This is a genomic window from Variovorax sp. Varisp36 (assembly GCF_047304235.1).
Classification (GTDB): Bacteria; Pseudomonadota; Gammaproteobacteria; order Burkholderiales; family Burkholderiaceae_C; genus Variovorax.
The window spans coordinates 1-52,767 of record NZ_JBGLYU010000007.1 but is presented as its reverse complement, the minus strand read 5'-3'; the positions used below and the strand labels follow the sequence as shown (position 1 = coordinate 52,767).

Here is a 52,767-nt window from a genome sequence, read left to right as displayed (position 1 = left end):
CCAGGCCAACCAGGCCAATGTCCAGCTGACAGGCGCCGTGGTCGACCAGGTCACCCAGGTCAGACAGACCTGGGTCCGTGCCGTCGCCGCACAGCAATCGTTGCAGTACGCGGAGCAGGTCAACAAGTCAGCCCAGGCCAGCGCCGAGCTCGCACGCCGGATGCAGCTCATCGGCAACTTCAGCAAGCTCCAGCGCGCGCGCCAGCAGGTGTTCCATGCAGACGCAACCACTCAGCTCGCCTCCGCGCAGCACGCCATGACGGCCGCGCGCGAGGAACTGATCCGTGTCCTGGGACTGGACGATGCCCAGGCCGCCAAGCTGACCTTGCCCGAGCGTTTGCCCGACCTGCCGAAGGCACCTCGCGAGGCGAAGGAAGTCGCAGCCACTGCGACGGAGCAGCGTCTCGATGTCCAGCTCGCCCGCGCCCAGCTGGATGTGGCAGGCAAGTCGCAGGGCATCAACCTGCTGTCGACCTTCATCGACGTCGAAGTGGGTGGTCGTCGCGACACAGTGTTCGACAACGCGGAGGGCACCAAGAGCACCCGGCGTGGCTTCGAGCTCGACATCCGGTTGCCGCTGTTCGACTGGGGTTCTGCGCAACGCGATGCATTGAACGCTCAGTCCCTGGCCGCGGCCAACCGATATGACGCCACCGTGCGCGGCGCTTCTTCGCAGTTGCGCGAAGGCTACTCGGCCTACCGCACGGCCTACGACATCGCGCGGCACTACCGCGACGAGATCGTGCCGCTGCGCCAGGCCATGGCCGACGAAAACGTGCTTCGCTACAACGGCATGCTGATCGGCGTCTTCGAACTGCTGGCCGAAGCGCGCGACCAGATCTCCAGCGTGACCAACGCCATCAACGCCCAGCAGCAGTTCTGGCTGGCCGACGCCGCCCTCGCGGCTTCCGTGATGGGCAAGCCCACGTCCATGGGCGCCGCGACGGCCAGCTCGGGTGGCGAAGGCGCCTCCACTGGCGCCGCCCACTAGTGCCCCCGGGCTCATCAACGATTTGAACGACATGACCAACAGACGCAATTTCCTGAGCGGTGCCGGTGCCATCACGGGCGCCATTGCAACCGCGAGCGTGAGCAAGGTGGCCATGGCCGCCTTGCCCGAGCCTGTGCTCCAGACGACGCCCAACACCATGCCTCCGCTGATGCCCTCGAGCGGACGCCCCTACAACCCCGTGGTCACGCTCAACGGCTGGACCCTGCCCTGGCGCATGAACAATGGCGTGAAGGAGTTCCACCTGGTGGCCGAGCCCGTGGTGCGCGAGATGGCGCCGGGCTTCAAGGCCAATCTGTGGGGCTACAACGGCCAGTCGCCCGGCCCCACCATCGAAGTGGTGGAAGGCGACCGGGTGCGGATCTTCGTGACCAACAAGCTGCCGGAGCACACCAGCGTGCACTGGCACGGCCAGCGCCTGCCCAACGGCATGGATGGGGTCGCAGGCCTGAACCAGCCGCCGATCCGTCCGGGCAAGACCTTCGTCTACGAATTCGTGGCGCGCCGTCCCGGCACCTTCATGTACCACCCGCACGCGGACGAGATGACGCAGATGGCGATGGGAATGATGGGCTTCTGGGTGACGCATCCGAAGGCCGAGCATCCGCTGATCGAGAAGGTCGACCGCGACTTCGTGTTCCTGCTCAACGCCTACGACGTCGAGCCCGGCAGCGCCACGCCCAAGATCATGACGATGCTGGACTTCAACCTGTGGTCCTGGAACAGCCGGATCTTCCCCGGTATCGACTCGCTCAACGTCAGGCTCAACGACAAGGTGCGCATCCGCATCGGCAACCTGACGATGACAAACCACCCGATCCACCTGCATGGGCACGAGTTCCTGGTCACGGGCACCGATGGGGGACCGACACCCAAGAGTTCCAGGCAGTACGAGGTGACCACGGACGTGGCGGTCGGCCAGATGCGCCAGATCGAATTCCTGGCCGACGAAGAAGGCGACTGGGCCTTCCATTGCCACAAGAGCCATCACACGATGAACGCCATGGGCCACGACGTGCCGACCATGATCGGCCTGGACCACAAGGACGTCGCCAAGCAGATCTCGAACCTGGTGCCGGACTACATGGTCATGGGCGAGCGCGGCATGGCCGACATGGCCGAGATGGAAATGCCGATCCCGGACAACACCGCGCGAATGATGACGGGCGAAGGCCCGTTCGGCTCGGTCGAGATGGGCGGCATGTTCAGTGTGGTCAAGGTGCGCAAAAACCAGAAGGCCGGTGACTACTCCAATCCCGGCTGGTTCAAGCACCCCAAAGGCACGGTCGCCCACGAACTGGACGGCCCGCCGCCGGAAACCCCGCGCCAGCGCGGCGCCGGCGCAGCCGCGATGCCCGCTCGGAACATGCCCGCCAAGAACATCGAAGTTCAGATCCGCAAGCCCGCCAGCGGTCATTCCGGCCACTGACATTTTTTCCACTCCCCTCAAACCTTCCAACCTCTCAAAGGAAAACCATGAAACACACCTTCCGCAACACCGCTCTCGCTGCACTGCTCGCACTGGCCGCCGCCGGCGCTTCGGCGTCGGGCACCCATGCCGGTGGCCACGGCCACGATGCCGACGAGGCGATCGGCAAGCCCGGCGTGGCCACCAAGGCGACGCGCACCATCAACGTCGACATGACCGACAGCATGCGCTTCACGCCGGCCAACATCAGCGTCAAGCAAGGTGAGACCGTGCGCTTTGTCATCAAGAACTCCGGCCAGCTCAAGCACGAACTCGTGATCGGGGCCGAGAAGGAGCTCAAGGAGCACTACGAAGTCATGAAGAAGAACCCGGAGATGGAGCACGCCGATCCGAACATGGTGACGCTGGCCGCGGGCAAGACCGGCGAGATCGTCTGGCAGTTCACCCAGGCCGGAAAGGTCGACTTCGCTTGCCTGCAGCCGGGCCACTACGACGCCGGCATGAAGGGCGCCGTGAACGTGACCAAGACCGGGAAGTAAGCGCCAAACGCCCGCCGCGGGCCTCTATCGGGACGCGGCGGGCTTCAATTTCATTCATATCCAAGGAGATTCTCATGTCGAACATTCGCATCGCACTCTTGGCATTCGTTGCCACACTCTCGTTCGCTGGCACGGCCAGCGCGCAATCTTCCAAGTCCGACATGCCGGGCATGTCCGAGAAGGCGCCGGCCGCCGGCGCAGCGGATGCTGCCGCGGCGTCGGATCTCACCGAAGGCGAGATCCGCAAGGTGGACAAGGACAACAAGAAGCTCACGATCAAGCACGGCCCGCTCAAGAACCTGGACATGCCTGGCATGACGATGGTGTTCGGGGTCAAGGACGACGCCATGCTCGACAAGGTCGAGACCGGCGTCAAGGTCCGCTTCCAGGCGGAAAAGATCGACGGAAAGATCATGGTCACGAAGATCGAATCAGCTCGCTGAGCGCATCTTCACCAGGCGCTGTGCAGGAATGACATCTGGCTCGCCGCAGGCTCCCTGCACTGTTTCGAGGACGCGCGCCCGAACGATCTGCTCCACCGGTGCGAAAGACTGCCACGGCATATCCTGTTGAACAAGTCGCGCCTCTGCGATGGTGAGGACTACGTGACGACCCAGAATATTGGGGCCGGCTGCTTCTCACCGATGCACGTCTACAACCGTGGCAGCTTCATCGGAGAGATTGAATTGCAGGAAGACGGCCGGCTCCTACGAACTTGCCGGACAGCGCTTCGCGATCCCGATCGATCGCTCCACGGGCAGCGCCACGCGCACGTCGTGATGCTGAATCCGGCGACATCCGCCGAGTTGGGCGACATCGTTTCGGCCAACGTCGACAGGTGCGGCACAACCATTCGCGTGTTGTCGCATGCACAAGTGCCACCCGGCTGACTCGGCCTGCGCACGATCTCCAGCCATCTTTGCAGCCAGCCTCCCGCCAAACCTGAGCACCCCATGAAATTGTTCGCGCCTCTTTTGCTAGCCGCTCTCGGCGGATTGTCCTCCGGCTTTTCTTTCGCGGCCGATCCTGCCCTGCCAGCGCCGATCGACAGAGTCCCCGCCAAATCGGCAAAACCCGACATTGCGAACGGCGAAGTCGTCTTCAATGGCAAGTCATGCGCCGCGTGCCACAGCGGGGATGGAAACTCGGCTATCCCCGCCAATCCCAAGCTGGCCCAGCAGCATCCTGAGTACCTGCTCAAGCAACTGCAGGAGTTCAAATCCGGCAAGAGAAAAAGCGCAGTCATGAGCGGCATGGCGGCGATGCTTTCCGAGCAGGAAATGCGCGACGTCGCCTGGTTCCTGGGCTCCAAGCCCATCAAGCCGGGGTTTGCGAAGGACAAGGATCTGGTGGCGTTGGGCGAGAAGATCTATCGCGGCGGCGTCGGGGACCGCAGTGTGCCGGCCTGCGCGGGCTGTCACAGCCCCAACGGGGCGGGCATCCCGATCCAGTACCCCCGACTGGGCGGACAACACGCCGAATACATCGCCGCGCAGCTGACCGCGTTTCGCGATGGAGGGCGACTCAACAGCGTGCCCATGAGCGGCGTTGCAGCGAAGCTCAACGATCGCGAGATCAAGGCTGTGTCCGATTACATCGCGGGGCTTCATTGAATGACGCCATGCGTCCAGAGCTGCCCTCGCCTCAGGAGGTAGGCATGTATGTGACGGGACGATGGGTTTCAACCAATGTTGTCGGCACGATGTTCGTCGCCTGGCTCGTTGGAGTTGTCATCTTCGTGGCCGTCATCGTGTGGCAGCGCCGGAAGTCCTGGTGGAGCGAGCGTCTGACAGACATCGCGTCCGCCGCCGGCCAGTCTTAGAGGCCCGGCGGCGTCCTTGTCTGTATGCATTCAGCCCCCCTTGCGTCTGCCTCGCAGAGACAAGTCACGAGGACGCTGACCAACTGTTCCTGCGATTCGCTTCGCCCGGCCTCTTGAAAAGCCTGAATGCAAGAAACCACGCCGTTGAAGGATTTGATGCCAGTCGCTTGACCTTCACACGATGTCAAGCCTGAAACTGGAACCACTTTCAATCAAGGAGTCTCTCATGCAAGAGTTCGTCATCCAGTCAATGTCCTGCGGTGGCTGCGCGAGCCGGATCGCCCAGGCCGTCAAGAATCTGGACGCCGCAGCGAAGATCGAAGTCGACCTGCCGACCAAGACGGTACGCGTCGACAGCGCCGAAGACCGCGCATCTGTGATCGCGGCCCTGACGGAAGCCGGCTACCCGCCGAAGTGATCCGCCACGCACGGGACATCGGCCTCAATCGGCTGTAGTGGCGCTATGCGGCGCGGGGTTTGAGGAGATTCGCGAGGGCCTTCTGGTCTTCGGCCAACTGGATGCGCATGAGCTGAAGCACTCGCAGGGCGAGGCCGGACAGCGGCTGCCCAGGGGGAAGCACCAACACCCCCGCGAAGGAGACTTCCAGGGACAGCGGACGGATGGCCAGACCGCGTTGGGCGTATTCCATTGCGGTGACCGGATTGACGAACCCGATGCCCATCCCGCTCAAGGCCATCTCGCACACGCTCGCCGCGTAGGGGGTCTCGACCAGCACGCTCAACCCGACGTTGCACTCCGCCAAGGCGCGTTCCAGACGTCGCCGGGATGCGTCCTCGGGGTTGAGTGCAAGGAATGGCTCTTCCGCGAGCTGATGCGGCTGGATGGCCCTGGCCTTGGTCAGGCGGTGTTTCGCATGCATCACCACTACACCCGGGAAGCGCGCGAACTCGGAGTGCTCCAGGCCTGTCGTCGGCATCTCGTCGGCCATCAGCCCGAAGTCGACCTGCCGCCCCTGCACGGCCTCGTGCACCTCCCGCGAGCTGAGCACCTGCAGCGAAATCTGCGGCCGGGCGTCGCTGTCGCGGCGCTCGGCCACCAGCCGCGACAGGACTCGCGGGACGAAGGTCAGGCCGAAGGCCGGATAGACCGCCATGCGCAGCGTGTTGACGCCAAAGCGCTTGAGGCTGCGCATGCGGTGCTCGATGCTGCTGAGACCCACGAAGACGCGCTCGACCTCGACCAGCAAGGCATGCGCTTCGGGCGTGGGCTGCAGCCGGCCCCGCAGCCTGCGAAACAGCGGGAATCCCGCCGCTTCCTCGAGCCTGCGCAACGACTGGCTGATGGCGGGTTGCGTGACGCCCAGGAGCGCGGCCGCCTTGCTCGCGGAGCCGACGGACATCACGGAACGGAACACCTCGATCTCTCGGAGCAACATATAACAACCGCTTATGGAGAAAGAATTTCGAGCGCGAATCAGATTATCCCTGTCGTCCTAGAGTTGGCGTCTTCAGCCACCTTCCGGAGAAGCGACATGAAACTTCAAACAGTTCTTGCAGTGACCGTCCTCGCATGTGCCGCACCTGCGTGGGCGCACGATTTTTCCGGCGACATCGCCAGGTTCCAGACCATCGCCGCCACCAAAAAGCCCGATAGTCAGCAGGCGCTGGCCGCGAAGCTCGCGCTGGAGCGTGCGCAGGGCGAGATGGAGCAGTCGGACGTGAAGATGGTGTTGCGCATCCGCTCGATGACCAACGCCGGCCTGCGCGCCATCGGCGAACAACCGGCCTTCCTCACCAGCGAGTACAAGCGCCTGGAGGCGGCACTGGCCAATCCGAAGACCAACGACCCGGCCAAGATCGCCGCGGCCAAGGAAACCTTCGCCCGTCTGTCGGTGGAGATGAAGGTCTACACCGATCTCGAGAACATGGCCGTCGACCAGATGAAGCAGGCGCTGCAGCTCATCGAATCCGCACCTGCCAACTGATCGCACGTCCGACGAACAGCCCCGTCTTCCATCGTGAACTCTTCCATCCCCAATCTTGGCACCTCTACTCGTGGTGCATTCGCCAGCCTGGTCCCGCCGGTGTGGCGTGCCTCCACGGTCGTCTTCGATTCACTCGACGATTTCGTGAATCGCCGCACCCGTCTGCCGGATGGCTTCAGCTACGGCACCACGGGCACGCCGACGCAGCGCGCCCTGGAGACACGCATCGCCGAACTGGACGGTGCCGCACATTGCGTCGTCTTTCCCTCCGGGCAGGCGGCGATCTGCAGCGCGCTCCTGGCGTTGCTCAAGAAGGGTGATCACCTGCTGATGACCGACGCCGCCTACGGCCTGGCCAAGTCCTTCGCCGTCGAGCGGCTGCAAGCGCTCGGCATCGAGGTCGAGTTCTATCCGCCGCGGATCGGTGCGGACATCGAACGCCTGGTGCGTCCCAACACGCGCCTCATCTGGCTGGAGTCCCCCGGCACGGTGACGATGGAAGTGGAAGACGTGCCGGCGATCACCGCCGTGGCGCGTGCCCGTGGCGTACTGACCGCCATTGACAACACCTGGGCCAGTCCGCTGGGATTCGCGGCCTTGGCACGTGGCGTCGACCTGTGCATTCACGCCTGCACCAAGTACATGGGCGGCCATTCGGACGTGTTGATGGGCAGCATCGCGACCAACGACGAAGGTCTGTACAAGTCCTTACGCGGACTCCAGTCGCAGATGGGACTGGCCGTGAGCCCTGAGGACTGCTTCCTGGTTGCCCGAGGTCTGGACACGATGCAGGTGCGCATGGAGCGCCAGGCGACCAGCGCACAGTTGATCGCCGAGCGGCTCGCAGCGCATCGCCTGGTGCGCCGGATGCTCTTTCCCGCGCTGCCCGGCGCGCCGGACCATGCGCTCTGGGCGCGTGACTTCAAGCAGTCCGGCTGCGTGTTGTCGCTGCAGCTGCTGGACGGCCCCTACGACGCTTACCGGGCGCTATTCGGGAGTCTGAAGCTGTTCTCCATCGGCGCCAGTTGGGGAGGTGTGCGCAGCATCGCTGCTTTCTATCCGGCGGAAGAGCTAGCCAAGCGCAATTTCTGCGACGTCCGAGGCCCTGTCATCCGTCTGTCGATCGGCCTGGACGATCCCCAAGCGCTGCTTGACGAGTTGCAAGGCGCCTTGCGCGCCTGCGAAACGAGTTTCAACCTCTGATTCACGCCATCTGGAGCCCGCGATGACCCTCAAGCCGACCTTTCACACTGCGTTGATTCGCTCCTTTCTCGCCGTAACAGGCCTCGCGCTGTGCGCCGGTGTCGCCGCGCAAACCGCGCCGCCGCTGGAGGGCACGCTCAAGAAGATCAAGGACACCGGGACGATCACGGTGGCCACGCGAGGCGCTTCCATCCCGTTCAACTACCTGGATGACAACAACAAGCAGGCGGGCTTTGCCTGGGAGATCGCGCAGCGCGTGGTCGACCAGGCGAAGAAGGACCTCAAGCTTGCGAAATTGGACCTCAAGGCCCTGGAAGTCACGCCGCAGACGCGCATTCCGCTGGTGGCCAACCAGACCGTCGATCTGGAGTGCAGCTCGACGACGAACAACGCGGAGCGGCAGAACCAGGTGTCGTTCTCGACGACGTTCTTCGTCGTTGGCGCACGGCTGCTGGTGCGCAAGAATTCCGGCATCAAGCACTGGTCCGACCTTGTCGGCAAGAACGTCGTGGTCAGTGCGGGCACCACCGCGGAGCGCATGCTGCGGCAGCTCAACGAGAAGAACAAGTGGGGCATCAACATCATCCTGGCCAAGGACATCAACGAGAACTTCCTGACCGTGGAGACGGGGCGCGCAGTGGCAGCGACGCAGGACGACATCATTCTCTTCAGCAACATCGCTCGCGCCAGGAACCCGGCGGATTGGGAAGTGGTCGGTGTGCCGCAGCAAAAGGAAGCCTATGGCTGCATGCTGCGCAAGGGAGACGTCGCCTTCAAGAAGCTCGTCGACGGCGTGATCACCGGAATGATGCGCTCCGGCGAATTCGCCTCGCTGTACGAGAAGTACTTCCTGAAGCCCATCGCGGTGAAGGGCAGCGTGACGGTCAACTTCCCGATGTCGCCCGACATGCAGGAACTCTTGCGTCACCCGAACGACCAGCCGCTGTAAGGCGCCGAACGCCACAAGTTCGACCACCGCTTCACGAACCGTCTCCAAGCACTTTCAAGATGCACTACACCTGGGATTGGCTGATCTTCTTCAAACCCTCGGTCACGGGTGAAGGCATGTACGGCCTGATGCTGCTGCGCGGGTTGCTGTGGACGGTCGTGTTGTCGTTGCTGGCCTGGACGCTGGCGCTGGGCATCGGCCTTTTCGCCGGCGTGGCCCGGACCTTGCCGAGCCGCACGGCGCGATACCTGTCCACGGCCTACATCCACTGCTTTCGCAACACACCGCTGCTGGTGCAGCTTTTTCTCTGGTACTTCGTGGTGCCGGAGCTGCTGCCCGTCGAATGGGGCAATGCACTCAAGCAGATGAACCCGACCACGAACCAGTTCCTCACCGTGCTGGTAGGCCTGACGCTGTACACCGCCGCGAAGGCCGCCGAGCAGGTGCGCGCGGGCATCGAGTCGGTGCCGCGCAGCCAGAAACAGGCTGCCATGGCGCTCGGACTGGGCACCACGGCGGCCTATCGCCACGTGATCCTGCCGCAGGCCTTGCGCACCGTCATTCCTCCGCTGACCTCGGACTTCCTGAACGTGTTCAAGAACTCGGCCGTCGCGCTCACCATCGGCCTCATGGAGCTGACTGGGCAGACGCGCCAGTTCAGCGAGTTCAGCGCGCATCCCTTCGAGGCCTTCATCGCGTCGACGTTGATCTACGTGGCCATCACTTATGGCGTGATCGTGCTGATGCGCCACGTCGAGCGCCGCACGCGGGTGCCTGGCCTGCTGGGAGCCGCGTGATGGGCTACGACTTCGACTGGGCCTCTCTGCAGCGCGCCTGGCCCTACCTGATGCAGGGCCTGCAGATGACCGCCTTCCTGGTGGTGGTCTCGATGGCGGCCGGCATCGCGCTGGGGACCTTGCTGGCCATCACCCGGATCTTCGCGCCGCGTCTGATCGCGGCGCTGGTGGCCGGGTATGTGAACCTGTTCCGCTCGATCCCACTGATCCTCACGATCCTGTGGATTTACTTCCTGATGCCCGTCCTGCTGCGGGCCGTGACCGGAGATGCGAACCTCGGCGTCGGGCCGATCTATGCTGCGCTCGTGGCGTTCGTGCTCGCGGAGTCGGCCTACTACTGCGAGATCATTCGCGCCGGGATCGGCAGCGTGCGCGCGGGCCAGATGCAGGCGGCGCAGTCGCTCGGCATGTCGCCGTGGCAGGCCCTGCGCCACGTGATCCTGCCGCAGGCGTTTCGCAACATGACGCCCTCGCTCATCAACCAGACCATCGCCCTGCTCAAGGACACCTCGCTGGTCTACGTGATCAGCCTGAACGACTTCCTCGGGGCGGCCAGCAAGGTGGGACAACGCGACGGGCGCGTGGTCGAGATCTACATTCTGGTCGCTGTCGTCTATCTGGTGCTGTGCACGGCAGGCGCCTGGTGGGTCACCTGGCTGCAGCGGCGCAAGGCCGCGGCTGCGATCTGAATGAACTCCATGATCGAAATCAACGACATCTCCAAGTGGTACGGCCAGTTCGCGGTGCTCACGGAATGCAGCACCCACGTTCGCGAAGGTGAGGTGGTCGGGTCGGCATGGTGTTCCAGCGCTTCGAACTCTTTCCGCATCTGAGCGTGACGGAGAACCTCGTGCTGGCGCAAGTCCAGTACTCAAGCGCTCGCGTGCGGAAGCGGTCGAGCGGGGACTGCGCATAAAAACCACCGCCCCTTCACAGACAAGCCCATCACCTCCCAAAGGAAACACATGAAATCGATCAAGACACTGGTGCTCGCCAGCACCCTGGCGTTCTCGGGCCTGGCCCTCGCACATGGCGACGAGGATCACAGTGCGTCGAGCGGACCGGTACGCAAGGAGCAAAAAGAATGGGGCATCGCGGGCGATGCGAGTGCGGCCAGGCGAACGCTGGAATTCAAGATGAATGACAGCATGCGCTTCACACCCAATCGCATCGAGGTCAAGCAGGGCGAGACCGTCAAGCTCGCCATCCACAATGAAGGAAAAGCCATGCACGAGTTCGTGATCGGCACGAAGAAGGAGCTCGACGACCATGCCGCACTCATGATGAAGTTCCCGGGCATGGCGCATTCCGAGCCCTACATGGCGCATGTCGCTCCAGGCAAGACCGGCGAGATTGTCTGGACCTTCAATCGTGCGGGAGAATTTGATTTCGCCTGCCTCATCGCGGGGCACTATCAAGCAGGCATGGTCGGCAAGGTCAAAGTGGCGGCCGCCGCAGGATCTTGAGGGCGACGCCGGGGGACACGCCGTGGTGAGAAACGCTACTCCACCTTCACCGTCCGCAGTCGGAGCGCGTTGCCGATCACGCTGACCGACGACAGCGCCATCGCCGCAGCGGCAACGACCGGCGACAGGAGCACGCCGAAGAAGGGGTAGAGCACCCCTGCCGCAAGCGGGATGCCGGCCACGTTGTAGGCGAACGAGAGGAACAGGTTCTGGCGGATGTTGCGCATGACGGCGTGCGACAGCGCCCTCGCGCGAACGATGCCCATCAGGTCGCCCTTGAGCAGCGTGATGCCAGCGCTTTCCATCGCCACGTCGGTGCCGGTGCCCATCGCGATGCCGACCGTGGCGGCGGCAAGCGCTGGCGAGTCGTTGACGCCGTCGCCGCCCATGGCCACGACCCGGCCCTCTTTCATCAGGCGCTGCACGACCGCGACCTTGTCCTCGGGGAACACCTCGGCAACGACTTCGTCGATGCCCAACTGTTTGCCCACAGCTTCTGCCGTTGTCTTGCCATCGCCCGTGAGCATGACGATGCGAATACCTGCAGCCTTCAGCAGCTGAAGCGCCTGGGGCGTCGTGGCCTTGATGGGGTCGGCGATTGCGACGAAGCCGGCGAGCTTGCCATTGACGCCGACGAAGATGACGGTGGCCGCCTTGGCGCGCTGCTCTTCCGCAGCCTGGTTCAATGGCGCCGATTCGATGCCGCTCTCGGTCAGGAACTTCGCGCTGCCCGAGACCACCTGCTGTCCGTCGACCGTGCCGACCACACCCTTGCCGACGGGCGAGTCGAAGTCCGTGACGGCGGACAGGTTCAACTTTCCCTCCTGCGCCGCGTTCACGATGGCCAGGGCCAACGGGTGTTCACTGGCCCGCTCGACGCTCGCGAGCTTCTGCAGCACGTCGTCCTTGCTGAAGCCCTCGGTCGGTTCGACGTGGACCACTTTCGGCCGACCCTCGGTCAGCGTCCCGGTCTTGTCGAGCACCAGCGTGTCGACTTTTTCCATGCGCTCGAGTGCTTCCGCATCGCGGACAAGCACGCCGTGCTGCGCGCCCTTGCCGACCCCGACCATGATGGACATCGGCGTGGCCAGGCCCAGCGCACACGGACAGGCAATGATGAGAACGGCGACCGCCGTGATGAGGGCGTAGCTGAACGCCGGCGGGGGGCCCCACGCCAGCCAGACGCCGAACGTGATGACCGCGATCAGGATGACGATCGGCACGAACCAGCCCGCGACCTGGTCGGCCATGCGCTGGATGGGCGCACGGCTGCGCTGGGCCGCCGCCACCATGTGAACGATTTGCGAGAGCAGCGTATCCGCGCCGACCTTCTCGGCGCGCATCACGAAGCCCCCGGTCTGGTTGAGCGTTCCGGCAGTCACCTTGGAGCCGACCGCTTTTGCTACGGGAATGGGTTCGCCCGTGACCATCGACTCATCGACGTTGCCCTTGCCGTCGGTGAGTTCGCCGTCGACCGGGACCTTCTCGCCAGGTCGCACGCGCAGGAGGTCACCGACCTGGATGGCATCGACCTGAACGGTTTCGTCCGAACCATCGGCCTTCACCTTGATCGCGGTCTTCGGCGCAAGCCCGAGCAGGGCCTTGATGGCCCCGGACGTCTTCTCGCGCGCTCGAAGCTCGAGCACCTGGCCCAGCAGCACCAACACCGTGATCACTGCCGCAGCCTCGAAGTAGACCTGAACGGCACCGCCTTGCAGCCGAAGTTCAGCCGGAAACAGCCCGGGCGCGACGGTCCCGACGATGCTGTAGATCCAGGCCGCTCCGGTGCCCAACGCGATGAGCGAGAACATGTTCAGGCTTCGGTTCCTCACCGATGCCACAGCACGCACGAAGAAGGGCCAACCTGCCCACAGCACGACCGGTGTTCCCAGCAGCAGTTGCACCCAGTTCGAGGGCTGCTGAGCGATGAGGTGGTGGATATCGAAGAGGTGTCCGCCCATCTCCAGGGCAAAGACCGGCACCGCGAGCGCCATGCCGACCCAAAACCGCTTCGTCATGTCCCGCAGCTCGGGGCTCTCGCCCTGCTCTGCCGTCGCCAGCACCGGCTCGAGCGTCATCCCGCAAATCGGGCAGTTGCCCGGACCCATCTGACGCACCTGAGGGTGCATCGGGCAGGTGTACTCGACCTGACCCTGGTCGCCCTCGGCCGCCGGCTTGGCGGCAGCGTGCGCATGGGCGTGGTGGCCGTGGCCATGGTGGGCATCGTCCATCACGGTGCCGTCTGGCATGACGTGCTGGCCTTCGTGAGGTCGTCCGTCCGACACCGGTTTTGTCGGGGGCGGGCGGATGGGGTCATGGGTCGTTACGTTGCTGGGTCGCATCGCGCTCTCCTGTTGTTGTGGCTAGTTTCAACCTTCCCATGGTTGGAAGGTCAAGAGGCGCTACCGAAACGCCAATACCGAGGCAATCCAGAGGCCGCCACCGGCCAGAAATGCCCAGCACAACCAGAACAGCAACCGCTCCCACCAGGCCGGTGGACTTTCGCGGCCTTCGAGCCGGTACTTCAGTGTCATCCCTGCTCCATGGACCAGCAGACCCACGCCGAGCAATGGGACAGCGCAGGGCCGAATGGCCTCTGGGGCAATGAGCGCCAAACCGGCGCCCAAAACCATGGCGCCGAGACCGGAAGCGAGCTCAGCGCCCCGTGTGGCTGTTGACCGGCCGGGCACGGTCGTCTTTCGAGAAATGCGGAATGAACCGTGGCGTGGCAGCCGCGTAATCGCGCCACGCGTCGCCGAATGCGGCTTCCGAGTCGCGCTCCTCGGAGATGGCCAACCGCACATACATCGCCACGAGCACCGGGAACATCGCCATCGTCAGGAGTGTCGGCCATTGCAGCAGGAAGCCGAACATGATGAGCACGAAGCCGATGTACTGCGAATGGCGCACCAGTCGGTACGGTCCCGCGGTCGCAAGCGCATGACGCTTTTGGGCATGATAGAGCACGTACCAGGCCTTCGAGAGCAGCATGAAACCAGCGAAGAGCACGACGATGCTCAGGATGTGGAGTACACCGAGGTGCGGATTGCCATGCCGACCGGTCAGCAGCCACCATAGGTGACTGGCGTCGTGACCGAACAGGTTGACACCCGGAAACTTCGAGCCCAGCCAGCCCGACAGCAGGTAGATGGTCAGCGGGAAGCCGTACATCTCCGCGAACAGCGCGACGATGAACCCGGAGTAGGCGCCGAAGCTGCGCCAGTCGCGCAGGGTCGTCGGCTTGAAGAAGCTGTAGGCGAACCCGACGAAGATGGCCGAGTTGAGAACCCCCAGGCCCCACAGGCCGTAGTCATTGTCTGGGGTGTTCATCGTCAGCCTTTCTTGAGTGGCTGCCGTGGTGGTGGCCATGGTGCATGAAGAGGTGCATCAGCGGGCACGCCAGCAGAAGTGCGAACGGCAAGACGCCCAATACATGGGCGCGGTGTTCGGTGAACAGAAGAAAACCGCCGACTGCCGCGACGACGAGCAGCACAACGCCCCCGCGTGAGCGCCAGAACGGGGGTGGTTCGTAGTTCATATCGTCCATGGCCTTGCTCCTCGCGGTCGACGGCTACTTGGTCGCTGGCGGCTTCATCCCGTCGCGGTCCATCATCATCTGCATCATCATTTCCATCATGTCCATGCGCTTGCCCATCATCTCGGGAGACATGCGCGCGCCGCCTTTGCCGTCGGGAGCGTTCATTTGGCCCATCATCGCCATGCCGTCCTGCATGGCCTTCATGTGTTCGCCCATCAACGCCTGGCGTTCGTCCGGCGTCTTCGCGTCCATCATCTTTTGGTGCATCGCCTGCATGGACTTCATCTGCATCTCCATCTGCGCAGGTGGTACTTTGGGCGCCTTCGACGTTCCAGACGTTGGCGCTACCGCGTTCGCAGGGTGATGGGCACCATGGTCCTGCGCGGATTGCGCCAGTGCGCCGCTCGAAAGCGCCGCGGTGATGGTGAGAAGAAGAATTGAGCGCATAGAGGGCCTCCGGCTTGTTAACCAAGTTTCGGGACACCCAGCGCTCCGCAGCTTGCGCTAGGTCAAGGCAGAAGGCTCGCGGCGCGCCTGGATTGGCTGAGAGGCATCTCCAACCTCCAAGGAGAATTCATGAACCACACGTCGCCTTCGATTCAGGAAAGCGGCGCACCGTCGACCGCGCTTCGCACAGGAGTGGCGCTGGCCACCACCGTCGCGGTTTTCTATGCCCTGTGCACCCTGGCCTGGGTCGCTGCACCCGGCCCGTTTCTGAGCTTCATGAACAGCCTGTTCCATGGCATGGACTTCTCCGTCCTCAGTCGGCCCGCGCCCTTTTCGGTGCGCGGCTTTGTCGAAGCCTTGCTCGTGATGAGCCTGTGGGCGTTCCTGGCGGGCTCTTTCTTTGGATGGCTGCGCCCGCGTCTCGCCACTCTCCGATGCCGGGGCAGGAACGCATGCAAGCCCCACCGCTGCGGGAGGGCACGTAGGCACCGGTTCGCAAGCGACCGGCCGTTGTCGCCATCAGGGTTGGCTTGGGTCCGTTCCAATGCGACGGGCTCCTTCAAGCCGTGTCCCCTTCAGGCCGCCTTTCGCATCGTCGTGCAAACGCGGTTCCGCCCCCCCATCTTGGCCTCGTACAGCGCCTTGTCGGCTGCCTGGATCAACGCCTTCGGCGGCCCCTTGGTGATTGCGGGGCTGAGCGCATCCACGCCGGCACTCAGCGTCACGAACCCGTCTGGCGTACCGGCGTGCACGATTTCCAGGCCACGAACTGCACTGCGGATTCTTTCCGCCAGGATGACGGCGCCAGCCACATCGGTATGCGGCAACAACACCGCGAGTTCTTCTCCGCCATAGCGGGCCGCGAGATCTCCCGGACGGCGCGAAGCGAGGCTGGCGATCGTGCGGCTGATCGTCTGCAGGCACTCGTCGCCGGCCGCATGTCCATAGATGTCGTTGTACTGCTTGAAGCAATCGACATCGATCATGATGAGCGCCAGGGTGCTCGCATCGCGCATGGCCCGGCTGAATTCGCTGTCGAGCGTCACGTCGAACTGGCGGCGATTTGCCAACCCGGTAAGGCCGTCCTCCATGGCGAGCGTATTCAAGGTCTTGTTGAGCGTTTCCAGCGCGTCGCGCGCCCGCCGCAGTTCGGCCTCGCTCTTGTTTCGCAGTTCCATCTGCTTCACCAGCCGCCATCCGACGAAGCCGACGATCGACGTCATGAGAATGATGCCCGCCGTATGCCAGAGCGTGTCCTGCCACCATGCGGCCAGGATCTCATCCTTCGAAAGTGCTGCAGTAACGAACAGCGGATAGTTGTCGAGACGCCGAAAGCTGTTCAGGCGCGTGACGCCGTCCTGCGCTGATAAGACTTCGGTCGTTCCTACCGGACCTTGTGCAAGGTATGCGCGGAAGAGCCCGGTCTCCCGCATGTTCCGTCCGACCACGTCCGCGCTGTACGGCCGGCGAATCATCATGGTCCCGGTTTCGAGGACCAGCCCGATCGCGCCGGCACGGCCTATGTCGAGGCTGTCGTAGAACTTCATGAAGAAGTCGATATCGATCGACGCAAGCACCACGCCGGCGAAGCTGCCATCCGCATTGTTGATGCGCCGGGAAACGGGAACGAGCAGCTTTCCGTTGGTTCGGCTTTGCACCGGAATGCCGATGTGCGGCCCCCGCTCTTCGTGCTCTCGATGAAATAGAAAGTATTCCCGGCTCGCATTGTTCAGGTTCGGGTTCTGCGACGACGTCTGCCTGGAGTTTGCGACCCAGTTTCCATCCTTGTCGTAGATGTGAATCGCATCGAGCTGAGGGAGTTCGGCCACCTGCATGGCAAGCACCTTGCGAAGCCGTTCGACGGCCGCCGGCTCCGTGCCGTCGTGTTCGACGCGCTCGACGATGCCGACCAGCGCCGTATCGGCCTGCTTGACCGTGTCTTCCGCCTGCTGTGCCATTGCACGCGCGAGATTCGACGCCGCGACGCCCATCTGCTGGAGCAGGACCGTGCGCGCGTGCCAGCTGTTCCAGCAGTCGAGCACCACGAGGGTGAGGCAAACCACGGCCACGAAAGCCGTCGTCCGGAAGGTGATGGATGGCCGGCGAAACACTATGTGTCTTCGGAGCAATGACGTCTGGAGCTCATACCCGACTTTGGCACATCCTTGGTTGAATTGGCCACTATCACCAGCCATTGGGCCCCGTTCGGGCAGGCAAGCGGGGACCGCCAGCAGCTGATCGCGCAGCCAAGATAGCCTTGCCGCAGACAAAAATCTCCGGGATTAACCCTCGCCAGGGCCCGTCGGAGTGCCCTCTCTGCGCCCTCTGGAATCAATGGCGGCGAAGGGCTCGATAGCCTCGCCCGTCTCCACGTAGTTAAGTTCAATGGGGTGGACGACGGCTGCTGCGGCCTCGCCGTCGAATTTCACCAGCAGGTACTCGCCGCTCGCGCCGGAGATGATCCCGAAACGGCCATTGAGCTCGACCCTGCTGCCGCGCCGCGCCGGCACCTTGAAGCGCATTCGAATGTAGGGAAGACCTACGCGGAAATACTCGACCATGTGAACTCCCAGTCTTGTTGTCGGTTCGACGGGGAAGCACGCTGCAGGCCCGTGCGGACCTGCGCAAACTCCCTGGCAGTCATCTCACCGCCACCCCTTGGGAGGACGTGTCAGCCAAGGCCGCTCCTCGATGACAGCCGCCGGATGTTCAGATGGTGGAGCGCTCAAATGACAAGCCGAAGAAGCCGCTGGGAACGGCATCGCCGGAACACTACGCCCCTTCGCGCAACAGGCCTTCGCAGCTTGATGCGGAATCGGCGATGCTCAGGGCATGCCCACTGCAAATTCACGGCCGCCACCGCGCTTCGGATGGCGCGTCGCCGCGCTGATCTACACGGTCACCGGCGTCGCGTGTGTTCTGGCCTGCGCCGCCGTGCCCGAGAGCGAGGCGGGCCTGCTCGCCGCCGTCTTGGGCGGGCTGCCATGGTCGATGAGCTTGCTGACGCTGGACCTGTCGCCCGGCGTGGCGAACACGGCGCTGATGCTGCTGGCCGGCAGTTGGGCGATCAATGCCGCGCTGCTCTGGTGGCTGGCGCTGCGCCGGCCAACGCACCACGGACCATCGCATCCGGCGTAGGGGCATTTCCGTCTCCGGCGTCCTGCGCCAGGCAGGCATTCAGTGCGATCATTCGCGCGCGAAATGCTGGCTCATTTTTCTCGCCCCCTCCCCTTCAAAGGCTTTTCCCGATGCCCCAAGACCCGCTGCAAGTCAACGCGCCCCTCATCGGCGTTCCCGGCGGCCGCCACCTGCTCGACACGCCCGCCCTGCTGATCGACCTGCCCGCAATGACGCGCAACATCGAACGCATGGCCGCCTTCGCCAAGGCGCGCGGCATCAACCTGCGACCGCATGTGAAGACGCACAAGTCGGTCGAGATCGCGCGGCGGCAGGTTGCAGCGGGCGCCATCGGCGTGAGCTGCGTCACGCTGGGCGAGGCGGAGGTGATGGTCCAGGGCGGCATTCCGGGCGTGCTCATCACCTCGCCCGCCGTCACGCCGAGCAAGATCTCGCGGCTCATCAAGCTGGCGCAGCGTGCGCGCCCGGGCGACGTGATGGTGGTGGTCGACAACCCGCAGAACCTGGCCGACCTGGCGCGTGCGGCGAGCGAACTCACGCACCCGCTCGACGTGCTGGTGGATTACGGCGCGGGCTACAACCGCACCGGCGCAGCCACACAGGCGAAAATGCTCGAACTCGCGGCACTGGTGGCCGCCGAGCCGCGCCTGCGGCTGCGCGGGCTGCAGTCTTATGCGGGCAACCTGCAGCACATCGTGTCGCGCGAGGAGCGCGGCACGGCGGCGGCCGGCCTTCGCGAAACGGTGGCGGACATCGTCGCGGCGGCGAAGCGCCAGGGCCTGCACTTCGACATCGTGACCGGTGCAGGCACCGGCACGCACGATCTCGATTCGCAGGAGAACGCGTTCACCGAACTGCAGGCGGGCTCGTATGTGTTCATGGATGCCGAGTACACGCAGGTGCTCGCCAACGACGGGCAACCGTCGCCCTTCGAGGTTTCGCTGTTCGTGCAGACGGCAGTGGTCAGCACGAACGCGACCGGCTGGGTGACGGTGGACGGCGGCACCAAGTGCTTCTCGACCGACAGCGGCGTGCCGCTGGTGGCCAAAGGCGCCGACGCCGCGAGCCGCTATGCCTTCTTCGGCGACGAGCACGGCAAGTTGATACCGCCCCAGGGCTCGCAGGCGCAGCGGCCCGCGCTGGGTGCGCGCGTGGAGTTCGTCACGCCGCATTGCGACCCGACGGTCAACCTGCATGACGCGTATCACGTGGTCGAAGGCGGCACGCTTGTCGCCATCTGGCCGGTGGACGCGCGCGGCAGGCGATAGGCGTCCTGGGGGCCGACCGCAGCGGCGTCAGACGCGCGGAAGCGCCGCAAGGAAGGTGGACACGACGATCGCGGCGGCGCGGTCGAGCTGCAGGATGTCTCCCACATCGAAAGCGTGCGGCGCTGTGCGTCCACTCGAACCGAGTGGCTTGCGGATCTCGACAAGAACTTCAGCCGCCAATTCGCGGTCGCTGCGCGGCCCGCCGTCGGGATGCATCACCCATTTATCGACTTGATCGAATGGAATGCTGCGGAAGACCCCCACGATGGGGATGTACTTGTAGCGATCCTCGCCCACCAGGATGGGCACGCTGAGGTTGCAAAAAAACGTGGTCGTCGACATGCAGGATCGCCGTCGCTAAGCAAAGCGTTCAATTGTTAATTAGTGCGCTGTCAACAACCACCCTCTGCGTAGCCATCAGAGGGGAAGACGTGACCTTCTGCACACAAACTACCTCCATTCTCTCTTCTCCTCCCCTTAAAACAACTACTTTATTCTTACACAAGGGCGCCGAAAAAAGCACTCGTGTGTTTTCGGCGGTTTGAACGCGACTTGAGGGTCGCCCACGGGCAGCGGCAGGCGCGAAAGCTGGGGGATACGAGGTTGCGCGAAGTTCGGCACCCTCCGGGCTGGGGGATTACCCGGCCGCCCGGACGTGGGACGGCGCAGCGACCAGCCCCTGCATCAGGGCCGCAGGCCAGATGTGGATCAGGCCGGAATACTGAATCGCGGCATGCGCCGCTCGATGTTGGCCTTGACGGCCTCAAGCTGGTTCGGGCTGCCGATCAGGGCCTTCTGCTCGACCGATTCGGCCACCAGCAGTTCGGCTGCGCTCTGCGAGGCCGACGCATTGAGCAGCCGCTTGCCGGCACGGATCGCATCGGGGCTCTTGCCTGCGATCTCGTGCGCCATCTGCAGCGCCTCGGCCAGCGGATCGACCGCAATGCGGGTGGCGAAGCCGATCCGAAGAGCCTCCTCGCCGGAGAAGACGCGGCCCGTGAAGGTGAGTTCGCGCACCACGTCGCTGCGGGCGAGCTCACGCATCAGCACCATGCCGGCCATGTCGGGCACCAGGCCCCACTTGATTTCCATCACCGAGAGCCTGGTGTCGGGCGCCACGATGCGGATGTCCGCGCCCAGCGCCACCTGCAGCCCACCGCCGAAGGCCACGCCATGCACGGCCGCAATGACCGGCACCGGCACCTCGCGCCAGACCATCGCCACCTGCTGCGCGGCGTTCGAGATGCCATGCGTGCGCGCCAGCAGGTCGGCGCCGGCCGCGCCCTCGCCCAGCACATCGGAGCCCGGGCCCTGCTGCATGCGCTCGAAAGACGCCATGTCCAGTCCCGCGCAGAAGGCCTTGCCGCGGCCCGAGATCACCACAGCCCGCACTGCCTTGTCCTCACGCAACGCCTCGCCGGCTTCGATGAGTGCATCGAACATCGCGGGGTCGAGCGCGTTCATCTTGTCGGCGCGCGCGAGCTGCAGTTCCACCACGCCGTCGGCGTGGCGGGTCGTTTCGATGCGGTCGATCATTCGATGTCTCCGGAATGGGTCCTGCGCCAGTATCGCCGGGCCTGGCACTCGGCGATGATGGCGCCTGTCGCCTGCACAACACCCTCTGCCATGTCTCTGGACCGCCGCCACTTTCTCATTCAATCGGGTTCGGCCGCCGCCGTGGTGGCGCTGTTCGGCCAGGGCTGTGCCGCCCCTTCCCCGTCCGCGCCCCATGGCGACGTGCTGGGCTTCGCCGGCGTGCCGGCTTCCTTGCACGACGGCGTCGTGGTGCCGCCCGGGTACGAGTGGCAACTGCTCTACCCCTGGGGCACGCCCACCGGCATCGCGGGGCGGATGCCGGCCTTCGCGCCCGATGCCGGGAACAGTGCCGACGACCAGGCGGTGCAGGCCGGCATGCACCATGACGGCATGCACTTCTTCGCGCTCGACGCGAGCGGCGAGCGCGGCCTGCTGGTGATGAACCACGAATACACCGACGAGCAGCTGCTGCATACCGACGGCGTGAAGGTATGGACCGCCGAGAAGGTGCGCAAGTCGCTGCACGCGATGGGGGTCTCGGTGATCGAGATCCGGCGCAGCGCACAGGGTTGGCAGCAGGTGCAGCCCTCGCCCTTCGCGCGCCGCGTGCACGGCAACACGCCGATGCGCATCACTGGTCCGGCCGCAGGAACGCCGCTGATGCGCACCGCCGCCAACCCGGCGGGCGATGCGGTGTCCGGCACTTTTGCCAACTGCGCCATGGGCGTCACGCCGTGGGGCACGTACCTCACGTGCGAGGAAAACTTCCATGGCTACTTCGGCGGGCCGAAGGAGGCCGCCCAGGACGCGACGGCTGCCCAGCGCCGCTACGGCACGGTGGCCGGCTCGCAATGGGTGGAGTACTGGCGCTACGACGAGCGCTTCGACCTGAGCCGGCATCCGAACGAGCCGCACCGCTTCGGCTGGGTGGTCGAGATCGATCCCTTCGACCCGGCCGCCGAGCCCATCAAGCGCACCGCGCTCGGCCGCAAGCGGCAGGAAAGCGCCACCTGCACGGTCGCCAAGGACGGCCGTCTGGTCGTCTACATGGGCGACGACTCGCGCTTCGAATACATCTACAAGTTCGTCAGCCGGGAGAAGGTGCGCCCCGGCACCGACGCCGCCGCACGCGCCGCCAACCGCCACCTGCTCGACGATGGCAGGCTCTACGTGGCGCGCTACGACACCGGCGGCCGCGGCCGCTGGCTCGAGCTTACGCACGGCCGCGATGGGCTCGATGCGGCGAACGGCTTCGCCGACCAGGCCGAGGTGCTGATCCACGCCCGGCTGGCAGGCGACGTCGTTGGTGGCACGAAGATGGACCGGCCCGAATGGATCGCGGTGCACCCTCAGTCGGGCGAGGTCTACGTGACCCTCACCAACAACAGCCAGCGCGGCGACGCCGGCAAGCCCGGGCCCGACGCAGCCAACCCACGCGCCAACAACCTGTTCGGCGGCATCCTGCGCTGGCGCGAAGACGGTGGCGACGCTGCCAGCACCGGCTTCGCCTGGGACCATTTCGCGCTCGCGGGCGATCCCGCGCAGTCCGGCAGCGGCGCGCGCTATCCATCGAACGAGGCCGACATGTTCGGCGCCCCCGACGGCCTGCACTTCGACAAGGGCGGCCTGCTGTGGATCCAGACCGATCTGAGCGGCCAGGTGCTGGGCAGGCCGCCCTACACCTCTCTGGGCAACAACCAGATGCTGTGCGCCGACCCGGCATCGGGGCGCATCAAGCGCTTTCTCACCGGACCAAACGGCTGCGAGATCACCGGCTGCGTGGTCACGCCCGACCGGCGCACGCTGTTCGTCAACATCCAGCATCCGGGCGAGGCGCGCGACGACGGCGACACGAAACCCAACAGCGCCTGGCCCGACGGCACGGAGCCGGGCAGCGCGCGGCCGCGCTCCGCGACGCTGGCGATTCGCCGGCGCGACGGCGGTATCGTCGGCACCTGAGACAAACAGAGAAAAGGGAAACCCCCATGAGCATCCGCATCGTCCGTCTCGGCACCCCGCGCGCGCCCGACGAGGGCCTGCGCGTAGGCACCGTGCGCCGTCCGCCGCGCGGCGTTCCGAAGACCGAGTTCGCATCGCAGGACTGGTACGACGTGTGGTACCCGAACCTCGCGCCCTCCGTCGAGACGATGAAGCAGGCGCAGGAAGCCCAGAAAGCCGACTCACCCGCGCAGTGGAACGCCTTCGTGCGCAAGTTCAAGGCCGAGATGGCCGAGCCCGACGCGAGCCGCAGCCTCGACCTGCTGGCCGCGCTGTCTCACAGCACTTCGCTTTCGGTGGGCTGCTACTGCGAGGACGAATCGCACTGCCACCGCTCCGTGCTGCGCAGCCTGCTGGCCGAACGCGGCGCGGACATCGCGGACTGAGCCGGTCGACGCACACCCCGCGAGCGAGGCTTCAGCGCTGCGCCTTGTCCTTCTGGTTCTGCGCCTCGATGCGTTCGCGCGCGGCCTGCCAGTCGGCGTCGCTCCACTGGCGCAGCTCGTAGAAGTTGCCACCGGTGGCCAGCGCGTTGCCGCCGTCCATCATGATGCTCTGGCCCGTGAGCCAGTCGCACTGCCCGGGCGCCATCAGGAAGGACGCGAGGTTCTGCAGTTCGCTCATGCGGCCGGTGCGTGCCATCGGGTTGTGCTGCTTGCTGCGCGCGCCGGGCTCCTCGCCTGGGTTCAGGCGCTTGCTCATGCCTTCGGTCGGAATCTCGCCGGGGCCGACGGCGTTCAGGCGGATGCCATGCCGCGCCCACTCCACCGCAAGCGACTTGGTCATGACCTCGATGCCGGCCTTGCTCATGGCCGAGGGCACGACGTAGGGGCTGCCGTTGTCCACCCAGGTGACGATGATGCTCATCACGCTGCGGAAGGCATCGCCCGGCTTCCACTCGCCCGACTTGGCCTGCGCCACCCAGCGCTTGCCCACCGCCTGCGTCACGTAGAAGCTGCCGTGGAACACGATGTTGGCGATGGCGTCGAAGGCGCGCGGCGAGAGATTCTCGGTCGGCGAGACGAAGTTGCCCGCCGCGTTGTTGACGAGCCCCGTGAGGCCGCCACTCTGGAACAGGCTCTCGACCATCTCGTCGACCTGCTGCGCGATGCGGATGTCGACGCCGAAGGTGTCGATGCGCCTGTCCGGGAACTGCTGTCGCCACTCGGCCGCGGTCTCGTCGCAGACCGACTGGCGCCGGCCGCAGATGGCCACGTCGGCGCCCAGGCCCAGGAAGCGCTCGGCCATCGCACGGCCGAGGCCCGTGCCGCCGCCGGTCACGAGGATGCGCCGGCCGCTCATGAGGGAAGCTTCAAACATGGTTCGTCTCCTTGTCATTGAGGCAGCGGCAAGGGAGGTGGCTGCCACTCGCGGATGCTACGCGCGAGACGCGGCGTCGGCTTGCGGGAAGTGGCTTCGGGTGCCGGGGTGAGAATGCGCGGAACGAGTTTCCCGGAGACAAGACGCCGATGCCGAGTTCCGCCAGCCCCGCCAACGACCATGCCGCGACGCTCGAGGGCGTGCGCGTCGTGAGCGTCGCGCTCAACCTCCCCGGCCCCGCCGCGCTGCTGCGCTGCCGTGAAATGGGCGCCACCTGCCTCAAGCTGGAGCCGCCGGGCGGCGATCCGATGGGGCTCTACAACCGGCCCGCGTATGCGGCGCTGCATGCGGGCATCGAGATCCGCACCGTCGATCTCAAGACCGAGGCCGGGCAGCAGCTGCTGCACGCCGAACTCGCGGCGACCGACGTGCTGCTCACCTCGTTCCGCCCTTTCGCGCTCGGCAAGCTCGGGCTCGACTGGGCCACGCTGCATGCGCGTCATCCGGCCCTGTCGCAGGTGGCCATCGTCGGCGCGCCGGGCGAGCGCGCCGAGGAACCGGGCCACGACCTGACCTACCTCGCCGAAAGCGGGCTCGTCACCGGCACCGAGCTGCCGCCGACGCTTTATGCCGACATGGGCGGTGCCCTGCTCGCAAGCGAGGCTGTGCTGAAGGCCATGCTGCGGCGGTCCCGCAAGGCCGGCGGCGCGTATTTCGAGGTGGCGCTGAACGCCTCGGCCGACTGGCTCGCCCTGCCCCGCACCTGGGGCCTCACGCAGCCCTCGGGCATGGTCGGCGGCGCGCACGCCGGCTACCGCGTCTACCCCTGCGCCGACGGCCGCGTGGCCGTGGCCGCGCTGGAGCCGCATTTCGCGGCCCGGCTATGCGAGGCGGCTGCAATCGCTTCGCGCGACATGACTGCGCCGGCCACGCACGAGGCGCTGGCCGCGTGGCTCGCGACCCGCACGCGCGCCGAACTCGAAGCCATGAGCCGCACGCGCGACGTGCCGCTGCTCACGATGGCCAGCTGATTCAGCGCGCCGCGCCGTCGCGCTGCCGGTCTTCGCGCTTCAGTGCGAGATAGGTATCGAGGTCCACTTCGTGCAGCTGGCGCGGGTACTGCTCCACCGCTGCGAACCAGCGGCGCTGGCGGCGCTCGGCCTGGTCGGGGCCCGGCGCGGCGAGGTAGGCGTCGAGCGTAAGGAAGTAGCGCATCGCGTTGCGCTCCACCAGCCCGCGCAGGCCGCGGATGTATTCAGGCTGCCCTTCCGGCGTCTTGCCCACCACAGTGAAGCCGACCTTGTCGCTGCCGAAAGTCGCCAGGTAGGCCATGGTGCCCAGCCGCACCATCGCGTTGTGGTCGTAGCTGTAGCTGAAATGCAGGAAGCTCTTGCGCTCGTCGAGCGCCACGGCCTGCAGCGTGACACGGTAATTGCTGGTGCCCAGCGGGCCGCTCTCGGCCATGAGTTCGACCGACATGTACTCGGGCGTGGCGTTGGTGACCCGGTAGACGAACGGCAGCTCGAAGGCCTGGTCGATCGGCTTGTCGTAGCGACGCACCACATAGAGCGTGAGCATTTCGCTGCCTTGCGGGCCGCTGGCCGTGCGGCAGCGCCGGTTGTTGATGTGCAGGGTCAGCACGCCGCACCAGTGGGCCGATCCCTTGAGCGTGGCGCTGATCGCCGACAGCGGATGTTCGACCACCGCGTAGACGTCACCCTGCAGGCCGTCGGGCGTCTCCATGGAATCGAGCTGCACAGGGCGCCCGAAACTGCTGTGATCGAGCTTGTCGCTCATCCGCTGGTGCGTGGCGCGCAGCGCCTGGGCAGAAGAGTTTTCAGGTGCGGCGGCGAGCGCCTGCAGCGAGGCCGCGAGCAGCAGCGCCCCGGCCAGGGTGCGCGTCCATGAAGCCCGCGGGGAGGGAGAACTGCTCATGGACCACACCATACAGCGGACTGTCCATCTTCGCTGTCGGCCGGACCGCGCCGGCGTTCTGAAATCAGCGCGGCTTGCGGATGCTGCCGCGCACCGGGCCAGCGGCTTTGCGCGAGGCCGGCCCAGAGCCGTTGTCGCGCGGCGGCAGGCCGGTGTGCTGCGTGAGGATGCGGCCCTTCGAGGGCTTCACCGGCGTCAGCTTGACCGGTGCGGCCGTCGAGTTCTTGCGCCGCGCGCTGGTGTAACCGCCGTCGGTCAGCGGCTGCCAAGTCGGGATGAGGTGGTGCTTGCCATTGCCGATCAGGTCGGCGCGGCCCATGCTCTTGAGCGCCTCGCGCAGCAGCGGCCAGTTGTTGGCGTCGTGATACCGCAGGAAGGCCTTGTGCAGGCGGCGGCGCTTGTCGCCGCGCACGATGTCCACCGTCTCGCTCTCTCGCGTGATCTTGCGCAGCGGGTTCTTGTTGGTGTGGTACATCGTCGTCGCCGTGGCCATCGGGCTCGGGTAGAACGTTTGCACCTGGTCGGCGCGGAAGCCGTTCTTCTTGAGCCAGATCGCGAGGTTCATCATGTCCTCGTCGCTGGTGCCCGGGTGCGCGGCAATGAAGTACGGAATGAGGTACTGCTTCTTGCCAGCCTCGGCCGAGTACTTCTCGAACATCTGCTTGAACTTGTCGTAGCTGCCGATGCCGGGCTTCATCATCTTGGTGAGCGGGCCCTGTTCGGTGTGCTCGGGCGCGATCTTCAGGTAGCCGCCGACGTGGTGCTGCACCAGCTCCTTCACGTATTCGGGCGACTGCACGGCCAGGTCGTAGCGCAGGCCGGAGCCGATGAGGATCTTCTTGATGCCCTTGAGCGCACGCGCCCGGCGGTAGATCTTGATGAGCGGGTCGTGGTTGGTGTTGAGGTTCGGGCAGATGCCCGGATACACGCAGCTGGGCTTGCGGCAGGCCGACTCGATCTCGGGAGACTTGCAACCGATGCGGTACATGTTGGCCGTGGGGCCGCCCAGGTCGGAGATGGTGCCGGTGAAGCCCTTGACCGAATCGCGGATGGCCTCGACCTCCTTGATGATCGAGTCTTCCGAACGGCTCTGGATGATGCGGCCTTCGTGCTCGGTGATCGAGCAGAAGGTACAGCCGCCGAAGCAGCCGCGCATGATGTTCACGCTGAAGCGGATCATTTCCCACGCCGGGATCTTGGTCGCGCCATCGTGGCTGCCGTTCTCGTCGGCATAGCGCGGATGCGGGCTGCGCGCGTATGGCAGGTCGAACACGTGGTCCATCTCGGCCGTGGTGAGCGGAATGGGCGGCGGGTTGATCCACACGTCGCGCGCCGTGGCGCCCTCGCCGTGCGCCTGCACCAGCGCGCGGGCGTTGCCAGGGTTGGTCTCGAGGTGCAGCACGCGGTTGGCGTGGGCGTAGAGCACCGGGTCGCTGCGCACCTGCTCATACGACGGCAGGCGGATCACCGAATGGTCGCGCGGCGGAACCTTGATTTTTGCCCGCATGGCCAGCGCCGGGTTGGGCACGAAGTTCAGCGGCTTGATGGCGGGGTTAACGACCGAACCGGCAGCGGAGCCGGCAGCTTCTGCCGCCTTGGCGACGGCTTCGGCCTCGTCTTCCTTCGCGCAGGTCGCGCCGTTGGCCTTGGCCTGGTCGGACACCATCAGGTACGGATTGACATGCGCTTCGACGCGGCCGGGTTCGTCGACGCTGGTGGAGTTGATCTCGAACCAGCCTTCCGGTGTTTCGCGCCGCACGAACGCGGTACCGCGCACGTCGGTGATCTGCTGCACCGGCTCCTTGGCGGCCAGGCGGTGCGCGATCTCGACGATGGCGCGCTCGGCGTTGCCGTACAGCAGCAGGTCGCACTTCGAATCGACGACGATCGAGCGGCGCACTTTGTCCGACCAGTAGTCGTAGTGCGCGATGCGGCGCAGCGAACCTTCGATGCCGCCGAGGATGATCGGCACGTCGTTCCAGGCTTCCTTGCAGCGCTGCGAATACACGATGGCCGCGCGGTCGGGGCGCGAGCCGCCGACGTCGCCGGGCGTGTAGGCGTCGTCGCTGCGGATCTTCCGGTCGGCCGTGTAGCGGTTGATCATCGAATCCATGTTGCCGGCGGTCACGCCGAAGAACAGATTCGGCTTGCCCAGCGCCTTGAAGGGCTCTGCGCTCTGCCAATCGGGCTGGGCGATGATGCCCACACGGAAACCCTGCGCCTCCAGCATGCGGCCGATCACCGACATGCCGAAGCTGGGATGGTCGACGTAGGCGTCGCCGGTGACCACGATGATGTCGCAGCTGTCCCAGCCGAGCGCTTCCATTTCCTTGCGCGAGGTCGGCAGGAACTTCGCCGTGCCGAAACGGGCGGCCCAGTACTTGCGGTAGCTGGTCAGCGGCTTGGCGGCACGTGCAAAAAGGGAGACGTCGACGGGGGCGTTCATCGGTGGGAGTTGACAGCGCCATGGCGGCGCCGTTGTGGGCAACCTTCAATTTTAGGGTTTTCCACCATGTCTGTCGCGACAAACATCCTGTGACCCGGTCGTCGCAAGGCCTTCAATTGATTGCTTGAGTCAAATAATTTTATGACAATGGCAATCATGTCCACCCCGTCTCCAACCGTCGATCCCGCCGCCGTCAAGGCAATCCGGCAGTTCAACCGCTTCTACACGCGCCGTATCGGCGCCCTCGATCCTTACCTCGGCAGCACCATGTCCTTGACCGACGTGCGCGTGCTGTACGAGCTGGCGCACCGTGAAACGGCCGTCGCCAGCGAGATCGGCCGCGACCTCGGGCTCGATGCGGGCTACATGAGCCGCATCCTGCGCCGCTTCGAGAACGAGGGCTGGTTTTCGCGCGAGCCGCATCCGCGCGATGCGCGGCAGAGCGTGTTGCGCCTGACCGACGCCGGCCACGCCGCATTCGCGCCGCTGCAGCAGAAATCGCGCGAAGAAGCCGCCGCCCTGCTCGCCCCGCTGGCGCCGGCCCAGCGCCAGCAGCTGGTGCAGGCGATGGGCACGATGCAAGCGCTGCTCGACTCCGAGGCGCCGCCCGCGAAGCTCCAGGCGGCCGTGCTGCGCGACCCGGCGCCCGGCGACATCGGCTGGGTGGTGCAGCAGCACGGCGAAATCTATGCGCGCGAGTACGGCTGGAACGGCGAGTTCGAGGCTCTGGTGGCCGGCATCGCGAGCGAGTTCCTGCTCAAGTTCCAGCCCGAGTGGGAGCGCTGCTGGATCGCCGAACTTAACGGCGAGCGCGTAGGCGCGATCTTCGTGGTGCGCAAGTCGGCCACGGTGGCGCAGCTGCGCATGCTGATCCTGGCGCCCGCCGCGCGCGGGCTGGGCCTGGGCGGCAAGCTGGTGGACGAGTGCATCACCTTCGCGCGCCGCAAGGGCTACCGGAAGATGGTGCTGTGGACCAACAGCTGCCTGTCGGCCGCGCGCGGCATCTATGCGAAGCGCGGCTTCCAGCTCGCCAAGTCGGAGCCGCACGAGAGCTATGGCCAGCATCTCGTGGGCGAGACCTGGGAATTGAAGTTGTAGTGCCAGGAACACCGAGGAACCGGCTTTGCCGGGCCTCAGGTGTTGCCCCCGGTAGGGGGTTGGCGAAGCGACACGAAGTGCGCGCAGCCTGGGGACGAGCAACAGTTACTGCATGAACCAGCCGTGGCTCACCACCAGCGACTGGCCGGTGAGCGCATTCGTCGGGAAGCCCGCGAACAGCAACGCCACGCGCGCCACGTCTTCCGTGGTCGTGAACTCGCCATCCACCGTTTCCTTCAGCATCACGTTCTTGATGACTTCCTGCTCGCTGATGCCCAGCGTCCTGGCCTGCTCGGGAATCTGCTTCTCCACCAGCGGCGTGCGCACGAAGCCCGGGCAGATCACGTTCGCGCGCACGCCGTGCTTGGCGCCTTCTTTCGCGACAGTCTTGGCCAGCCCGATGAGGCCGTGCTTGGCCGTCACGTAGGGCGCCTTCAGCAGAGAGGCTTCCTTCGAGTGCACCGAGCCCATGTAGATCACGCTGCCGCCGCGGCCCTGCGCGTACATGTGCTTCAGGCAGGCCTTGGTGGTGAGGAAGGCCCCGTCGAGGTGAATGGCGAGCATCTTCTTCCAGTCGGCGAAGCTGAACTCTTCCACCGGGTGAACGATCTGGATGCCGGCGTTGCTGATGAGGATGTCGATGCCGCCGAAGGCCGCAGCACCCTCTTCGACCGAGGCATTGACCTGGTCTTCGTTGGTCACGTCGACACCTACGCCGATGGCCTGTGCGCCCGTGGCCTTGAGCTCGGCCGCGGTAGCGTCGGCCGCTTCCTTGTTGAGGTCGGCAATGATGATCTTCGCGCCTTCCTGTGCGAACAGGATGGCGATTTCCTTGCCGATGCCGCTGGCCGAGCCGGTGATGTAGGCGACCTTGTCCTTGAGTTGCATGGTGAGTTCCTTGGATGAGGGTTGGGAGGGAAAGAGGCTGCGGGAGTCAGGCGAGATAGTCGTGTTCGACGGTGCCCAGCGCCAGCGTCATGTCGGCGATGTAGTGCACCGCGGATTCAACCTTGCGCACCGGCAGGTCGGCCACCGGCGCCAGTGCATGGGGATGCAGTTCGAGGGAAGCCGGGCCGGCCCACGCGCCGTGCAGCGTGACGTCGACCATGTGATAGCGCACCAGCTCGCAGATGCGGGCCGTGCCGTCGACGTGCGGAATGATCTTCAGCAGGAAGTTCGGCTGCGCGATGCCCGCGAGGATGGGCCCGGGCTCGAGCGTGCGGTGCTTGAAGCCCATCGTGGCCTTGGCCACGCGCACCTTGCCATAGTCGAGCGTGCCGACCACCACGTCGGTCTCATAGTCGAGCACCGGCGAGGCCAGCTTCTTCGGAAAACCCCACAGTTCGCGCCCACCGGCAATCGGCGGATGGTCGTCGAGGTACATCGCGTGCACGTACGAGCCCTTCTCCACGCCCCTGGCGGTGCGCAGTTGCACAGGAATGACCTGGCCCGACTCGGTGTAGTCGCCAAAGCCGGTGGAGTCGGGCATGCGGATGAATTCGTACTTGACCAGCGGCTCGACCACTTCGAGCGGCTCGGGCACCACGGCGCGCAGAGCGTCCATGTCGGTGCTGTAGGTGACGACGAGAAATTCGCGCCGCGCGAACCGGTACGGGCCGGGCGGAAAAGCGGGACTGGTCAACGGCATCGCGAATGCCGTTCGTCGCACGTCTTCAATGTTCATGGACATTCCTCCTGTTGAAGTGGCAGCCAGTCTGGCGCCGGTTTCTTAGCCGCGGCTGAATCGAGGCACCTTCATCGTCATGTCGACAGGCCCGGCCGCTTGACGCGCCCCGCGCCATGTTCACCGAGGTCGAAGGTGGTCACGCCATTGACCGTGGCGTCGGCGCGCAGGGTCTCGGGGTGGGCCAGCGTGTTGCGCATGTCGCGCGCACCCGATTCCCAATGCTCTTCCACCGCGGCGCGCGAGAACTCGTAGTCCTTCGACTCCAGCTCGTAGGGCTTGTCGCGGTAGATCAGATGGAAGATGTCGATCGGCTGGTGCGTCAGTTGCGACTGCACCGCGAGCACGCTCGGGTCGTTGCGCAGGCTGACCGGCAGCTTGGAGATCAGGTCGGCAATCGCCTGCTGCAGGTTCATGTTGGCGGCCAGCGCGTCGGTGTTCATGCGGGTGCGGCTCGAGTAGGTGATGTCCTTCTGCCGCTCCATCACGCCCGCCATGGTGCGCGGCATCTCGCCACGCGCATTGAACAGGTCGACCTGCAGCACCACCAGCGGTTCGGAGCGCGGGTGCATGTCGAGCACATACTGCAGCGGCGTGTTCGACACGATGCCGCCATCCCAGTAGTCGTCGCCGTCGATGCTGACCGGTGCGAAACCCGGCGGCAGCGCGCCGCTGGCCATGATGTGCTCGGGCCCGATGCGCTGGCGCGTGTTGTCGAAGTACACCGAGTTGCCGGTGCGCACATTGACCGCGCCTACGCTGAAGCGCGCTTCGCAGGCGTTGATGCGGTCGAAGTCCACAAGCCGTTCGAGCGTGGCCTTCAGCGGCGAGGTGTCGTAGTAGCTCAGCAGCGGCGCCGCGCCGCCCATCAGGAAGGCCGGCGAGTAGCGCGGTTCGAAGAAGCCCGGAATGCCGAGCAGCGAGGCCATCGTCGCGCTGTACTGGTTCTGCGTGGCCCGGTCGCCGAGCCATGAAGGCAGGCGCTGCGAAGGACCCGAAGACACCAGGTGCCAGAACTCGCGCAGCCGGTCGACCCGGCGTTCGGGCGCATTGCCCGCGATCAGCGCCGCGTTGATGGCCCCAATGGAAACGCCGGCGATCCAGTGCGGCTGCAGTTCGGTTTCGCTGAGCGCTGCATACACGCCGGCCTGGTAGGCGCCGAGCGCGCCCCCGCCCTGCAGCACCAGCGCCTTGCGGGCGGTGCGCATGTCTTCGCGGCGCGAAGCGAATGGGTCGAGGGGTTTGGAGGCGGCACGGATTTTCTTCTTGGGTGGTGTCGTCATTCGTTCATTTGACACCAGCCCCGCGACGCCAACCTGACCAGGGCTTGCCGCCCCGGAACGATGTCACATCTTCGGCAGCATCTGTCCGCGGATCTCGCCGCCCGGGTTGGCGGCGGTGTGCACGTTGGCGTACCACTTGCCCGCAGCCAGGTCGGCGGCCTGTGCCGGCGTGAGCGTGGCCTGGCCTTCGATCGGGCTCGCCGGGTTGGCGAAGGGCAGCACCACGCCGGCATTGGCGCCGGCGGCGGCCGGGCCGTGGAAGTGCGCCATGGTGGCCGGGCCGCTCAGGCCGCTGTAGGTGATCTTGTACTTGAGCACGTTGGTGTCGCGGTTGAGCCAGGCCTCGGCCATGCCGCTGCCGCGCGTCATGTTGGGCGGGACTTCGCTGGCCGCGTTCATCGCGCCGCTGAAGCTCGCCACGTTCGACTTCGACATCATCCCGCAGCCGACCAGCGCGGCACTGGCCACCGCGGTGACGAGAGCTGCGCGCAAAAGAGTGCCATAGTTGGTCATGAGCTTGATCTCCTGAGTTATGAAAACCTCCACAGCATAGGCAGCGCCGCGGTTCTTGTCTTGTCGGCCACCACCCCGACTTTGATGGCGCCCAGGCGGCTGGAAGAGAATGCGGCGATGACTTCCACCCCCCTTCCCAGCGCCCGCGACGTGGCCGATTTCTGGCGCGAAGCCGGTCCCGGCCGCTGGTTCGCCAAGAATGATTCCTTCGACGCCGATTTCTCCGCCCGCTTCTCGCAAGCCCATCAGGCTGCAGCCCGCGGCGAGCTCGACCACTGGGCGTCCGATGCCGAAGGTGCGCTGGCCCTTCTGGTGCTGCTCGACCAGTTCCCTCGCAACACCTGGCGCGGCAATCCGCACATGCTGGCTACCGATGGCAAGGCGCTGGCCGTGGCGAAGCAGGCGGTAGCTGCGGGCTTCGACCGGCAGTGCGAGCCGGCGCTGCGCCCCTTCTTCTACCTGCCCTTCATGCACTCCGAGGTGCTGGCCGAGCAGGAGCGCTCGGTCGAACTCAACGCGGCGCTCGACGCCAACACGCAGCGCTATGCAGTGCTGCACCGCGACATCATTGCGCGCTTCGGCCGTTTTCCGCACCGCAACAGGATGCTCGGTCGCAGCAGCACGGCGGAAGAACAGCGCTTTCTCGACGAAGGCGGCTTTGCCGGCTGACGCTCAGGCGTCGTTGTGCGGAAGCGGCGCTTCGCGCGTCGGGGACGGATTCAGGTCGCCCGCGCCCTTGGTATCCTTCATCGAGCCGTAGGTGCGCGCATAGACCCAGGTGAACTCGGCTCCCAGCAGGAAGATCTGCGCCGAGTAGTACACCCACACCAGCACCACCACCAGCGAGCCCGCGGCCCCGTAGCCCGAGGCGACGCTGCTCTTGCCGATGTACAGCCCGATGAGGTGCTTGCCCACGGTGAAGAGCAGCGCAGTGACGCCTGCCCCGATCCACACGTCGTGCCACTGCACCCTGGCGCGCGGCATGATCTTGTAGATCATCGCGAAGATCACCGTCACCATCGCGAAGCTGAAGACGAAGTTGACGGCCTGCGCCGCCGCCTCCCAGGCGCCGAACACCGGCGACCACCACTTGCCCAGCGCCGCGAGTGCCGCGCTCGCCACCAGCGACACCATGAGCAGGAAGCCGATGCCCATGATCATGCCGAACGACAGCAGCCGCACGCGCAGCAGGTTGAACAGCCCCTTGTTCTTGGCGCGGGCCGGCGCGCGCCAGATGCGGTCGAGCGCATCCTGCAGCTCGCCGAAGACGGTGGTGGCGCCCACCACCAGCAACCCGACCCCGATCGCCGTCGCGACGATGCCCTCGGCCGGCTTGTTGACGGCCTGCAGCATGCCCTGCACCGCCGCCGCGCCCTGTGCACCCATGAGCCCGGCGAGCTGCGCGAAAATCTCGCCGCGCGCGGCCTCTTCCCCGAACACCAGGCCGGCGACCGAGATCACGATCAGCAGCAGCGGCGCAATCGAGAACACCGTGTAGTACGCCAGCGCCGCGCCCATGCTCGGCGCGTAGTCGTTCGACCAGGAATTGAAGGCCCGCTGGCAAAGATCGAGGAGTGCGCGCAGTTGCATGAGCATGCCGAAGTTTCTCAGTGAAGCCGCCCGGTGCCGTGTCAGTCCGTTGCTCGGCAAGTTGAAAGCCTGCCTACGATAATCGCTCCACATGCACCCGTCTTCCCCCGCCGCCCAGCCCCAATCGCCACGCGACCTGTTCCTTTCATTCACCTGGCTCGCGCTGCAGGGCTTTGGCGGCGTGCTCGCCATCGTCCAGCGCGAGATGGTCGAGAAGAAGAAATGGCTCACGCCCGAGCAGTTCCTCGAAGACTGGGCCGTGGCGCAGGTGATGCCGGGGCCCAACGTGATCAACCTCGGCCTGATGATCGGCGACCGCTACTTCGGCCTGCGCGGAGCGCTCGCCGCCGTGGCGGGCATGCTGGCCATTCCGATGGTCGTCATCCTCGCGCTGGCCGTGCTGTACGCGCACTACGCCGGCAACCCTCAAGTGGCGGCGGCGCTGCGCGGCATGGGCGCGGTGTCGGGCGGACTGATTGCCGCGACCGGCATCAAGCTGGTGCCGCAGCTGCGCAAGCACCCGCTGGGCTTCGCAGCCTGCCTCGCCTTCATGGCGCTGGTGTTCGTGGCCATCGTGGTGCTCAAGATGCCGCTCGGCTGGGTGCTGCTGGTGGTGGGGGGCGTGGCCTGCGTGTGGACCTGGAAGAAAATCCCCGCATGAGCATCGCGATGCAATGGCACGACTGGCTGGCGCTGTTCGGGCAATACATGCTGCTGTCGCTGCTGTCGATCAGCGGCGCCATCACCACCGTGCCCGACATGCACCGCTACCTCGTGGCCCAGAACGGCTGGCTCACCGATGCGCAGTTCAGTTCCTCGGTCGCCATCGCACAGGCCGCACCCGGGCCCAACGTGCTGTTCGTGGCGCTGATGGGCTGGAACGTCGGCCTCAACGCGGGCGGCGGCATCGGCGCCGGGCTCCCGGCCTGGGCGCTCGGTTTCTTCGGCCTGACGGTCACCATGGTCGGCATCATGCTGCCGAGCACCACCCTCACCTACTTCGCCACGCGCTGGGGCCACCGCAACCGCACGCGGCGCGAAGTGCGCGCGTTCAAGCAGGGCATGGCACCCGTGGTCGTGGGCCTGCTGATCGCCACCGGCTGGGTGCTGGCCGCCGGCAACCATGCCGGCGATGCGCCTGCATGGCACCTGTGGCTGCTGAGCGGCGCGACCGCGCTCATCGTCTGGCGCACGCGCATCCACCTGCTTTGGCTGCTCGGCGCCGGGGCGGTCCTGGGCGCCGTGGGCTTCGTCTGACCGCTCTCATCTTTCGCATTCCTTCGTCTTACTCAGGAACACCTCGACATGTCGCAACTTCGTCCGCTCGGCCGCTCCGGCCTCCTGGTTTCCCCGCTCGCCTTCGGCGGCAACGTGTTCGGCTGGACCGTCGACGAGGCAGCGTCGTTCAAGCTGCTCGATGCCTGGCTGGACGCGGGATTCAACTTCGTCGACACCGCCGACGTCTATTCGGCCTGGGTTCCGGGCCACGTCGGCGGCGAGTCCGAGACCATCATCGGCAAATGGCTCAAGCAGAGCGGCAAGCGCAACCGCGTGGTGCTGGCCACCAAGGTCGGCAAGCCGATGGGAGAAGGCAAGTCGGGCCTGTCGCCCCAATACATCCGCGAAGCTGTCGAGGCCTCGCTCAAGCGCCTGCAGACGGACTACATCGACCTCTACCAGTCGCACGACGATGACGCCGACACGCCCCTCCAGGAGTCGCTAGGCGCCTTCGACAAGCTGATCAAGGAAGGCAAGGTGCGCGCCATCGGCGCCTCGAACTACAGCGCGCCGCGGCTGGCCGAGGCGCTCGACGTGTCGGAGCGCCTGGGCATTGCCCGCTATGAAAGCCTGCAGCCGCTCTACAACCTGTACGACCGCGCGGTGTTCGAGGACGCGCTGGAGCCGCTGTGCCTGAAGCGCGAAGTGGGCGTGATCAACTTCTACGCGCTGGCGGCCGGCTTCCTCACGGGCAAGTACCGCACCGAAGCCGATGCGGCCAAGAGCCCGCGCGGCGCCAACACCACCAGGAAATACCTCAACGAGCGCGGCCTGCGCATCCTCGACGCACTCGACAAGGTGGCCCAGCAGTACAACGCCAAGCCGGGCCAGGTCGCCATTGCGTGGCAGATCGCGCGGCCGGGCGTGACGGCGCCCATCGCCAGCGCCACCTCCATCGGCCAGCTCGAAGAGCTCGTGGTCGCGACGCAGCTGAAGCTCGACGCAGGCACCATCGAAATGCTCGATCGCGCCAGCGCCGAAACCCAACCCGCAGCCTGAACGGCCAACGGCAATGAGTGTGTTCGACTCCATCGCAGCCCCTGCGCTCGAGCACTTCGCCGACCTGCGCGTCGAGGTGGGCGTGCCGCAGGTGCTGGGCAGCAGCCAGCGCGGATTGCGCCGCGTGGTGCCGATCACCGGCGGCGAGGCCACCGGCCACGGCTGGCGGGCGCGCGTGCTGCCGGGCGGCAGCGACTTCCAGCTGATCGTGAGCGATACGCTCTCCGAGCTCGACGCGCGGTACGGCCTCGAGACCGATGCGGGTGACCTCGTCTACGTCCAGAACCACGCTGTGCGCTCGGCCTCGCCCGAGGTGATGGGCAGGCTGCTGCGCGGCGAACCGGTCGATCCGTCGCAGGTGTATTTCCGCTGCAGCCCGCGCTTCGAGACCGCGTCGCCTTCACTGCGGTGGATCAACGAGCACATGTTCACCGGGGCCGGCGTGCGCCACCCCGCCGAAGTGGTGATGCGCTTCTACACGCTGGTCTAGCCGTCCACCGGGTTCAGCGGCGTCGCAAGAATGCGCTGGTAGAAGGCCACGTCGAGCCAGCGGCCGAACTTGAAGCCGGCCTGCCGCACGGTGCCCGAATGCTCGAAACCCAGGCGCTCGTGCAGCGCGATGCTGCCAGCGTTGGCGGCGTCGATGGCGCCGACCATCACGTGCATGTCGCGCGCCATCGCCTCGGCAATGATCGCCTCCATCAGCGTGCGGCCCAAGCCTTCGCCGCGGTGCGCGCTGTCGACGTACACCGAGTGCTCCACCGTGTACTTGTAGGCGGGAAAGGCGCGGAAAGCGCCATAGCTCGCGAAGCCCAGCAGCTTGCCGCTGTCGTCCTCCGCGCCGATCACCGGGAAGCCGTTGGCGCGCTTGGCAGCGAACCACGCGACCATGTTCTCAGGCGTGCGCGGCTTGTAGTCGTACAGCGCGGTGGAGGTGGCGATGGCCTCGTTGAGGATCGCCAGTATCGCGGCGGCGTGGGCTTCCTCGCTGCAGGAGATGAGACGCATGGTTTTCCTCTTTGAAATTTCGTTCAATATAAGAGAATAATAATCTCATATGAGAAACGATCCAACGACAACCAGCGCGTCCGGCCCGGACATCGACACGCTCATCGCCGCCCGGCTGCTGGCGCTGCGGCAGGTGCAGGCGCTGAGCCTTGCGGACCTGGCCGAGCGCTCGGGGGTGAGCAAGGCCATGATCTCCAAGGTGGAGCGCGCCCAGAGCAGCCCCACGGCCGTTCTGCTGGGACGGCTGGCCGCCGGGCTTGGCGTACCGCTGGCGCAGCTTCTCACCGAGGATAAGGAGCAGCCGCAGCGGCTGCGCACTCGCGCCGAACAGGAGATCTGGCGCGACCCGAAGGCAGGCTACCTGCGCCGGCAGGTCGCCGAGCGCCGGGAGGGCGGCGTCGAACTGGTCGAGGTCGAACTGCCGCGCTCGGCACAGGTCGACTACCCGCGCTGGAGCGGCAAGCCGTACCGGCAATGCCTGTGGATGCTCGAGGGCGCCCTCCGGGTCGACTACGGCGACGAGCGCTTCGAGCTCTCGCCCGGCGACTGCCTCGACTTCGGCGTCGACCGGCCGCTGGCCTTCAAGGCGCTGGGCCGCACCGGCTGCCGCTACCTGCTGGCGGCCAGTCCGCAGTAGCGCGGGGCTCGGGCGGCGTCCGCGGGGTAGGCAAGCTCCCACATGCACAGTCGGTGCGCACCGGTGCGACGGGTGGCACGGCCCGGGATACTGCAAGCCATCGTGGCTTCCAGAGGAACGACTATGTCTTTCGTGCTCTACCTGATCGGTTTCCTGATTTTCCTGGCCGGCCTCGCCTGGGGCGCCTCCGTGGCCGGCGTACCCTCGCTCTACATCGGCATCGGCGTGGTGATCCTGCTGGGCATCGGCATCTTCAGCGCGGTGAGCCGCACACGCAGCAAGGATCCTTCCTGAGTTCACGAAGGCTTCACGCCGCACGCACAGAGGGTCGCTAACTTCGCATGCGCATCGCGGAACGCGGTGCGCATTGCTTCAAGTCGGCGGCCTCCATGCACACTTCTTCTCCCAGTTCTTCTTCCAGTTTCTTTTCTCCCCTCTTTTCGCCTGCCTCTTCGGCAGCGCCTTCGCCCCTTCCCCCGGCCGACCATGTGGGCGGCCTCAAGGTCGACCTGCTCGTGGTGGGCGCGAGCTTTGCCGGCCTCGCCTGCGCGCGGGCGGCCGCCCTCGCGGGCCTCAGCGTGCTGGTGGTGGAGAAGAAGGCCAGCGCCGGGGCCAAGCTTCACACCACGGGCATCATCGTCAAGGACGCGGTCGACAGCGTGCCCTGGCTGTCAGAGGTGCCGCCCGCGCTCGTGCGCCGGATCGAAGGGGTGCGCCTGTATGCCCCCAACATGCGCCACGTCGACCTTCACGCACCAGGCTACTGGTTCTGGGCCACCGACGCGCCAGCGCTGCTCGACTGGATGGTGGGTTCGGCGCGCGACTGCGGCGTCGACGTGCGGCTGGGCACGCTGTTCGAGCAGGCACTGTGGGTCAACGGACACTGGGAAGTGCCGGTGACGCAGGGACCCTGCATCACGGCCACCTACCTCGTGGGCGCCGACGGGCCCCATTCGCGCGTTGCCAAGACGCTGGGACTGTCACGCAACACGCGCTTCCTCTACGGCATCGAGCATGAATACCAGGGCGCGCTGATGGCTCCGGGCCTGCTGCATTGCTTCATCGACCGCAGGCTCGCGCCCGGCTACATCGGCTGGGCGCTCCAGGGCGTGGGCGTCAGCCAGATCGGACTGGCGCGCCGCGTGGAGCGCCACCATGCCGGGGCGCTGAGGCTCGACCCCCTGCTGCGCAAGATCGCGCCGGTGGTCGCGCCCGGCGATGCGCCGCCGGTCGCGGTGCGCGCGGGCATGATCCCGTGCGGCGGCGTGCTGCCGGTGGTGGCGCGGGAACGGGCGCTGCTGGTGGGCGATGCGGCCGGCATGGTGTCGCCGGTAACGGCAGGCGGCATCCACACGGCGCTGCTGCACGGCCAGCGCGCGGGCGAGGCTGTTGCGCGCTTCGTGCGCCGCGAGGCCGGCGATCCCGCCACGTGGTTCGTGCGCAGCTACCCCGGCTTTCGCCTCAAGCGCACGCTGCGCTGGGCCTTCGACCACTTCCAGAGCGACTGGATGTTCAACCACCTGCTGGGGACGCCGCAGATGCGGCGGGTGGCCGAACTCATCTACTTCCACCGCAAGGGTGGATCGTCGCCAGAAAACTAGCCCGAAAGACGCTCAGGCGCCGCGTTGCCGCATCGCCTCGTAGAGGCACACGCCACTCGCCACCGAGACGTTCAGGCTCTCGACCGCGCCGGCCATCGGGATGCTCACCAGTTCGTCGCAGGTCTTGCGCGTGAGCTGCCGCATGCCTTCGCCCTCGGCGCCCAGCACCAGTGCCAGGGGGCGCTTGAAGTCGCTCTGATAGATCGTGCCCGGCGCGTCGTCGCTGGTGCCCACGCACCAGATGTTGCGTTCCTTGAGTTCGTTCAGCGTGCGCGCAAGGTTGGTGACCATGAAGTACGGCACCGTCTCGGCCGCGCCGCTCGCCACCTTGGCCACGGTGGCATTGATGCCGGCCGCGTGGTCCTTGGGGGCGATGACCGCGTGCGCGCCGGCGCCGTCGGCCACGCGCAGGCAGGCACCGAGGTTGTGCGGGTCGGTCACGCCGTCGAGCACCAGCAGCAGGGGCACGGTGCCGGCCTCTTCGAGGCCTTCGAGCAGTTCGTCGAGCGAGCGGACCTGTGCCACAGGTTCGACCCGCGCTACCACGCCCTGGTGGCCGTGGCTACCGCTGAGCTTGGACAGCCGCAGGCCATCGGCCTCGACCAGCCGCACGCCGGCTTCCTGCGCACGCGCGATGAACTGTTTCATGCGCGCATCGCGCCGGCTGGCGTCGAACATCACTTCGAGCACCGATTTCGGCGCGGTCTTGATGCGCACGCCCACGGCATGGAAGCCGAAGATCACTTTGGGAGAAGACATCCCCCGATTATCGAGTGCCGCGCGCCCCTGCCCTAAAGGCCCGTCAAGCGAGCGGCAAACCGCTGAGCGCGCGAGTGCGCTCGTCGTGCAGTTCCTGCACCGCCAGCGCACTCGGATGCACCTTCCCGCCATTGCCCACGCTCTCCAGGTACTGGCAGGCGGCATGGCCTTCGGCGGCCTTTTCGTAGCGCGCGATCCAGGCGTCGCGCGCGGGCAGCTTGTCGGGCGACACCGGCCACACGCCCGGCCGGGGCCGCATGTGGTCGCCGATGCCGATGCGCCAAGGCTTGGCGCTCACCCGGGCGCGAAAGCAGTTCTGGTTGCGGCACATGCGCGCGTAGATCTTGTCGACGCCCAGCGCCTGGAAGCAGTCGGCCACCGCGGTGTCGGACGGGCTGAAGACATCGTGCATCGCCAGCACCCGGAAGCCCGCGGGCGTGCGGTAGATGCGCAGGTTCCAGTCGGGGTGCTGCTGCATGAAGCGCGCGATGCGCTCGGCCGCCTGCTTCTCCGGTACGGGGTTGCCGCTGGGCTCGCCGCGCTTCTTGCGCCGCCCGATGACCCAGGCCACGGCGAAGACCACGATGGCCGCGATCAGTCCACCCAGCCAGGTCTTGGCGGCCCAGCCGCCGACCACGCCTGCGATCAGCGCCGGCACCAGCGCAAAGCCGAACACGCTGCCGCGCAGGGGCTCCTCGAAATCCATATCGACGAACAGCACATCGGGCGTATTGAGGCAGCGCGCGCCGTAGGTGTTGCGCGTGATGACGGTGTCGCCATGGCGCTCGACGATTTCCTCGCGGATCGGCACGCCATCGGCGCCGTTGTAGGGCACTTTGCGCTCGCGGCGGTCGAGCTTCTCGCCCTGGTGGACGATGCGGTCGAAGGCGTCGCGCGTGCGCCGGTCGGCATGCGCCTGCGCGGCGATCGGGCTCTCGTCGGACCAGCCGTAGCGGCGCACGGTGAACTGCTTGCCCGCGACACGCTCCTGGATACGACCTTCCGCCCAGAACTGGGGAACGATCATCGGTTCAAGCCCCTCCGCCGAAATACAGCCAGATCATGAGCGCGGCCATCGCGATGATCAACGCCGGCAGCCATCTGTAGCCACCGCCGTGCTCGCGGCCCGGTTCGTTCATCGAGCACCGGGGCATGTGCCGGGTCAGAGGGCCGAAGCCGATGCCCGACGGATCCTCGTGGTTGTCGACCAGCCGCTTCGCCGCGGCCAGGCTCAGGCCGGTGGCTTCGCGGGTAAGGCGGATGGCCTCGATCTTGTTGCCCCTCGCCAGGGCCGCGAGCGCGGTGGAGGGCATAGCCGCGAAGCCGCGGTCCTGCCTTGCGGCAGTGGGCGCGCGGCGTCCGCAGGCGGCATCGCCATCCCCTGCTTCCTGCCGGTCGGCGTAGCGATCCACGGCTTCCTTGGCCGCCTTGAGGTCCACGCCCGTGCGATTGCGCACGATCTTGATGGCCTCGATCATCCTGCCGCGCTGCAGCGCCAGGACGGCGTCCTGCGGAAGTTCCTCCATGGCTATCTCCTCGAGTTGACTCGCTATTCATTTGATAGCTTAGTGCGCTTGTCATGCGGGCGCCAGAGCCACTTTTTCATTAAGCGAGACGTGCCCGGCCTCGATCGTGATGCGGCGTTCGCACTGCGCCGCGATGCCGCGGTCGTGGGTGACGAGCACGAGCGTGGTGCCCAATTCGCGGTTGAGGTCGAACATCAGCCGCATCACCTGCTCGCCCGTTGCGAAGTCGAGGCTGCCGGTGGGCTCGTCGGCCAACAGCAGCGCGGGCTGGACCACGAAGGCACGTGCCAGCGCCACGCGCTGCTGTTCGCCGCCCGAGAGCACCTTGGGATAGTGGCCGAGCCGCTGCCCAAGCCCGACGCGGCCGAGCATTTCGGTGGCTGCCTTGCGGGCGTCCTTGCGGTTGGCCAACTCCAGCGGGAGCATCACATTTTCAAGCGCGCTGAGGTTGCCGAGCAGTTGGAAGCTCTGGAACACGAAGCCCACGCGCTGCGCCCGGACCGCTGCGCGCTCGTCCTCGTCGATGGCGAAGATGTCCTCGCCGGCGATGCGCACCGTGCCGCGCGTGGGCGTGTCCAGCCCCGCGATGATCGACAGCAAGGTGCTCTTGCCGGAGCCCGAGGCGCCGACGATGGCAGCGGTTTCCCGCGCGCCGAGGGTGAAATCGATGTCCTGCAGAATGTCCAGCGTGCCGGTCGAGTCCGTGACGGACTTGAAGACATGCTCGACGGCGACAATGGCATCAGACGGGGGTTGGGACATGGAAAGGCTTTGGTTTTGAATCGACGAGACTTTATCTTGACCACCGCCGCGCTCGGCAGCGCGGGGACATGGACGGCCGCGGCGCAGGCCCAGGCCGTGGCAACCGGCAAGCCGGTGATCCTGGTGCTCGGCGATTCGCTGAGCGCAGAGTACGGCCTCAAGCGCGGCGAAGGCTGGGTACCCTTGCTGGAAAAAAGGCTTGCGCAGCAGAAGATCCCGGCCACGGTGGTCAACGCCAGCATCAGCGGCGACACCAGTTCCGGTGGGCGAGCCCGCTTTGCGTCGCTGCTCGCGCAGCACAAGCCCAGCCACGTGGTGATCGAGCTCGGCGCCAACGACGCCTTGCGCGGCCTGCCGCTGTCGGACACGGAAAGCAACCTGCTGCAAATCGCCAGGGCCGCGCAGGCTGCGGGCGCGAAGGTGCTGATCGTCGGCATCCAGGTGCCGCCGAACTATGGCGGCGACTACACGCGGCGCTTCGAGGCGGTGTTTTCCAAGGTGGCTGGCGCCACCAGGTCCGCGCTCGTTCCCTTCCTGCTCAAGGGCGTGGCCGATGCGCCCGATGCGCTCTCGCTGTTCCAGTCCGACCGCATCCATCCGACGGCCGCGGCACAGCCGCAACTGCTCGACAACGTCTGGCCCGAATTGCGCAAGCTGCTGCCCAGGTAATGGAAAAAGCCGCCGCAGGCACAGGCCTGCGGCGGCTTCTTCTCGATCGGTACGCCAGGAGCGGATCAACCGTTCTTGGTGGGCAACTCGGGCACGGTGGGTGGATCGCGTTCGAGCGAGGCCATGTCGGTTTCCGGGTCTCCGGGGGCCAAGCCGTCGCTGCTCGGGCTGAGTTTGCGGTTCGCCTTTTCCCGGAGCTTCTCTTCCTTCTTTTTCTTCTTGGCCAGCTCTTTCTGGCGCTTCTCGTAGCCGTAATTGGGTGTTGCCACTGCTTCTCCTTGGGCGAGGCAGTCAGGGTGACTGCACGTGGCCTACTGTAAGCGATAACGGTGCGGTCTCGAGACGGTACCCCATGACGCTCGCAGGGAGCGCGAAGCGATTTTTTACATCCGCGCCAATGCCTGCTGAAGGTCGGCGCGCAGGTCCTCCACGTCTTCGAGGCCGATGGAAAAACGAACGAGCGTGCCCTTGTAGGGCCAGCGCGCCACGCCGGCGTCGCGCATCAGGCCGATGTCATAAGGCACCACGAGGCTGATCGGGCCGCCCCACGAGTAGCCGAGCCGGAACAGCCGCAGGCTGTCGCAGAAACGATCGACCTGCTCGGTGCTGTAGCGCTCGTCGAATACCACCGAGAACAGGCCCGCCGCGAGGTCGGTGGCGCCGCACAGCGCACGCCAGTGGGTGTGGCCCGGCGAGTCTTCGAGCGCGGGGTGCAGCACCTGCGCAATCTCTTCGCAGCCGTTGAGCCAGCCGGCCAGTTCGCGCGCCGAGCGGTCGTGCGCGGCATAGCGCAGCGCGATGCTGGGCAGCGAGCGCAGCAGCGTTTCCACGTCGCCCACGCCGATGCCCCAACCCATGCGCATGTGCGTGAGCTTGAGCGCGCGGTGCAGCCGCTCGTCGCGCGTGATCACGCTGCCCATGAGCACGTCGCCGCCGCCGCTCGGGTACTTGGTGAGCGCGTGCACCGAGATGTCGACGCCCTGCCCGCTGCCGTTGAAATCGAAGGGCGCGAAGGCCAGGCCCGCGCCCCAGGTGTTGTCGAGCGCCGTCATCACGCCGCGCGCGCGGCAGACGTTCACGAGCGCGGGCAGATCGGGAAACTCCATCGTCACCGAGCCCGCTGCTTCCACCCAGACCAGCCGCGTGCGGTCCGACAGCTTGGCCGCGAGGTCGGCCGGGTTCATCGCGTCGTACAGGCGATGGGTGATGCCGAAGTTCGCCAGTTCGCCGGTGGCAAGCGCCTTGTTGGGTCCGTAGGCGTTGTCCGGGATCAGCACCTCGTCGCCGGTCTTGAGGAAAGCGAACGAGACCAGCGAGATGGCCGCCAGCCCGCTGGGCACGAGCAGGCACTCGGTGCCGCCTTCGAGCGTGGCCAGGCGCTCTTCCAGCGTGAAGGTGGTGGGCGTGCCGTGCAGGCCGTAGGTGTAGCCGGCCTTGGTGCGCCAGTCGCGCGCGCGCATGGCGGCCACGTCGGCGAAGAACACCGTCGATGCCTTGAAAACGCCGGGCTGCGGCGCAGCGAAGGTGGCGGGCGGAACGTAGGGGTGGTGGATCAGGGTCGTGGAAGGCTTGCTCATGGGTGGATGCTATCGCGGCCGGCCCGGTGCCTCTGGAACGCGTTCCATCGCACAATGCGCGGATGGGCCAGAGCCCGCTTCATGGAAGAAGCTCGCGATCGTGCAACTGACGCGCCTTGCCCCTTCTCACCTGCGGCCCTTCGTGCGGCTGATGTGGGCCTCGTCGCCCGGGGGCAAGCCTGCCGAGCGCCCGGGTGTGCGCGAGCATGTGCTGCCCACCGGCGGCATGCACTTGGTCTTCCGGCTCTCGGGGCCGCCATTGCGCCTGTTTCGCGACGATGCCGATGCGCAGGGCTTCACGGTGGGCTACGCCATGGTAGGCGGCACCCGCTCGGCCTTCTTCGTGCGCGATGTGTCCGTTGCGACGCGTTCGGTCGGCGTCATGCTGCAGCCGGGCGCGGCCAGGGCGCTGCTCGGGGCGCCGGAAGATGCGCTGGCCGGGCGCCACACCCCGCTCGAAGCGCTCTGGGGTGCCGATGCGGGCTTCGCGCTCGAACAGCTGCACGGCACCGACTCGCAGGCGCGGCAGCTCGCCATCGTCGCAGCCCTGCTGAGCGCGCGCCTTGCCTCGTCCTCCCTGCGCGGCCTGCACCCCGCGGTGGCGCAGGCACTGGCCCGGATGTCCAGCGCGAGTGCCAACGACAACGACGGGCAAGCCGGTGCCATCGGCGAACTGGTGAAGCAAAGCGGCTACAGCCACAGGCGCTTCATCGCGCTCTTTCGCGGCATGACCGGCCTGGCACCCAAGCAGTACGCGCGCATGCTGCGCTTCGACCGCGTGATCGGCCAGTTCGCCACCGCCCCGGCCCAACGCTGGGTCGAGCTGGCGCTGCAGGCCGGCTACAGCGACCAGGCGCACTTCAATCGCGACTTCCTGGCCATTGCCGGCATGTCGCCGCAGGCGTACCGGCGGGCGGCGCCGGCGTCCTCGCGGCACGTGCGGATCTGAGCGGCCTGCTACGCCCCCGCAGGTCAAAATTGTTCAAGACCCGATTTGCGGCGAGCGCCAGAATCGCGCCCATCTCAACCCGAAGGGACAACAAACCATGGCGATCCACGAGCTGTTTCCGTACCTCTGCGTCCATGATGCCGGCGCAGCCATCGAGTTCTACTGCAAGGTCTTCGAGGTGAAGGAAATCTTTCGCCTGACCGAACCCAGCGGACGCATCGGCCACGCGGAGCTGGACTTCCACAACGGCGCGATCCTGATGATCTCGGACGAATTCGCCGAGTTCAACATCCACAGTGCGAAGACGCTGGGCGGCACGGCCGTCACGCTGCACCTGCATGTGGACGATGCCGACACGTTGGTGGCGCGCGCAGTCGCTGCAGGCGCCACGCTCGACATGGCACCGCAGGATCAGTTCTACGGGGAACGCTCCGGCGTTTTTCGCGACCCCTTCGGCCATCGCTGGAACGTGGGGCACAGCATCGAAAAGCTGACGCCGGAAGAAATGCAGCGGCGCTACACCGAGATGCTCGGCGGCGCCGGCTGAGAAATCAGACCGACCACTTCTCGATCAGCTTCTCGGCGCCGAGCGAGTCGTAGCCTTCGAAGGGCTGGTGGATCCAGGGGTTCGTCGCCAGGTATTCGACCGAGTAGTCAGGCGTGAAGGTCGACAGCGCCTTCGTCCAGATCACCGCGCTGCGCAGTTCGGTGATCGGCTTGTAGTTGTTGCGCAGCATGTCCATCACGGCGTGCAGCGTGTGGCCCGAGTCGGCCAGGTCGTCGACCAGCAGCACCCTGCCAGCGATCTCGCCCTTGGGTGTCGTGATGAAGCGCGCGATGTCGAGATGGCCCTGCACCGTGCCCGCGTCAGCGCGGTACGAGCTGGTCGACATGATGGCCAGCGGCTTGCTGAAGATGCGCGAGAGCACATCGCCAGGGCGCATGCCGCCGCGCGCCAGGCACAGGATGGTGTCGAACTGCCATTCCGACTGGTACACCTTGATCGCGAGCTTCTCGATCAGGTTGTGGTATTCGTCGTAGCTGACGTAGAGATGCTTGCCGTCTTCGGTCAACATGGGTCTTTTTTCCTCTTCAGTCGGCCAAGTAGGGGTGGCGCATCATGATCGTGTGGTCGCGGTCGGGGCTGGTCGACACCATGTGGATCGGCACACCGGTGATCTGCTCGATGCGCTGCAGGTAAAGGCGCGCATTGACCGGCAGCTTGTCGTACTGCGTGACGCCCACGGTGCTCTCGGTCCAGCCTTCGAGGGTTTCGTAGATCGGCGTGCAGCGCTCGATCTCGTCCGCGCCCATCGGCAGGATGTCGGTGGTCTCGCCGTCGAGTTCGTAGCCGGTGCACAGCTCGAGCTTCTCGAGGCCGTCGAGCACGTCGAGCTTGGTGATGCACAGGCCCGACAGGCCGTTGACCTGCGCCGAGCGCTTGAGCAGCGCGGCGTCGAACCAGCCGCAACGGCGGCTGCGTCCGGTGGTCACGCCCTTTTCGGCGCCCACGGTGCTCATGTGATAACCGGGGGTGCCGGGCGTGGCCCAGTCGAGTTCGGTGGGGAACGGACCGCCGCCCACGCGCGTGCAATAGGCCTTGGTGATGCCGAGGATGTAGTGCAGCATGCCCGGGCCCACGCCCGAACCGGCGGCGGCATTGCCGGCCACGCAGTTGCTGGAGGTGACGTACGGATAGGTGCCGTGATCGACGTCGAGCAGCGTGCCCTGGGCGCCTTCGAACAGCAGGTTGGCGCCGTTCCTGTTCGCGTCGTTCAGTTCGCGCGAGACGTCGGCCATCATGGGCTTGAGCAGCTCGGCGTGCCTCATCGCTTCGTTGAAGACTTCGTCGAAATCGATGGCCGGCGCGCTCAGCACCTGCGTCAGCACGTGGTTGTGCAGGTCGAGCAGCACGCGCAGCTTGGTGGCGAAGCGCTCGGGGTGCTTCAGGTCCTGCACGCGCAGTGCGCGGCGTGCGATCTTGTCTTCGTAGGCCGGGCCGATGCCGCGGCCGGTGGTGCCGATCTTCTCGATGCCGCCCTTTTCGCGGTAGGCCTCGCGCGCGATGTCCAGCGCGGCATGGAATGGCAGGATCAGCGGGCAGGCCTCGCTGATGCGCAGGCGCGAACGCACCTCGACGCCAGCCTTCTCCAGCCCTTCGATTTCCTCGAACAGCTTGGCCGCCGACAGCACCACGCCGTTGCCGATGTAGCACTTGACGCCGGGTCGCATGATGCCGCTCGGGATCAGGTGCAACGCGGTTTTCACACCGTTGATGACCAGCGTGTGGCCCGCGTTGTGGCCGCCCTGGAAACGGACCACGCCCTGGGCGCTTTCCGTCAGCCAGTCGACCAGCTTGCCTTTGCCTTCGTCGCCCCATTGGGTACCGACGACGACCACGTTTCTTCCGGTGGTTACGCTCATGCTCGTTCCATTACTTCAAAAATTCAGATCGCTCGGACACTCCACTGGCCTGCTTGCTCGACGAGCTCGCGGTCGCAGTGGAATTCATCGATTTCGCTGCCATGGCCCGGCAGCACGCAGACTACCGTTTCACCGGACTTGCGCAATTGGGCAATCGCCTGACGCAGGCCGGCCGCATCGCTCCAGGGCGCGCGGATGGCGGCGCGCAGCGGGCGGGCCGGCAGCACGCCGACCAGCTCGCGCACGTCGAGGCTGAAGCCGACGGCCGGACGGTTGCGGCCGAACACGGCCCCCACTTCGTCGTAGCGGCCGCCGCGCACCAGCGAATCGGCCGCGCCGGGCACGTAGATGCCGAAGCGCATGCCGCTGTAGTACGCATAACCGCGCAGGTCGGCCAGGTCGAAGCTGATCTGGCGGCCGGCTACGCCCTGGAGGCCGGCAGCGAGCTGCTTCAGGTCGGCCAGCGCGGCGCCGACGGCAGGCGTGCCCTTCAAGGCATTGGTGGCCTCGTCGAGCACCGACGCGTCGCCGTACAGCTGGACCAGGGCGCGCAGCCCTTCGCGCGAGGCGGCAGGGAAGTCCTTGGTGAGTGAAGCGAGCTCGCTCGCGTCCTTGGCGGCCAGCGCAGCGTGCACCCGGGCCAGCGTGGCGGCATCGACCGGTACGCCGGCGAACAGCGCGCGCACGATGCGGGCATCGGCCATGTCGACGATCACGCCTTCGCGCAGGCCGGCGGCGTCGAGGCAGTCGAGCGCCAGCAGCAGGGTTTCGGTGTCGGCCTCGAGCCCGGCATGGCCGTAGATCTCGGCGCCGAACTGCAGCGGCTCACGGGTGGCGTGCGGGCGGTCGGGCCGGGTATGGAGCACCGGGCCGCAGTAGCACAGGCGGGCCACGCCGTCGCGGTTCAGCAGATGGGCATCGATGCGCGCCACCTGAGGGGTGGTGTCGGCGCGAAGGCCCATGCTGCGACCGGAGAGCTGGTCCACGAGCTTGAAGGTTTGGAGGTCGAGCGCCTCGCCGGTGCCCGAGAGCAGCGATTCGAGGTGTTCGAGCAGCGGCGGCATCACCAGCTCGTAGCCATAGCCACGGGCGGTATCGAGCAGCTGGCGTCGAAGTTCTTCGATGTGGCGCGCCTCTGAGGGCAGCACATCGGCAATGTGATCCGGGAGGACCCAGGCGGACATGGGGATCGAGGGCGTGGTTAAACCGGAATTCTACCGGGACCGCGCTACCCCAAGATCCAGAGCAGTAGCAAACCCAGCAGGATGCTGCAAAGTCCGAAGAAACGAAGCTGGCCGTCACGCAGCTGCATGAGCTGGCCGAAGCCGCGCCGCCACCCTCCCGGCGAGACGAAAGGCAGGATGCCTTCGATCACCAGGACGAGCGCCAGCGCGCTCCAGAAAGTGTCAGCGCTCACGGCTCCTGGGGACGGCTGCGAATCAACGACGGGAAGCGTTGGTGTTCGAACCCGAACCTTGCATGGCGCGGAAGAAGTCCGAGGATGGATCGAGCACCATCACGTCGCTCTTCTTGTTGAAGCTCTGTTTGTAGGCTTCGAGGCTTCGGTAGAACTGAGCGAACTGCGGGTCGCGGCCAAAGGCCTCGCTGTACGTGGAAGCGGCCTGGGCATCACCCTCGCCCTTGATCTTCTGCGCGTCGCGGTAGGCGTTCGCCACGATCACTTCGCGCTGGCGGTCAGCGTCGGCGCGGATCTTCTCGCCTTCGGCCGTGCCGGTCGAACGCAGCTCGTTGGCCACGCGCTTGCGCTCGGCTTCCATGCGGCGGTAGACCGATTCGGTGATGGCTTCCACATAGTCGACACGCGTGATGCGCACGTCGACCACGTCCACGCCCCAGGGCTTGGCACCCTTCACCACCGACAGCACTTCGCGCTGCACGTCGGCCATCAGGGCCTCGCGGCGCACCGAGATCAGGTCGCGCACGGTGCGCTTGTTGATGTTTTCCTGGAACGCATTTCGCACCACGCGGTTGAGCTGCATGGCGCCGGCGTTCTCGTCGAGGCCGACATTGCGGATGTAGGCTTGCGGGTCGCTGATGCGCCAACGCACATACCAGTCGATCACCACACGCTGCTTCTCGGCAGTGAGCATCGGCTCGGTGTCCACGCTCGACAGCGTCAGCAGGCGCTTGTCGATGTACGACACGTTCTGGAACGGCGGCGGCAGCTTGAAGTTGAGGCCGGGCTCTGTGATGACCTGCTTGATCTGGCCAAGCGCATAGACCACGCCGAATTGCCGCTGGTCGACCACGAAAAGGGTCGAGCTTGCCAACACCAGCAGCACGAGGATCGAGGTGGCGATGAATCCGATTCTGTTCATATTCTTTCGGGCCTTTTTCAACGCACGTCGCGGTCACGCGAGCGGCCATCGCGGGCACGCACGTCGTTCGTCGCAGGGGCCACCGGAATCACCGAGGACTGGGCCGGTGCAGTGCCGGCAACGTTCGGGCTGGCCGCGTCGACCGGCGTGGCCGCCGCATTGTTGCCGCTCAGCTGCATGAGCTTGTCGAGCGGCAGGTACAGCAGGTTGGAGCCCTGCTTGCTATCGACCAGCACCTTCGTCGTGCTGGCGTAGATCTGCTGCATGGCGTCGGTGTACATGCGGTCGCGCGTCACCTGCGGGGCCTTCTGGTATTCGGCCAGCACCGCACTGAAGCGGCCGGCATCACCCTGGGCCTGCGCCACGATCCGCGCCTTGTAGGCCTCGGACTCTTCCTTCAGGCGCGAAGCCGTACCGGTGGCGAGCGGCACCACGTTGTTGGCATAGGCCTGCGCATCGTTCTTGGTGCGCTCGCGCTCCTGGCCAGCCTTGAGCACGTCGTCGAACGCGGCCTGCACCTGCTCGGGCGGACGCACACCGCCCTGCTGCAGGTTGATGCCGACGACTTCGACGCCGATCTTGTAGCGGTCGAGAATGGTCTGCATCAGCGCGCGCACGCGCGGTGCGATCTGATCGCGCTCTTCGGCCAGCGCGGCGTCCATCTTCATCTTGCCGACCACCTCGCGCACCGAGGTCTCGGCCACCTGCACGACGGTGTCGGCGGGCGACTTGCTTTCGTAGAGCCAGGCACGCGGATCGCTCAGGCGGTACTGCACGGCGAACTTGATCTCGACGATGTTCTCGTCTTCGGTCAGCATGGCCGACTCGCGCAGCCCGGTGGAGCGCACGATGGCGTCGCGGCCGACGTCGGCGGAACGGATCTGCGTGGTCACCACCACCTCGTGGCGCTGGATCGGGTACGGCAGTCGCCAGTTGAAGCCGGCGCCCACGGTGCTCTTGTAGCGGCCGAACTGTGTGATGACGGCCTGCTGGCCCTCGTTCACGATGAAGAAGCCGGTGCCGAGCCAGATCAGGATCACCACTGCCGCCACGAGACCGAGGCCGAATCCTGCATTCTTCATGTCGGGCCTGTAGCCGTTGCCGCCACCATTGCCGCCGTTGGGGCGGTTGCTGCCGCCCTTGCCACCGAAGAAGCCACCGAGCTTGCGATTGAGGTCGCGCCAGAGTTCATCGAGGTCGGGAGGACCTTGATTGGGACCCTGTCCCCGAGGGCGGTTGTCGTTGTTGCCGCCATTGCTCGAAGGCGGTGGGGTCGGTGCGCCCG

Annotated in this window: 61 protein-coding genes and 2 pseudogenes (1 of these 63 only partly in view); 32 read left to right on the top strand and 31 right to left on the bottom strand. The window is 66.1% G+C overall.

Going from position 1 to position 52,767, the window contains the following annotated elements; all coding sequences use genetic code 11:
- The 7 genes from ACCD11_RS06575 to ACCD11_RS06545 all read left to right on the top strand — a co-directional run.
- Positions 1–991, top strand: partial view of a TolC family protein gene (locus ACCD11_RS06575; RefSeq protein WP_413313096.1) — the 3' portion only. It extends 434 nt beyond the left edge of the window; only the last 991 of its 1,425 coding nucleotides appear in the window; the start codon falls outside the window, past its left edge; the stop codon is at positions 989–991.
- Between the two features lie 31 nt (positions 992–1,022).
- The gene (locus ACCD11_RS06570; protein ID WP_413313094.1) at positions 1,023–2,438 is read left to right on the top strand and encodes a multicopper oxidase family protein; all 1,416 of its coding nucleotides are present in this window, start codon (positions 1,023–1,025) and stop codon (positions 2,436–2,438) included.
- A gap of 47 nt (positions 2,439–2,485) precedes the next feature.
- Positions 2,486–2,977: a plastocyanin/azurin family copper-binding protein gene (locus ACCD11_RS06565; protein WP_413313092.1), complete on the top strand. Its 492-nt coding sequence runs from the start codon at positions 2,486–2,488 to the stop codon at positions 2,975–2,977.
- 74 nt (positions 2,978–3,051) lie between these two features.
- Complete coding sequence (locus tag ACCD11_RS06560) at positions 3,052–3,420, top strand: copper-binding protein (protein WP_007828400.1); 369 nt, start codon at positions 3,052–3,054, stop codon at positions 3,418–3,420.
- 126 nt (positions 3,421–3,546) lie between these two features.
- Positions 3,547–3,867: a hypothetical protein gene (locus ACCD11_RS06555; RefSeq protein ID WP_413313090.1), complete on the top strand. Its 321-nt coding sequence runs from the start codon at positions 3,547–3,549 to the stop codon at positions 3,865–3,867.
- A gap of 63 nt (positions 3,868–3,930) precedes the next feature.
- Positions 3,931–4,590, top strand: a complete 660-nt coding sequence (locus ACCD11_RS06550) for a c-type cytochrome (RefSeq protein WP_413313088.1) — start codon at positions 3,931–3,933, stop codon at positions 4,588–4,590.
- A 435-nt stretch (positions 4,591–5,025) separates the two neighbouring features.
- Positions 5,026–5,217, top strand: coding sequence for a heavy-metal-associated domain-containing protein (locus ACCD11_RS06545; RefSeq protein WP_007828393.1), 192 nt, complete (start codon positions 5,026–5,028; stop codon positions 5,215–5,217).
- 43 nt (positions 5,218–5,260) lie between these two features.
- On the opposite strand, the gene ACCD11_RS06540 is transcribed toward ACCD11_RS06545, so the two are convergent.
- Positions 5,261–6,196 (bottom strand): LysR substrate-binding domain-containing protein, encoded by a 936-nt coding sequence (locus ACCD11_RS06540; RefSeq protein ID WP_007828391.1) that lies wholly within the window; start codon positions 6,194–6,196, stop codon positions 5,261–5,263.
- Positions 6,197–6,292: 96 nt separating this feature from the next.
- Here ACCD11_RS06540 and ACCD11_RS06535 point away from each other — a divergent pair, with 96 nt between their 5' ends.
- The 7 genes and pseudogenes from ACCD11_RS06535 to ACCD11_RS06505 all read left to right on the top strand — a co-directional run bounded on the left by ACCD11_RS06535 (position 6,293) and on the right by ACCD11_RS06505 (position 11,160).
- Positions 6,293–6,745, top strand: coding sequence for a hypothetical protein (locus ACCD11_RS06535; RefSeq protein ID WP_413313085.1), 453 nt, complete (start codon positions 6,293–6,295; stop codon positions 6,743–6,745).
- Positions 6,746–6,778: 33 nt separating this feature from the next.
- Positions 6,779–7,948, top strand: coding sequence for a trans-sulfuration enzyme family protein (locus ACCD11_RS06530; protein WP_413313083.1), 1,170 nt, complete (start codon positions 6,779–6,781; stop codon positions 7,946–7,948).
- A 22-nt stretch (positions 7,949–7,970) separates the two neighbouring features.
- Positions 7,971–8,897, top strand: coding sequence for a transporter substrate-binding domain-containing protein (locus ACCD11_RS06525; RefSeq protein WP_413313081.1), 927 nt, complete (start codon positions 7,971–7,973; stop codon positions 8,895–8,897).
- 59 nt (positions 8,898–8,956) lie between these two features.
- The gene (locus ACCD11_RS06520; RefSeq protein ID WP_413313079.1) at positions 8,957–9,694 is read left to right on the top strand and encodes an amino acid ABC transporter permease; all 738 of its coding nucleotides are present in this window, start codon (positions 8,957–8,959) and stop codon (positions 9,692–9,694) included.
- Positions 9,694–10,383, top strand: coding sequence for an amino acid ABC transporter permease (locus ACCD11_RS06515; RefSeq protein WP_413313078.1), 690 nt, complete (start codon positions 9,694–9,696; stop codon positions 10,381–10,383). The genes ACCD11_RS06520 and ACCD11_RS06515 overlap by 1 nt, the downstream gene beginning before the upstream one ends.
- Before the next feature lie 9 nt (positions 10,384–10,392).
- Positions 10,393–10,609: pseudogene (locus tag ACCD11_RS06510) on the top strand (amino acid ABC transporter ATP-binding protein); the annotation flags it as partial.
- Positions 10,610–10,659: 50 nt separating this feature from the next.
- Positions 10,660–11,160 carry a cupredoxin domain-containing protein gene (locus tag ACCD11_RS06505; RefSeq protein ID WP_413313076.1) on the top strand — a complete coding sequence of 167 codons (501 nt, stop codon included), beginning with the start codon at positions 10,660–10,662 and terminating at the stop codon, positions 11,158–11,160.
- Positions 11,161–11,195: 35 nt separating this feature from the next.
- Here ACCD11_RS06505 and ACCD11_RS06500 read toward each other — a convergent pair whose 3' ends face one another.
- The 5 genes from ACCD11_RS06500 to ACCD11_RS06480 all read right to left on the bottom strand — a co-directional run bounded on the left by ACCD11_RS06500 (position 11,196) and on the right by ACCD11_RS06480 (position 15,145).
- On the bottom strand, positions 11,196–13,409 hold the full coding sequence (locus ACCD11_RS06500; protein WP_413313074.1) for a copper-transporting P-type ATPase: 2,214 nt from the start codon (positions 13,407–13,409) through the stop codon (positions 11,196–11,198).
- A gap of 153 nt (positions 13,410–13,562) precedes the next feature.
- Positions 13,563–13,694, bottom strand: coding sequence for a hypothetical protein (locus tag ACCD11_RS06495; protein ID WP_413313072.1), 132 nt, complete (start codon positions 13,692–13,694; stop codon positions 13,563–13,565).
- Positions 13,695–13,815: 121 nt separating this feature from the next.
- A complete protein-coding gene (locus ACCD11_RS06490; protein ID WP_413313070.1) occupies positions 13,816–14,490 on the bottom strand; it encodes a methyltransferase family protein in 675 nt (224 codons plus the stop codon).
- A complete protein-coding gene (locus ACCD11_RS06485; protein WP_413313069.1) occupies positions 14,471–14,707 on the bottom strand; it encodes a DUF2933 domain-containing protein in 237 nt (78 codons plus the stop codon). The genes ACCD11_RS06490 and ACCD11_RS06485 overlap by 20 nt, the downstream gene beginning before the upstream one ends.
- Positions 14,708–14,731: 24 nt before the next feature.
- Complete coding sequence (locus ACCD11_RS06480) at positions 14,732–15,145, bottom strand: hypothetical protein (RefSeq protein ID WP_413313067.1); 414 nt, start codon at positions 15,143–15,145, stop codon at positions 14,732–14,734.
- 129 nt (positions 15,146–15,274) lie between these two features.
- Here ACCD11_RS06480 and ACCD11_RS06475 point away from each other — a divergent pair.
- Positions 15,275–15,541 (top strand): annotated as a pseudogene (locus ACCD11_RS06475) (DUF5676 family membrane protein); the annotation flags it as partial.
- A gap of 179 nt (positions 15,542–15,720) precedes the next feature.
- Here the strand turns inward: ACCD11_RS06475 and ACCD11_RS06470 are convergent.
- Positions 15,721–17,214 carry a diguanylate cyclase gene (locus tag ACCD11_RS06470; protein WP_413313066.1) on the bottom strand — a complete coding sequence of 498 codons (1,494 nt, stop codon included), beginning with the start codon at positions 17,212–17,214 and terminating at the stop codon, positions 15,721–15,723.
- 213 nt (positions 17,215–17,427) lie between these two features.
- Positions 17,428–17,706: a hypothetical protein gene (locus tag ACCD11_RS06465; protein WP_413313064.1), complete on the bottom strand. Its 279-nt coding sequence runs from the start codon at positions 17,704–17,706 to the stop codon at positions 17,428–17,430.
- Positions 17,707–17,977: 271 nt separating this feature from the next.
- Here ACCD11_RS06465 and ACCD11_RS06460 point away from each other — a divergent pair, with 271 nt between their 5' ends.
- Both ACCD11_RS06460 and ACCD11_RS06455 read left to right on the top strand, forming a co-directional pair.
- Positions 17,978–18,283: a hypothetical protein gene (locus tag ACCD11_RS06460; RefSeq protein ID WP_413313062.1), complete on the top strand. Its 306-nt coding sequence runs from the start codon at positions 17,978–17,980 to the stop codon at positions 18,281–18,283.
- Between the two features lie 110 nt (positions 18,284–18,393).
- Entirely contained in the window at positions 18,394–19,551 is a 1,158-nt protein-coding gene (locus ACCD11_RS06455; protein ID WP_413313060.1) for a DSD1 family PLP-dependent enzyme, read from the top strand.
- A gap of 27 nt (positions 19,552–19,578) precedes the next feature.
- Here the strand turns inward: ACCD11_RS06455 and ACCD11_RS06450 are convergent, their stop codons facing one another.
- Positions 19,579–19,893, bottom strand: a complete 315-nt coding sequence (locus ACCD11_RS06450) for a hypothetical protein (protein WP_007828349.1) — start codon at positions 19,891–19,893, stop codon at positions 19,579–19,581.
- A 366-nt stretch (positions 19,894–20,259) separates the two neighbouring features.
- The gene (locus ACCD11_RS06445) at positions 20,260–21,087 is read right to left on the bottom strand and encodes a crotonase/enoyl-CoA hydratase family protein (protein ID WP_413313059.1); all 828 of its coding nucleotides are present in this window, start codon (positions 21,085–21,087) and stop codon (positions 20,260–20,262) included.
- 90 nt (positions 21,088–21,177) lie between these two features.
- Between ACCD11_RS06445 and ACCD11_RS06440 the strand changes: the two genes are divergently transcribed.
- Both ACCD11_RS06440 and ACCD11_RS06435 read left to right on the top strand, forming a co-directional pair.
- On the top strand, positions 21,178–23,046 hold the full coding sequence (locus ACCD11_RS06440) for a PhoX family protein (protein WP_413313057.1): 1,869 nt from the start codon (positions 21,178–21,180) through the stop codon (positions 23,044–23,046).
- Between the two features lie 26 nt (positions 23,047–23,072).
- Positions 23,073–23,471 carry a DUF488 domain-containing protein gene (locus tag ACCD11_RS06435; protein WP_007828345.1) on the top strand — a complete coding sequence of 133 codons (399 nt, stop codon included), beginning with the start codon at positions 23,073–23,075 and terminating at the stop codon, positions 23,469–23,471.
- Between the two features lie 31 nt (positions 23,472–23,502).
- Here the strand turns inward: ACCD11_RS06435 and ACCD11_RS06430 are convergent, their stop codons facing one another.
- A complete protein-coding gene (locus tag ACCD11_RS06430) occupies positions 23,503–24,405 on the bottom strand; it encodes an SDR family oxidoreductase (RefSeq protein ID WP_007828343.1) in 903 nt (300 codons plus the stop codon).
- Between the two features lie 149 nt (positions 24,406–24,554).
- On the opposite strand from ACCD11_RS06430, the gene ACCD11_RS06425 reads away from it, so the two are divergent.
- Positions 24,555–25,436, top strand: a complete 882-nt coding sequence (locus ACCD11_RS06425; protein WP_413313056.1) for a CoA transferase — start codon at positions 24,555–24,557, stop codon at positions 25,434–25,436.
- 1 nt (position 25,437) lies between these two features.
- On the opposite strand, the gene ACCD11_RS06420 is transcribed toward ACCD11_RS06425, so the two are convergent.
- A complete protein-coding gene (locus ACCD11_RS06420; protein ID WP_413313055.1) occupies positions 25,438–26,340 on the bottom strand; it encodes a hypothetical protein in 903 nt (300 codons plus the stop codon).
- 64 nt (positions 26,341–26,404) lie between these two features.
- On the bottom strand, positions 26,405–28,786 hold the full coding sequence (locus ACCD11_RS06415; RefSeq protein WP_413313053.1) for a YgiQ family radical SAM protein: 2,382 nt from the start codon (positions 28,784–28,786) through the stop codon (positions 26,405–26,407).
- A gap of 147 nt (positions 28,787–28,933) precedes the next feature.
- Here ACCD11_RS06415 and ACCD11_RS06410 point away from each other — a divergent pair, with 147 nt between their 5' ends.
- Positions 28,934–29,884: a GNAT family N-acetyltransferase gene (locus ACCD11_RS06410; RefSeq protein WP_413313051.1), complete on the top strand. Its 951-nt coding sequence runs from the start codon at positions 28,934–28,936 to the stop codon at positions 29,882–29,884.
- 105 nt (positions 29,885–29,989) lie between these two features.
- Here ACCD11_RS06410 and ACCD11_RS06405 read toward each other — a convergent pair whose 3' ends face one another.
- From ACCD11_RS06405 to ACCD11_RS06390, 4 genes are all read right to left on the bottom strand, one after another.
- The gene (locus ACCD11_RS06405) at positions 29,990–30,772 is read right to left on the bottom strand and encodes a 3-hydroxybutyrate dehydrogenase (protein WP_413313050.1); all 783 of its coding nucleotides are present in this window, start codon (positions 30,770–30,772) and stop codon (positions 29,990–29,992) included.
- Between the two features lie 46 nt (positions 30,773–30,818).
- Positions 30,819–31,568, bottom strand: coding sequence for an acetoacetate decarboxylase (locus ACCD11_RS06400; protein ID WP_413313049.1), 750 nt, complete (start codon positions 31,566–31,568; stop codon positions 30,819–30,821).
- Between the two features lie 77 nt (positions 31,569–31,645).
- Positions 31,646–32,776: a patatin-like phospholipase family protein gene (locus tag ACCD11_RS06395; protein ID WP_413313191.1), complete on the bottom strand. Its 1,131-nt coding sequence runs from the start codon at positions 32,774–32,776 to the stop codon at positions 31,646–31,648.
- Between the two features lie 138 nt (positions 32,777–32,914).
- On the bottom strand, positions 32,915–33,364 hold the full coding sequence (locus ACCD11_RS06390; RefSeq protein WP_007828331.1) for a CHRD domain-containing protein: 450 nt from the start codon (positions 33,362–33,364) through the stop codon (positions 32,915–32,917).
- A 117-nt stretch (positions 33,365–33,481) separates the two neighbouring features.
- On the opposite strand from ACCD11_RS06390, the gene ACCD11_RS06385 reads away from it, so the two are divergent.
- The gene (locus ACCD11_RS06385; protein WP_042672612.1) at positions 33,482–34,033 is read left to right on the top strand and encodes a DUF924 family protein; all 552 of its coding nucleotides are present in this window, start codon (positions 33,482–33,484) and stop codon (positions 34,031–34,033) included.
- 3 nt (positions 34,034–34,036) lie between these two features.
- Here ACCD11_RS06385 and ACCD11_RS06380 read toward each other — a convergent pair whose 3' ends face one another.
- Positions 34,037–34,960 (bottom strand): YihY/virulence factor BrkB family protein, encoded by a 924-nt coding sequence (locus ACCD11_RS06380; RefSeq protein ID WP_413313046.1) that lies wholly within the window; start codon positions 34,958–34,960, stop codon positions 34,037–34,039.
- Positions 34,961–35,045: 85 nt separating this feature from the next.
- Between ACCD11_RS06380 and ACCD11_RS06375 the strand changes: the two genes are divergently transcribed.
- The 4 genes from ACCD11_RS06375 to ACCD11_RS06360 are packed head-to-tail and all read left to right on the top strand — an operon-like array spanning position 35,046 to position 37,721.
- A complete protein-coding gene (locus ACCD11_RS06375) occupies positions 35,046–35,615 on the top strand; it encodes a chromate transporter (RefSeq protein WP_413313044.1) in 570 nt (189 codons plus the stop codon).
- Positions 35,612–36,211, top strand: a complete 600-nt coding sequence (locus tag ACCD11_RS06370) for a chromate transporter (protein WP_413313043.1) — start codon at positions 35,612–35,614, stop codon at positions 36,209–36,211. The genes ACCD11_RS06375 and ACCD11_RS06370 overlap by 4 nt, the downstream gene beginning before the upstream one ends.
- A 48-nt stretch (positions 36,212–36,259) precedes the next feature.
- A complete protein-coding gene (locus tag ACCD11_RS06365; RefSeq protein WP_413313042.1) occupies positions 36,260–37,231 on the top strand; it encodes an aldo/keto reductase in 972 nt (323 codons plus the stop codon).
- Between the two features lie 13 nt (positions 37,232–37,244).
- Positions 37,245–37,721: a DUF3237 domain-containing protein gene (locus tag ACCD11_RS06360; protein WP_413313040.1), complete on the top strand. Its 477-nt coding sequence runs from the start codon at positions 37,245–37,247 to the stop codon at positions 37,719–37,721.
- Here the strand turns inward: ACCD11_RS06360 and ACCD11_RS06355 are convergent.
- Complete coding sequence (locus ACCD11_RS06355) at positions 37,718–38,239, bottom strand: N-acetyltransferase family protein (protein ID WP_413313039.1); 522 nt, start codon at positions 38,237–38,239, stop codon at positions 37,718–37,720. The two genes, ACCD11_RS06360 and ACCD11_RS06355, sit on opposite strands and share 4 nt — an antisense overlap.
- Positions 38,240–38,288: 49 nt before the next feature.
- On the opposite strand from ACCD11_RS06355, the gene ACCD11_RS06350 reads away from it, so the two are divergent.
- The 3 genes from ACCD11_RS06350 (at position 38,289) to ACCD11_RS06340 (ending at position 40,477) form a co-directional block, all read left to right on the top strand.
- Positions 38,289–38,876 (top strand): helix-turn-helix domain-containing protein, encoded by a 588-nt coding sequence (locus tag ACCD11_RS06350; protein WP_413313037.1) that lies wholly within the window; start codon positions 38,289–38,291, stop codon positions 38,874–38,876.
- A 123-nt stretch (positions 38,877–38,999) separates the two neighbouring features.
- On the top strand, positions 39,000–39,170 hold the full coding sequence (locus ACCD11_RS06345; protein ID WP_007828319.1) for a hypothetical protein: 171 nt from the start codon (positions 39,000–39,002) through the stop codon (positions 39,168–39,170).
- A 95-nt stretch (positions 39,171–39,265) separates the two neighbouring features.
- On the top strand, positions 39,266–40,477 hold the full coding sequence (locus ACCD11_RS06340) for an NAD(P)/FAD-dependent oxidoreductase (protein WP_413313035.1): 1,212 nt from the start codon (positions 39,266–39,268) through the stop codon (positions 40,475–40,477).
- Positions 40,478–40,489: 12 nt separating this feature from the next.
- On the opposite strand, the gene rlmB is transcribed toward ACCD11_RS06340, so the two are convergent.
- The 4 genes from rlmB to ACCD11_RS06320 are packed head-to-tail and all read right to left on the bottom strand — an operon-like array spanning position 40,490 to position 43,524.
- Positions 40,490–41,236, bottom strand: a complete 747-nt coding sequence (rlmB, locus tag ACCD11_RS06335; protein WP_007828317.1) for a 23S rRNA (guanosine(2251)-2'-O)-methyltransferase RlmB — start codon at positions 41,234–41,236, stop codon at positions 40,490–40,492.
- 43 nt (positions 41,237–41,279) lie between these two features.
- Positions 41,280–42,263: a hypothetical protein gene (locus ACCD11_RS06330; RefSeq protein WP_413313033.1), complete on the bottom strand. Its 984-nt coding sequence runs from the start codon at positions 42,261–42,263 to the stop codon at positions 41,280–41,282.
- Between the two features lie 4 nt (positions 42,264–42,267).
- On the bottom strand, positions 42,268–42,762 hold the full coding sequence (locus ACCD11_RS06325) for a hypothetical protein (protein ID WP_413313031.1): 495 nt from the start codon (positions 42,760–42,762) through the stop codon (positions 42,268–42,270).
- A gap of 51 nt (positions 42,763–42,813) precedes the next feature.
- Entirely contained in the window at positions 42,814–43,524 is a 711-nt protein-coding gene (locus ACCD11_RS06320; protein ID WP_007828312.1) for an ABC transporter ATP-binding protein, read from the bottom strand.
- 36 nt (positions 43,525–43,560) lie between these two features.
- Here ACCD11_RS06320 and ACCD11_RS06315 point away from each other — a divergent pair, with 36 nt between their 5' ends.
- A complete protein-coding gene (locus tag ACCD11_RS06315) occupies positions 43,561–44,193 on the top strand; it encodes an arylesterase (protein ID WP_413313029.1) in 633 nt (210 codons plus the stop codon).
- 65 nt (positions 44,194–44,258) lie between these two features.
- On the opposite strand, the gene ACCD11_RS06310 is transcribed toward ACCD11_RS06315, so the two are convergent.
- On the bottom strand, positions 44,259–44,462 hold the full coding sequence (locus ACCD11_RS06310; protein ID WP_007828308.1) for a hypothetical protein: 204 nt from the start codon (positions 44,460–44,462) through the stop codon (positions 44,259–44,261).
- Positions 44,463–44,576: 114 nt separating this feature from the next.
- The gene (locus tag ACCD11_RS06305; RefSeq protein WP_007828307.1) at positions 44,577–45,770 is read right to left on the bottom strand and encodes a PLP-dependent transferase; all 1,194 of its coding nucleotides are present in this window, start codon (positions 45,768–45,770) and stop codon (positions 44,577–44,579) included.
- Positions 45,771–45,870: 100 nt separating this feature from the next.
- Between ACCD11_RS06305 and ACCD11_RS06300 the strand changes: the two genes are divergently transcribed.
- Both ACCD11_RS06300 and ACCD11_RS06295 read left to right on the top strand, forming a co-directional pair.
- Positions 45,871–46,719, top strand: a complete 849-nt coding sequence (locus tag ACCD11_RS06300) for a helix-turn-helix domain-containing protein (protein WP_413313027.1) — start codon at positions 45,871–45,873, stop codon at positions 46,717–46,719.
- A gap of 97 nt (positions 46,720–46,816) precedes the next feature.
- Positions 46,817–47,266 carry a VOC family protein gene (locus ACCD11_RS06295; protein ID WP_056598137.1) on the top strand — a complete coding sequence of 150 codons (450 nt, stop codon included), beginning with the start codon at positions 46,817–46,819 and terminating at the stop codon, positions 47,264–47,266.
- 4 nt (positions 47,267–47,270) lie between these two features.
- Here ACCD11_RS06295 and ACCD11_RS06290 read toward each other — a convergent pair whose 3' ends face one another.
- From ACCD11_RS06290 to hflK, 6 genes are all read right to left on the bottom strand, one after another.
- Positions 47,271–47,795 (bottom strand): phosphoribosyltransferase, encoded by a 525-nt coding sequence (locus ACCD11_RS06290; protein ID WP_007828299.1) that lies wholly within the window; start codon positions 47,793–47,795, stop codon positions 47,271–47,273.
- Between the two features lie 16 nt (positions 47,796–47,811).
- Positions 47,812–49,143: an adenylosuccinate synthase gene (locus ACCD11_RS06285; protein ID WP_007828298.1), complete on the bottom strand. Its 1,332-nt coding sequence runs from the start codon at positions 49,141–49,143 to the stop codon at positions 47,812–47,814.
- Between the two features lie 23 nt (positions 49,144–49,166).
- Positions 49,167–50,327 (bottom strand): ATP phosphoribosyltransferase regulatory subunit, encoded by a 1,161-nt coding sequence (locus ACCD11_RS06280; protein ID WP_413313025.1) that lies wholly within the window; start codon positions 50,325–50,327, stop codon positions 49,167–49,169.
- Positions 50,328–50,371: 44 nt separating this feature from the next.
- Entirely contained in the window at positions 50,372–50,560 is a 189-nt protein-coding gene (locus ACCD11_RS06275) for a DUF2065 domain-containing protein (protein ID WP_042672606.1), read from the bottom strand.
- 22 nt (positions 50,561–50,582) lie between these two features.
- The gene (hflC, locus tag ACCD11_RS06270) at positions 50,583–51,482 is read right to left on the bottom strand and encodes a protease modulator HflC (protein WP_007828296.1); all 900 of its coding nucleotides are present in this window, start codon (positions 51,480–51,482) and stop codon (positions 50,583–50,585) included.
- A gap of 17 nt (positions 51,483–51,499) precedes the next feature.
- Positions 51,500–52,767 (bottom strand): FtsH protease activity modulator HflK (gene hflK, locus ACCD11_RS06265; RefSeq protein ID WP_413313022.1); only part of this gene is annotated, 1,268 nt, incomplete at its 5' end.

What these genes read in the sequence shown, in the direction of transcription:
- ACCD11_RS06570 (WP_413313094.1), top strand. Translation starts at nt 1,023, where the DNA reads ATGACCAACAGACGCAATTTCCTGAGCGGTGCCGGTGCCATCACGGGC.
- ACCD11_RS06565 (WP_413313092.1), top strand. Translation starts at nt 2,486, where the DNA reads ATGAAACACACCTTCCGCAACACCGCTCTCGCTGCACTGCTCGCACTG.
- ACCD11_RS06560 (WP_007828400.1), top strand. Translation starts at nt 3,052, where the DNA reads ATGTCGAACATTCGCATCGCACTCTTGGCATTCGTTGCCACACTCTCG.
- ACCD11_RS06550 (WP_413313088.1), top strand. Translation starts at nt 3,931, where the DNA reads ATGAAATTGTTCGCGCCTCTTTTGCTAGCCGCTCTCGGCGGATTGTCC.
- ACCD11_RS06545 (WP_007828393.1), top strand. Translation starts at nt 5,026, where the DNA reads ATGCAAGAGTTCGTCATCCAGTCAATGTCCTGCGGTGGCTGCGCGAGC.
- ACCD11_RS06540 (WP_007828391.1), bottom strand. Translation starts at nt 6,196, where the DNA reads ATGTTGCTCCGAGAGATCGAGGTGTTCCGTTCCGTGATGTCCGTCGGC.
- ACCD11_RS06535 (WP_413313085.1), top strand. Translation starts at nt 6,293, where the DNA reads ATGAAACTTCAAACAGTTCTTGCAGTGACCGTCCTCGCATGTGCCGCA.
- ACCD11_RS06525 (WP_413313081.1), top strand. Translation starts at nt 7,971, where the DNA reads ATGACCCTCAAGCCGACCTTTCACACTGCGTTGATTCGCTCCTTTCTC.
- ACCD11_RS06520 (WP_413313079.1), top strand. Translation starts at nt 8,957, where the DNA reads ATGCACTACACCTGGGATTGGCTGATCTTCTTCAAACCCTCGGTCACG.
- ACCD11_RS06515 (WP_413313078.1), top strand. Translation starts at nt 9,694, where the DNA reads ATGGGCTACGACTTCGACTGGGCCTCTCTGCAGCGCGCCTGGCCCTAC.
- ACCD11_RS06505 (WP_413313076.1), top strand. Translation starts at nt 10,660, where the DNA reads ATGAAATCGATCAAGACACTGGTGCTCGCCAGCACCCTGGCGTTCTCG.
- ACCD11_RS06500 (WP_413313074.1), bottom strand. Translation starts at nt 13,409, where the DNA reads ATGCCAGACGGCACCGTGATGGACGATGCCCACCATGGCCACGGCCAC.
- ACCD11_RS06495 (WP_413313072.1), bottom strand. Translation starts at nt 13,694, where the DNA reads ATGACACTGAAGTACCGGCTCGAAGGCCGCGAAAGTCCACCGGCCTGG.
- ACCD11_RS06490 (WP_413313070.1), bottom strand. Translation starts at nt 14,490, where the DNA reads ATGAACACCCCAGACAATGACTACGGCCTGTGGGGCCTGGGGGTTCTC.
- ACCD11_RS06485 (WP_413313069.1), bottom strand. Translation starts at nt 14,707, where the DNA reads ATGGACGATATGAACTACGAACCACCCCCGTTCTGGCGCTCACGCGGG.
- ACCD11_RS06480 (WP_413313067.1), bottom strand. Translation starts at nt 15,145, where the DNA reads ATGCGCTCAATTCTTCTTCTCACCATCACCGCGGCGCTTTCGAGCGGC.
- ACCD11_RS06465 (WP_413313064.1), bottom strand. Translation starts at nt 17,706, where the DNA reads ATGGTCGAGTATTTCCGCGTAGGTCTTCCCTACATTCGAATGCGCTTC.
- ACCD11_RS06460 (WP_413313062.1), top strand. Translation starts at nt 17,978, where the DNA reads ATGCCCACTGCAAATTCACGGCCGCCACCGCGCTTCGGATGGCGCGTC.
- ACCD11_RS06455 (WP_413313060.1), top strand. Translation starts at nt 18,394, where the DNA reads ATGCCCCAAGACCCGCTGCAAGTCAACGCGCCCCTCATCGGCGTTCCC.
- ACCD11_RS06450 (WP_007828349.1), bottom strand. Translation starts at nt 19,893, where the DNA reads ATGTCGACGACCACGTTTTTTTGCAACCTCAGCGTGCCCATCCTGGTG.
- ACCD11_RS06445 (WP_413313059.1), bottom strand. Translation starts at nt 21,087, where the DNA reads ATGATCGACCGCATCGAAACGACCCGCCACGCCGACGGCGTGGTGGAA.
- ACCD11_RS06440 (WP_413313057.1), top strand. Translation starts at nt 21,178, where the DNA reads ATGTCTCTGGACCGCCGCCACTTTCTCATTCAATCGGGTTCGGCCGCC.
- ACCD11_RS06435 (WP_007828345.1), top strand. Translation starts at nt 23,073, where the DNA reads ATGAGCATCCGCATCGTCCGTCTCGGCACCCCGCGCGCGCCCGACGAG.
- ACCD11_RS06430 (WP_007828343.1), bottom strand. Translation starts at nt 24,405, where the DNA reads ATGTTTGAAGCTTCCCTCATGAGCGGCCGGCGCATCCTCGTGACCGGC.
- ACCD11_RS06425 (WP_413313056.1), top strand. Translation starts at nt 24,555, where the DNA reads ATGCCGAGTTCCGCCAGCCCCGCCAACGACCATGCCGCGACGCTCGAG.
- ACCD11_RS06420 (WP_413313055.1), bottom strand. Translation starts at nt 26,340, where the DNA reads ATGAGCAGTTCTCCCTCCCCGCGGGCTTCATGGACGCGCACCCTGGCC.
- ACCD11_RS06415 (WP_413313053.1), bottom strand. Translation starts at nt 28,786, where the DNA reads ATGAACGCCCCCGTCGACGTCTCCCTTTTTGCACGTGCCGCCAAGCCG.
- ACCD11_RS06410 (WP_413313051.1), top strand. Translation starts at nt 28,934, where the DNA reads ATGGCAATCATGTCCACCCCGTCTCCAACCGTCGATCCCGCCGCCGTC.
- ACCD11_RS06405 (WP_413313050.1), bottom strand. Translation starts at nt 30,772, where the DNA reads ATGCAACTCAAGGACAAGGTCGCCTACATCACCGGCTCGGCCAGCGGC.
- ACCD11_RS06400 (WP_413313049.1), bottom strand. Translation starts at nt 31,568, where the DNA reads ATGAACATTGAAGACGTGCGACGAACGGCATTCGCGATGCCGTTGACC.
- ACCD11_RS06395 (WP_413313191.1), bottom strand. Translation starts at nt 32,776, where the DNA reads ATGCGCACCGCCCGCAAGGCGCTGGTGCTGCAGGGCGGGGGCGCGCTC.
- ACCD11_RS06390 (WP_007828331.1), bottom strand. Translation starts at nt 33,364, where the DNA reads ATGACCAACTATGGCACTCTTTTGCGCGCAGCTCTCGTCACCGCGGTG.
- ACCD11_RS06385 (WP_042672612.1), top strand. Translation starts at nt 33,482, where the DNA reads ATGACTTCCACCCCCCTTCCCAGCGCCCGCGACGTGGCCGATTTCTGG.
- ACCD11_RS06380 (WP_413313046.1), bottom strand. Translation starts at nt 34,960, where the DNA reads ATGCTCATGCAACTGCGCGCACTCCTCGATCTTTGCCAGCGGGCCTTC.
- ACCD11_RS06375 (WP_413313044.1), top strand. Translation starts at nt 35,046, where the DNA reads ATGCACCCGTCTTCCCCCGCCGCCCAGCCCCAATCGCCACGCGACCTG.
- ACCD11_RS06370 (WP_413313043.1), top strand. Translation starts at nt 35,612, where the DNA reads ATGAGCATCGCGATGCAATGGCACGACTGGCTGGCGCTGTTCGGGCAA.
- ACCD11_RS06365 (WP_413313042.1), top strand. Translation starts at nt 36,260, where the DNA reads ATGTCGCAACTTCGTCCGCTCGGCCGCTCCGGCCTCCTGGTTTCCCCG.
- ACCD11_RS06360 (WP_413313040.1), top strand. Translation starts at nt 37,245, where the DNA reads ATGAGTGTGTTCGACTCCATCGCAGCCCCTGCGCTCGAGCACTTCGCC.
- ACCD11_RS06355 (WP_413313039.1), bottom strand. Translation starts at nt 38,239, where the DNA reads ATGCGTCTCATCTCCTGCAGCGAGGAAGCCCACGCCGCCGCGATACTG.
- ACCD11_RS06350 (WP_413313037.1), top strand. Translation starts at nt 38,289, where the DNA reads ATGAGAAACGATCCAACGACAACCAGCGCGTCCGGCCCGGACATCGAC.
- ACCD11_RS06345 (WP_007828319.1), top strand. Translation starts at nt 39,000, where the DNA reads ATGTCTTTCGTGCTCTACCTGATCGGTTTCCTGATTTTCCTGGCCGGC.
- ACCD11_RS06340 (WP_413313035.1), top strand. Translation starts at nt 39,266, where the DNA reads ATGCACACTTCTTCTCCCAGTTCTTCTTCCAGTTTCTTTTCTCCCCTC.
- rlmB (WP_007828317.1), bottom strand. Translation starts at nt 41,236, where the DNA reads ATGTCTTCTCCCAAAGTGATCTTCGGCTTCCATGCCGTGGGCGTGCGC.
- ACCD11_RS06330 (WP_413313033.1), bottom strand. Translation starts at nt 42,263, where the DNA reads ATGATCGTTCCCCAGTTCTGGGCGGAAGGTCGTATCCAGGAGCGTGTC.
- ACCD11_RS06325 (WP_413313031.1), bottom strand. Translation starts at nt 42,762, where the DNA reads ATGGAGGAACTTCCGCAGGACGCCGTCCTGGCGCTGCAGCGCGGCAGG.
- ACCD11_RS06320 (WP_007828312.1), bottom strand. Translation starts at nt 43,524, where the DNA reads ATGTCCCAACCCCCGTCTGATGCCATTGTCGCCGTCGAGCATGTCTTC.
- ACCD11_RS06305 (WP_007828307.1), bottom strand. Translation starts at nt 45,770, where the DNA reads ATGAGCAAGCCTTCCACGACCCTGATCCACCACCCCTACGTTCCGCCC.
- ACCD11_RS06295 (WP_056598137.1), top strand. Translation starts at nt 46,817, where the DNA reads ATGGCGATCCACGAGCTGTTTCCGTACCTCTGCGTCCATGATGCCGGC.
- ACCD11_RS06290 (WP_007828299.1), bottom strand. Translation starts at nt 47,795, where the DNA reads ATGTTGACCGAAGACGGCAAGCATCTCTACGTCAGCTACGACGAATAC.
- ACCD11_RS06285 (WP_007828298.1), bottom strand. Translation starts at nt 49,143, where the DNA reads ATGAGCGTAACCACCGGAAGAAACGTGGTCGTCGTCGGTACCCAATGG.
- ACCD11_RS06280 (WP_413313025.1), bottom strand. Translation starts at nt 50,327, where the DNA reads ATGTCCGCCTGGGTCCTCCCGGATCACATTGCCGATGTGCTGCCCTCA.
- hflC (WP_007828296.1), bottom strand. Translation starts at nt 51,482, where the DNA reads ATGAACAGAATCGGATTCATCGCCACCTCGATCCTCGTGCTGCTGGTG.